The following is a 40,658-nucleotide window of genomic DNA, read 5'->3' as shown; positions in this document are numbered from 1 at the left end:
AGGAGTATGTCGTGGTTTTTGGGGTGGTAGTTGGGGGGGTGGGGGTTGTTGGGGGGGGTGCGGCGGGGGGGGGGGTGGGGGGGGGGGGGGGGGGGGGGGGGGGGGCCGCCGGTCAGTGCGGCCGGTGCCGGAGCTGCTGCTCGGCCAGCCGGGCCAGCAGCAGCTCGACCCGGACCAGGCCGGTCACCGCCCCGACGTCGTCGACGACGACCGGGTCGAAGCGGCAGGCCTCGGGGCGGGTGACGACCCGCTGGGCGACCTCGGCGACCGGCGCCGACGCCGGGACGCGCAGGCTCACCGGCGCCGGCCGGTGCCCGGGCGGGTCGCCGTCGCGGCGGTGGGGGAGGAGCAGGCCGGTGGGGTGGCCGAAGCGGTCGACCCGCACCGCGTTGCCCCCGCCGGCCGGCGGCCCGTCGCCGGCGACGAGCTCGGCGGTCTCCACCAGGCTGGCGACGTTCTCCACGAGGCGGGAGCGCAGGCCGGTGCGGCGCAGCCGGTCGGCGACCTCGGGGTCGAGTGTCACCCACGGCGGGCCGGGGCGGCCGAGCAGCCAGCCCTGGGCGAGGGGGACACCGAGCCGGACGAAGGCCTCCATCTCGCCCCAGGTCTCCACCCCCTCGGCGAGCAGCCAGGCGTCGATCCGGCCGCCGAACTCGCCGAGCAGCTGGGCGAGGGCGAGCTTGACCTCGTCGGTGTCGGCGCCGGCGACCAGCGCCCGGTCGAGCTTGATCATCTGCGGCCGGACGGCGGTCAGCTGCTGCAGGCCGGAGTAGCCCGACCCCGCGTCGTCGAGGGCCACCAGGGCGCCGCGGTCGCGCAGCCGGTCGCGCAGGTCGAGCAGCGGGCGGACGTCGGCGACGTCCTGGTGCTCGGTGAACTCCAGCACCAGCGGGGCGAGGTCCCCGGCGTCGAGCAGCAGCCCGGCCAGCTCGGGCTCCGGGAGCAGGTGCGGGCTGACGTTGACGGTCAGGAAGCAGTTGGGCGGCAGGTCCGCGCGCAGGTCCAGGCAGCGGTCGACGACCAGGGCCTCGACCCGGGCGCCGATCCCGGCGGCGTCGGCGGCGGCGAACCAGCGGTCGGGGGTGGCGGCGCTGGGGCCGCCGTCGGCGTCGGTGAAGCGGGCGAGGGTCTCGTAGCCGGCGACGACGCCGCGGGCGACGTCGACGATCGGCTGGAAGACCAGCCGGAGCGTCTCGGGCCGCGTGAGGAGGCGGTCGAGCTCCGCGTCCCAGGACGTCGGCCCGCTCGTCTCCGGCGGGGTCACGGTGCGCACGACCGGTACACCGGTCGTGCACGACCGGGTGTTGAGCGACGACGGCCGCTCTCACCCGGACGGGCCGTCCACCGGCGGCAACGGGTAGCGGAGGGCTCCGCGGGCTACCTACCGGGGGTGACCGGACCCGTTCCGCTGACCGACGCGCTGCAGGAGCTCCGCGACGCCGTGGCGCATGCCCCGCTCGGCCTGGCCACGCCCGGCCGCGAGGCCACCGTCCGCACCGCGCGGGCCGTCGTCGACCAGGTCGACGACTACCTGCTGCCCCGGCTGCGCGACCTCGACGCCCCGCTGCTGGCGGTGGTCGGCGGTTCCACCGGCGCGGGCAAGTCCACGCTGGTCAACAGCGTGCTCGGGGCGCGGGTCACCACGCCCGGCGTGCTGCGGCCCACCACCCGGGCGCCGGTGCTGGTGTGCTCGCCGGCCGACCTCGCGGCGTTCTCCGGCGACCGGGTGCTCCCGCACCTGCCGCGCACCACCGGCGCGGGCGACAGCGTCCGCGACGTCGCCGGCGGGCTGCGGCTGGTGCCCAGCGACGCGCTCCCGCCGGGGCTGGCGCTGATCGACGCCCCCGACGTCGACTCCGTGGTGGAGGCCAACCGCGACCTCGCCGGGCAGCTGCTGTCGGCCGCCGACCTGTGGGTCTTCGTGACGACGGCGGCGCGCTACGCCGACGCGGTCCCGTGGGACCTGCTGCGGACGGCGCAGGAGCGGGGCACCGCGCTGGCCGTCGTCCTCGACCGGACCCCGCCCGAGGCGGTGACCGAGGTCGCCGACGACCTGGCCGGGATGCTGCAGCGCGGCGGCCTGGGCGGCGCGCGGCTGTTCGTCGTCGAGGAGCGGCCGCTGGCCGACGGGTTCCTGCCCGAGGACCAGGTCGCCCCGCTGCGCGACTGGCTGCGCGGCCTGGCCGCCGACCAGGAGCAGCGCGCCGCCGTGGTCCGGCAGACGCTGGCCGGTGCGCTGGAGAGCCTCGACGGGCGGGTCGCCGCGGTGGCCGCGGGGGTCGACGAGCAGGCCGCGGCGGCCACCGCCCTGGCCGACGCCGCCGAGGCCGCCTACGACGGCGCGCGCGACGCCGTCGCCGAGGGCGTGGGCAACGGCAGCCTGCTGCGCGGCGAGGTGCTCGCCCGCTGGCAGGACTTCGTCGGCACCGGCGAGTGGATGCGCTCGCTGCAGAACCAGGTGGGCCGGCTGCGGGACCGCCTCGGGGCCGCGCTGAGCGGCCGGCCGACGACGGCCGACTCGCTGTCGGGGGCGCTGGAGTCCGGCGTCGAGACGCTGATGCGGTCCGAGGCCGACCGCGCCGCCGACCGCACGGTGACCGCGTGGCGGTCGCTGCCCGGCGGCGGGCCGCTGGTGGCCGGGCGCGAGGAGGCGCTGGGCGCCGCCTCGCCGGAGTTCGCGCCGGCCGCCGCCGACGAGGTGCGCGACTGGCAGGGCTTCGTGCTCGACCTGGTCCGCGAGGAGGGGGCGAGCCGGCGCTCGCGGGCGCGGCTGCTGTCCTGGGGGGTCAACGGCGCCGGGGCGGTGGTGATGGTCGCGGTGTTCGCCTCGACGGCGGGGCTGACCGGCGCGGAGCTCGCGGTCGCCGGCGGCACCACCGCGGTGGGGCAGCGGGTGCTCGAGGCGGTCTTCGGCGACGCCGCGGTGCGCGAGCTGGCGGCCCGGGCCCGCGCAGACCTCGACGCCCGCGCCGACCGGCTGCTGCGCGTCGAGCAGGAGCGCTTCGACGAGCTGCTGGACGTCGTCGCCGACGCCCCCGACGCGGCCGGGCGGCTGCGGGCCGCCGTCGCCGCGCTGGCCGCGGCCCGGGGCGTGGCCGCGTGAGGGGTCGGGGGACGCCGCTGGCCGACCGGCTGGCCGCGCTGCGCGAGGCGGTGGGGGTGGCCGAGGGGCGGCTGGAGGTGCCCGAGGTGGGCGCCGCGCGGCAGCTGCTGGCCAAGGCCGGCGCCCGCGAGGCGCTGGGCGACGCCACCGTCGTCGCGCTGGCCGGGGCCACCGGCAGCGGCAAGTCCACGCTGTTCAACGCCCTGTCCGGGGCGGAGGTGAGCACGCCGGGGGTGCGGCGGCCCACCACCGGCGTCGCGCACGCGAGCGTCTGGGGCGAGCACGGCGCGGACCGGCTGCTCGACTGGCTGGAGGTGCCCCGCCGGCACCGGGTGGCCGACCCCGACCCCGCCCTCGACGGGCTGGTGCTGCTCGACCTGCCCGACCACGACAGCGTGCGGCTGGAGAACCGGCTGGAGGTCGACCGGCTGGTGCAGCTGGTCGACGTCCTGGTGTGGGTGCTCGACCCGCAGAAGTACGCCGACGACGCGGTGCACACCCGCTACCTCGCACCGCTGGCCGGGCACGCGGGCGTGCTGCTGGTGGTGCTCAACCAGGTGGACCGGCTCGACGAGGCCGCGGCCGTCGCGTGCCTGACCGACCTGCGCCGGCTGCTGGACGAGGAGGGGCTGGCCGGGACGCCGGTGCTGCCCACCGCCGCCCGCACCGGCCCGGGTCTGCCGGAGCTGCGCGCCGAGCTGGCCCGCCGGGTCGGCGCGCGCAAGGCGGCGACCGACCGGCTCACCGCCGACGCCCGCGCCGCGGCCGGCGCGCTGGCCGAGCACTGCGCGCCCGACCTCGGCCGCGACCGCGGACCCGGTCGCGCCGCCCGCGAGGAGCTCACCGCCGCGCTGGCCGACGCCGCCGGGGTGCCCGCCGTCGTCGGCGCGGTCGAGCGCTCGGCCCGCCGCACCGGCACCGCGCACACCGGCTGGCCGCTGCTGCGGTGGACACGCAAGCTGCGCGCCGACCCGCTGGCCAGGCTGAACCTGGGCGACGAGCGGTCGCGCACCTCGCTGCCGCAGGCCGGGTCGGTGCAGCGGGCCGGCATGGACGCCGCGCTGCGCCGGGCCCGCGACGACGCCGGCCGCGGGCTGCCGCCGGCCTGGCGCGACGAGCTGCGCCGCACCACCGAGGACACCGCCGAGCGGCTGCCCGACCGGCTCGACCGCGCCGTCGCCGGCACCGACCTGGGCCCGGACCGCACGCCGCTGTGGCAGCGCGCGGTCGGCGGGCTGCAGTGGCTGCTCGCGCTGGTGGCGCTGGCCGGGGCGCTGTGGCTGATCGGCCTGGTCGGACTGGGCCTGCTGCAGCTCGACGACGTCGTGCCGCTGCCCCGGGTGCAGGGGATCCCGCTGCCCACGGTGCTGCTGGTCCTCGGGCTGCTCGCCGGTTTGCTGCTGGCCCTGGTGTGCCGGCCGCTGGTGGCCGCGGGGGCCCGGCGCCGGGCGCGGACGGCTCGGCGCCGGTTGACCGCACGGGTGGCCGAGGTGGCCGAGGAGGAGGTGCTGGCCCCGGTCGCCGAGGTGCGCGCCGAGCACGACCGCTACTGCGCCGCGCTGGGTCGCGCGCGCTCCTGACGTGCGGCACCGGCGGGCGTGGACACCGGGTGCCGGACCGGACAGGCTGGCCTCTCGGCACCGGCGAGGGGAGCGGTCGATGGTCGCGCGCTACGAGTACAAGGTCGAGGAGATCCGCGAGGGCATGATCGGCGGGAAGATGTCCGGCGGCAAGCTCGAGAAGGTCCTCAACTCGTACGCCCGCGAGGGCTGGCAGCTCCGGGCGATCACGTCCGTCGAGGTGAAGGGCCGCATCGGGCCCGGCGGTGTGGAGGGCGTCCTGGTCACCTTCGAGCGGCCGCTCGTCTGAGCCACCCGGCGGCGGTCGGGGCCTCAGTTCGGGTTCAGGTCCTCGATCCTCCTCAGCAGCCAGAGGCGGACGTCAGCGAGGCGGTCCTCCCGGGAGGCGGCGAGCTGCTGGCGCAGCCGCTCACGGTCCTCGCGGGACGGGTCGTCGGTCACGCTGGGAGTCCGTACCCGCCGGGACGTGCTTCTACCTGCAGACGGGCCTCGGGACCTCGCGTGGCCGGCGGACCGGGGGGTCCGGTGTCCTGGACCGGCCGCGGGACACCTCAACCCGTGGGGGCCGGCTCGATGCGGTGCCGGCGCACCCACAGGAGGACGCCGAGGACGACCATCACCAGCACCGCGACGAGGAACCCGGCATGGATCCGGCCGGGGACGACTGCGCTGGAGACCAGGGCGAAGTCCCACAGCCCGTGGAGCAGAGCCGGTGCGAGCAGCCCGCCCGAGCGCCTGCGGACCAGGTAGAAGAAGTAGCCGGCGACCGCGGTGACGAACACCTGGACGAAGGCCCCCACGCCCTCGCTGACCAGGTTGGTCGCATGGGCCAGGCCGAAGACCAGGGTCGACCACAGTGCGACCCGGCCCTCGCGGAAGCCGTTGGTGCGGAACACCGTGACGCCCAGGCCGCGGAACATGCCCTCCTCGGCGGACCCGACGAGCAGGCAGCTGAGCAACAGCAGGAGGGTGAAGCCGAGCCCACGGTCGGCCAGGCCCCCGTAGTCCACCGCCGCGACGGCGCCGGCCCCCATGAGGACCGGGACGACGACCACCCAGCGCTGCACCGGCCGGGCGTCCACCAGCACGGGCCGCCACCACCGCAGGTGGGCCACGGCGGCGAGGACGAACGCCAGCGAGACGCCGACCGGGACGGTGATGCTGCGCCACACCTCGTCCGGAGTCGTCGGGGAGGCGTAGCCGGCGTCGGTGCCGCGGGTCAGCAGCACCGCCAGACCCTGGAGGAGGACCAGGTAGACGACCACCAGCCCGATCCACCCGGCCACGGACAACCGGCGCGCGCCGGGTGGGTCCTCGACGACCGGGCCGGACACGTCGCTGGTCATGGTCGGCAACGTATGGCCGGTGGCTGCCCGTGGAGGGGGACTGTGTCGTCCGCCGGCCCGGGCGCCGGTCCGCCTCGTGGGCGGCGGTCGCGGAGCGGGTCAGGCCGCCAGCGGCTCCGCCGGCTCCTCGAGGCGGTCCGGAGCGGCGTTCCGGCGGTCCGACAACCGCAGGCCGGCCGCCGCCCCCACCGCCAGCAGGACGACGACGACGCCGTAGACCTCGGCGACCAGCCGCAGCCCCACGGCGCCCGAGGCGACGCCCGCGACGATGGCCGGGATGCTGAAGGCCAGGTAGCCCACGACGAAGACGCTCGACAGCAGCCCCGCGCGGTGGCCGGGCTCGACCCCGGCGGTCACCAGGGCCACCGCGCCGAGGAACGCCGCGCCGAAGCCCACGCCCGACACCGCGGCCGACAGGAGGAACAGCCACAGCGAGCCGGTGACCAGTGAGACCAGCAGGACACCGACCGAGACGGCGAACACCAGACAGCCGCCGCCCATCGACCGGCGCGGCGGCAGGTCGCGGGCGAGCAGGCTGCCGAGGACGCCGGCGCCCTGCATGCACAGGATGAGCAGGCTGCCGACGACGTGGTCGGTGACGCCGAAGACGCCGGCGACCAGCGACGGGCCGAGGGAGAGCACCAGCCCGCCCATCGCCCACAGCGCGACCAGCGCGGGGACGGCGACGGCGAACGCGCGGCGCTGCGGGCGGGGCACCTCGACCCTCGGGCGCAGCGAGGCCAGCGCACCGGGCAGCCGCGGTGAGGACTCCGGCAGCACCAGGACCAGCGCGGCGCCGAGCACGAAGACGACGGTGAGCACGCCGAACACCCACGGCGTCGGGCTGGCGACGGACTCGATCGCCAGACCCGCGCCGACGGCGCCGAGGGACAGGCCCAGCCCAGGGGAGACGCTGTTGAGCAGCGCGCCGATCGGCCGCCGGCCGGGGCGCTGCAGGTCGAGCAGGGTGGCGCCGAGCGACCCGGTCAGCGCGCCGGTGGACAGCCCCTGCAGCACCCGTGCGGCCAGCAGCCAGCCAACGCCGTCGGCGGCGAGGAAGACGGCCATGGCCACCGCCTGCAGCAGCAGCCCGCCGGCGAGCACCGGCCGCCGCCCGACGTGGTCGGACAGGCTCCCGACCACCAGCAGCGCGGCCAGCAGCGCGAAGGCGTAGATGCCGAAGACCAGGGTCAGGACGCCGGCGCCGAAGCCGAACTGCTCCTGGTAGACGCGGTACAGCGGCGTCGGGACCCCGGAGGCGGCCAGCACCAGCACGAGCAGTCCGGCCACCGACCAGAACGCGGCGGGGCGGGAGAGGCGGGGCACGCCGGGGGACAAGCGGGACCGCGAGCTGGTTGTTCCCCGCAACGGCGTGTCGGCGTCAGGTGGGGTAGCGGCGCGGTGTGTAGACCTGCCCCGACGGCGTCACCCGCGTCTGCGAGGAGCCGACGAGCACCAGGCAGCGCATGTCGACGGTCTCCGGGTCGAGCTCGCCGAGCGTCGTCACCCGGACCTCCTCCTCCGGCCCGCCCACGTCGCGGCCGACGACGACCACCGTCTCCGGCTTGCGCACCTCCAGCAGCGCGGTCAGCGCCTCGCCGAGCTGGTGCGGCCGCGCCCGCGAGCGCGGGTTGTACAGCGCGAGGACCAGGTCGGCGGCCGCGGCCGCGCGCAGCCGGTCGAGCACCACGTCGAGCGGCTTGAGCACGTCGGAGAGGCTGATGACGGCGAAGTCGTGGCCCAGCGGGGCGCCGACGCGGGAGGCCACGGCCTGCGCGGCGGTCAGCCCGGGCAGCACCCGGACGCGGACGCCGGCGTGCTCGGGACGGGCGGCCACCTCGAGCACCGCGGCGGCCATGGCGAACACGCCCGGGTCGCCGCTGGAGACCACCGCGACCCGCCGTCCCGACCGGGCCAGCTCCAGGGCGTGCGCGGCCCGTTCGGCCTCCACCCGGTTGTCGCTGGGGTGCCGGGTCTGTCGCGGGTTGGCCGGCACGCGGTCGAGGTAGGGCCCGTAGCCGACCAGGTCGTCGGCGGACGCCACCGCGTCGGCGGCCTCGGGCGTCGTCCAGCCGCGCGCGCCGGGGCCGAGGCCGACGACGACCACCTCACCGGCCCGCGGTCCGGCGTCCTCGGCGTCGGCCGGCGCGGAGGAGGCCGCGGTGAGGGGGCTGGGCAGCAGCGCGAGGGAGAAGTAGGGCACCGTCGCCGGGTCGACGTCGGCGAGGGGCAGCGTGCGCTGCCGGTCGGTGGTGGCCCGCTCGACGTAGAGCGCGCGGTCGAGCACGCCGGCGGCCTCGAACGCCTCCCGCACCTGCGGGAACGTGCGGCCGAGCTTCACCACGACCGCGGAGTCGGTGGTGGCCAGCCACTCGGCGAGCTCGTCGGCGGGCAGCGTGCCGGGCAGCACGGTGAGCACCTCGTCCCGCTCCACCAGCGGCCGGCCGACCACCGCGGCGGCGCCGCTGACGCTGGTCACGCCGGGCACCACCTCGGTCGGGTACCGGTGCGCGAGCCGCTTGTGCATGTGCATGTAGGACCCGTAGAAGAACGGGTCGCCCTCGGCGAGCACGACGACGTCGCGGCCGGCGTCGAGGTGGTCGGCCAGCCGGCCGGCGGCGGCCTCGTAGAACTCGTCGATGGCGCCCTGGTAGCCGCCGGGGTGGTCGGTGCCCTCGGTGGTGACCGGGTAGACCAGCAGCTCCTCGACCTGCCCCTCCCGCAGGTACGGGGCGGCCAGCGCGCGGGCGACCGAACGACCGTGCCGCGCGGCGTGGAACGCGACGACGTCGGCGGCGGCGATCAGCCGGGCGGCCTTGACGGTGACCAGCTCGGGGTCGCCGGGACCCAGCCCGACGCCGTAGAGGCGGCCGGTCATCCCACGTCGCTCGCGATCGCGTTCACGGCCGCGGCGGTGATCGCGCTGCCGCCCCGGCGGCCGCGGACGACGAGGAACTCCAGGTCCGAGGCGGCCAGCGCCTCCTTCGACTCGGCCGCGCCGATGAAGCCGACCGGGATGCCGAGCACGGCGGCCGGGCGCGGGGCGCCGGCGGCGACCATCTCGAGCAGGTGGAACAGCGCGGTGGGGGCGTTGCCGATCGCGACGACGGCGCCGTCGAGGCGCTCGCCCCACAGCTCCAGCGCGGCGGCGGTGCGGGTGGTGCCGAGCTCGGCGGCCAGCGCCGGCACCTGCGGGTCGTCGAGGGTGCAGACGACGTCGTTGTCCTTCGGCAGCCGCCGCCGGGTGATGCCGGAGGCCACCATCCGGGCGTCGCAGAGCACGGGCGCGCCGGCGTCGAGCGCCTCGCGGGCACGCCGGACGACGTCGGGGCTGTAGGCGACGTCGGCCACCAGGTCGACCTGGCCGCAGGCGTGGATCATCCGCACGACGGCGCGGGCGACGTCGTCGGGCAGGCCGGTGAGGTCGGCCTCGGCCCGGATCGTCGCGAACGACTGCCGGTAGATCTCGGCGCCGTCCTTCTCGTACTCGTCCATCGCCCGCGAGGCTACGGCCCGCCGCGGCGTCGTCCCCGCCCGCGTGCCGGGACGCCGGAGGCCGGCCGCGCTCCTCAGGCCGGCGCGGCCACCGCCGGCACGCCGGTCAGCTCGGTGCAGACCTCCCACAGCTCGCGCTCCCGCCGCGGGTCGAACGACGCGGCCGACGGCCGGGTCACCGCGCCGATCTCCACGTACCCCCCGCGCAGGCCGGCGTGCGTGCGGCCCAGGACCAGGTCGGCGAGGGCCCGGGCCGAGCGCCGGGGGGTGGTCACCCCCGGCAGCACCCGCAGCACCGGGAGCAGCCAGGACCAGGCCCACCGCTCCAGCGCGGTGCGCCGCCGGGCCAGCCCGGTGCCCGGCATCAGGCCCGGGTCGTAGACGTTGACCCGCAGCGCCGGGGCGGCCCCGCCGTGGCGGCGGTCCCACTCGTGCGCCTGGTACACGACCGCCAGTTTGCTGGTCGCGTACGCGCGCGACCCGGCCCTGGGATCGCCGTCGGGGCCGTCCGGGCGGGCCAGGTCGCGCGGGTGCTCCCACCGCGGCGGGTCGACCAGGCCCATCGAGCGGTCGCCGTGGTGGGTTCCGCTGCCCAGCAGGACGACGTGCGCTCCGTCGGCCATCGCCGGCCGCAGCGACTCCACCAGCACGTGCGGCGCGAGCACGTTGACGCCGAAGGTGAGCTCGTGGCCGTCGGCGGTGACCTGCCGGCGGTCGGCCGTCTGGACGCCGGCGTTGGACACCAGGGCCATCACCGGGGGCAGGTCGCCGGCGGCGACGGCGTCGCGGACGGTCGTCGCGGCGGCCCGCACCTGGTCCAGGGAGGCGAGGTCGCAGGGGACGGTCACCACGCGGGCGCCGGAGCGGGCCGCGTCCTCCGCCGCCGCCTCGAGGGCGGCGCCGGGACGCCCCACGAGCACGAGGGCGGTGGAGGGCCGGGCGGCCGCGAGCGCGGGGATCAGCGCGCGACCCAGGCCGCGGGTCGGTCCGGTGACGACGATGCAGTCGGTGATGTCAGGAACTGTCATGCTCACCATCGTGGGTGATGTCAGTGACTGACGCAAGTGCCCCGGGCTACGGTCGTCGCGTGGCGCGCTGGCAGGAGGGCACCCGCGGGCGGTTGCAGGAGGCCGCCGTCGGGCTGTTCGCCGCCCAGGGCTACGGCTCGACCACCACCGAGCAGATCGCGGCCGCAGCCGGGGTCACGCAGCGCACGTTCTTCCGGCACTTCCGGGACAAGGAGGAGGTGCTCTTCGCCGAGGACGACGCCCTGCTCGGGGCGCTGCTGCAGGGAGTGCGGTCGCTCCCGGACGACGCCGCGCCGGTCGCCGTCGTGCGCGCCGCCCTCGGCTCGCTGGCCGACCGGCTGCACGACGGGCGGGAGGCCCAGCGGCGGCGCGCGGAGGTGGTCGCCAGCGACCCGGCCCTGGTCGGCCGCGACCTGGCCAAGCAGGCGCGCTGGATCGAGGCGCTGGCCGACGTGCTGGCCGCCCGGGATCTGCCCCCGGGGCGGGCCCGGGCCCTCGCCGGGGCCGGCGCGGCCGCGTTCCGGACCGCCTACCGCGCCTGGCTGACCGGCCCCGCCCGGCCCGGCCTGGCGCGGCGCGTGGAGCGCGCGCTGGACGAGCTCGCCGAGGACCTCGCCGGCCGGTCGCCGGGCGCGCCCGCCGGGTAGCCGCGCCCGCCGGGTAGCCGCGGGCGCACGCGGGTAGCCGGGGGCATGGCCCTTCCCCGTCTGCTCGTCCTCGTCCTGGCCGGCGGTGCCGGTGGCCGCCTGCAGCTGCTCACCCAGCACCGGGCCAAGCCGGCGGTCCCGTTCGCGGGCGTCTACCGGCTCATCGACTTCCCGCTGAGCAACTGCCAGCACTCGCACGTCGCCGACGTGTGGGTGTCGATCCAGCAGCACCCGACCTCGCTCGCCGACCACCTGGCCAACGGCCGGCCGTGGGACCTCGACCGGACGCACGGCGGGCTGATGACCCTGCCGCCGTTCCAGGGGACCGAGCGGGGCGGGTGGAACACCGGCACCGCCAACTCGCTGTGGCGCCAGGCCGAGCTCGTCCGCGGGTTCGGCGCCGACGCGCTGGTCGTGGTCAGTGCCGACGCCGTCTACGAGCTCGACTACCGGGAGGTGGCCGACGCGCACCTGCAGTCGGGCGCGGAGGTGACCATGGTGACCACCGAGGTCGACGCCGACGACGCCGCCCGCTACGGGATCGTCGAGGTCGACGGCGACCGGGTGACCGGCTACGCCTACAAGCCCGACGAGCCGGCCACGACCACCGCCACCAACGAGGTCTTCGTCTTCGACCCGGAGCCGACGCTCGACCGGCTCGAGCAGCTGCGCTCCGAGGTGGGCGAGGAGGGGCTGGAGGACCTCGGCTCCCACCTGCTGCCGGCGCAGACGCGCGACGGCCTCGCGCGGGCCCACCCGCTGAAGGGGTACTGGCGCGACGTCGGCACGGTGGAGTCCTACTGGGAGGCGCACCAGGAGTTCCTGTCGGAGGAGCCGCCGATCGACCTCGACGACCCGGCCTGGCCGATCCACACCCGCGGCGGCCGGCACAGCGCCGCCCGGGTGCTCGACGACGGCCGGATCGAGAACAGCCTGCTCTCCGGCGGCACCCGTGTCTCGGGCGACGTCCGCGGCTCGGTGCTCTCGCCCGGGGTGGTGGTCGAGCCCGGCGCCGCCGTCGTCGACTCGGTGCTGCTGCCCGGCGTGCGGGTGCGCTCGGGTGCCACGGTGACGCGCTCGGTGGTCGACGACGCCGTCGACGTCGGCCGCGGCTGCACAGTGGGCGGCGACGGGGACATCACCCTCGTCGGCCTGCGGGCGCGGCTCGAGGAGGGCACGGAGATCCCCGCCGGCGCCCGCTACCCCGACCCGGAGGAGACCTCGTAGCCCGCCGGCGTCGCGACGACGTCCAGCACGTCCCCGCGCGGCCGGCCGCACCGGCGTCCGCACCCCGCCCAGTGCACGCGCACACCCTCGGGCACCGTGCCGGACGCGACGGCGGCCGCGGCGTCGGCGCGGACGTCGGCCAGCGACCGCGCGCACCCGGGCCGGCCGGCGCAGGCGGTCACCCGCGTCCACGGGCTCCCGGCGTCGAAGACGACGCCGGTGCGGTGCAGGTCGACGGCGGCGTCGCCGACGCGGTCCTCGGGCAGGTCGGGCACGACGACGCTGCGCCACGGCGTCAGCTGGACCTCCGCGGTGAGCGAGGCCAGCAGGTCGGCCTGACCGGCGGACAGCCGGCCCAGCGGGACGACGCCGACGAGCGCCGTCCGCCCGTCCGCCTGCGTCTCGGCGCCCACGGGGCCCACCGGCGGCGCGGCCGGCACGGCGACCGGCGGCACCGGGGACCCGGGGAGGCGCGCCCGCACCCGCGCCGGGCCGTCGTCGAGCTCGGTCAGCCGCCACGCGGTGCCACCTTGGGCGGCGCGCTCGGCGAGGAGGGCGCGGGTGGCGGCGAGCAGCAGGTCCACGGCGGCGTCCGGCGTGGCCCGCAGCCCGCTGTCGGCCCCGTCGAGCAGCAGTGCCACGTCGCCGCCGGGGAGGGCGAGCAGGCCGGCGTCGCCGCCGAGCCCGCTCACGTCGCCGCGGCCGTCGTCGAGGGTGGCCAGGTAGCGGCCCGGCAGCCCGGCCAGGGCCGGGTCGGCGCACAGGCCGGCGTCGAGCGCGGCGACCCACGGGCGGGCGTCGAGCCGCCCCCCGGCGCGGCCGGTGAGCGCGCTGGCCAGCACGTTGCGCACCCGCTCGTGGGTCTCGCTGGGCAGCAGGCCGGCCGCGGCCAGCCGGTCACCGAGCTCGCGGACGGCTCCGGACGCGAGCCCGCGCAGCTGCAGGTTGCCGCGGCTGGTCATCTCCAGGCCGCCGTCGCCGAGGTCGCGCGCCGCGGCGGCGAGCGCCCGCAGCTGGGCGGCGCTCAGCAGCCCGCCCGGCACCCGCACCCGCGCCAGCTCGCCGTCGGCGGCGGGATGCGTCTGCAGCGCACCCGGGCAGGCGTCGGAGCGGGTTCGGACAGTGGTCATGGCGCCCGCGACGGTACGACGCGGGCGCCACGACCCGCCCGGCGTCAGGCGTCCCGGCGGGCGCGGTCGAACGACATCCACACCTCGCGGCGCTCCTTGCGGCTGGTCACCTGCGCCATGGCGGCGACGCGGCGGCGCTGGTCGAAGGAGGCGATGTGCTGGACGACGGCGATCTCGGCCTCGCGCATGGCCCGCTCGGCGGCGAACTCGGCCGGCGTCGACGGGTACTCGTCGGCCGGGACCGGGGGCACCTCGTCGGCGCGCTCCCGCGCGTAGGGGCTGTCGGGCGGCAGGTTGCCGCTCACCCGGCCGTAGGCGCCGAGCACCAGCAGCACCAGGCCGGCGACGACGGAGAAGACGACGTTGCTGATGCCGAACGCGAGGATGTTGAGGTCGGTGTTGAGCACGGCCAGGTTGGCCAGCGCCGACACCAGGAACAGCACACCGATGACGATCATGACGGTCGAGGCGGTGCGCGGGCTGCGCAGGGCGGAGAACACGAGCACGACCGCCGTCACGATCGAGATGGTCGACAGCAGGCCGTTCGACGACAGGCCGAGGACGCGCTCGCCGTCGGTGGAGAAGTAGTCCAGCCCGTTGGCGAACCCGAGCACGCCGAAGACCGCGATCACCCCGGCGACGACGAACGCGCCGATGCGCTGCACGGTGTAGACGCGGTTGCGCTCCGCCGCGGGCGGGGCATCGGGCTGCCGACGGGGAGGGGCCGGCGAGCGGTCGGCCGTCCGGTGGCGGTGCAGCGACAGGGCCATGGTGTGCTCCTCGAGCCGGAGGACTGCTGGCAACGGTTGTTCCCAACTCGATGGCGCACGGATGCACCTCGTTCCGGACTTCCTCGTGCCGTGCGCGCCCGGGCGTGTCGCGGTCCGGGAAGAGCGGCCCGCCCGCCGTCGTTCCGTCGACGTGGACCAGCCCTTCGAGACCGATCTGCACTCCGAGTACCTGCGCGCCGACCTCTTCTTCTCCATGGGGCAGCCGGTCGAGGCCGCGCGCGTCCTGGAGCCGCTGGTGGCGGCCGAGCCGGGCAACGAGGCCGCGCTGGAGCTCCTGGCGCGCAGCTACTTCGGCTCGGCCCAGCTGCAGCGGGCGGAGGACGCGCTGCGCCGGCTGGTCGAGCTGGCGCCCGCCAACGGGTGGGCGCGCCGCGCCCTGGCCCGCACGCTGGAGCGGCAGAGCCGCCGCGACGAGGCCGCACCCCACCACCGCATGGCCGACGCGCTCGGCGCCGAGTAGCCCACCGACCGTTCTTGCGGTTCCGGCACGGACGTTGACCTCGAGTCGGCTCGAGGTCCTAGCGTCCCGGCCGTGAGCATGGAGATGACGGCGTGGTCGGCGCTCTCGCGGGCCACGCAGGCCCGCACCGACCGGCGGGCGATCTCCCGCGCGACCCTGCGGCGGGTGCTGACCCACGCCCGGCCGCACCGCGCCCGCATCGGCGCCTTCGTCGCGGTGGGCGTCGTCGAGGCGGTGCTCGCCGTCGCCACGCCCCTGCTGGCCGGCCGGGTGGTCGACGAGATCGTCGGCGGCGGGAGCACCGGCACCGTCGTCCGCCTCGCCGTCGTCATCGCCGCGGTGGCCCTCGCCGGCACCGCGCTCGGCCTGCTCGGCCGGTGGCTGTCGGCCACGCTCGGCGAGGGGCTCATTGTCGACCTGCGCACCGCCGTGTTCGACCACGTGCAGCGGATGCCGGTGGCCTTCTTCACCGCACGCGCACCGGCGCGCTGGTGTCCCGGCTCGACAACGACGTCCTCGGGGCCCAGCGCGCCTTCAGCGACACCCTGTCCGGGATCGTCACCAACACCGTCACGCTGCTGCTCGCGCTCGCCGCGATGCTCACGCTGTCGTGGCAGGTGACGCTGCTGGCGCTGCTCCTGCTGCCGGTCTTCCTGCTGCCCGCCCGCCGGATCGGCCGCCAGCTGGCCGGCCTGCGCCGGGTGGCCGCGGAGTCCAACGCGGCGATGACCGGGCAGACGACCGAGCGCTTCTCCGCGCCCGGAGCCACGCTGGTCAAGCTCTACGGCCGTCCCGACGCGGAGTCGGCCCGCTTCGCCGCCCGGGCCCAGGCGGTGCGCGACGTCGGGGTGCGGACGGCGATGGTGCAGTGGACGTTCGTCAGCGCGCTCACCCTGGTGTCTGCGCTCGCGCTCGCGCTGGTCTACGGCGTGGGCGGCACCTCCGCGCTGGCCGGGGCGCTCGAACCCGGCGCCGTCGTCGCGCTCGCCCTGCTGCTCACCCGCCTGTACGCGCCGCTGACCGCACTCGCCAGCGCCCGGGTCGACGTCGCCTCGGCCCTGGTCAGCTTCGAGCGGGTCTTCGAGGTGCTCGACCTGGTGCCGCTGGTCCGCGAGCGGCCCGGCGCCCGCGAGGTCCCCGACGGCCCGGTGTCGGTCGAGCTGGACGGCGTCACCTTCGCCTACCCCTCGGCCGACCGGGTCTCGCTGGCCTCGCTGGAGGACGTCGCCCGGCTCGACGGCCGCGGCGGCGTCGACGTCCTGCACGACGTCTCGTTCACCGTTCGGCCCGGGGAGGTGCTGGCCGTCGTCGGGTCGTCGGGTGCGGGCAAGTCCACGATCGCCGCGCTGCTGCCGCGCCTCTACGACGTCGACGCCGGCGCCGTCCGCCTCGGCGGCGTCGACGTGCGCGACCTGACCACCGACTCGATCCGCCGCACCGTCGGGCTGGTCACGCAGGACGGCCACCTGTTCCACGAGTCGCTGCGGGACAACCTGCTGCTCGCCGACCCCGGCGCCACCGACGCGCAGCTGTGGGACGTGCTCACCCGGGCGCGGCTGGCCGACCTGGTGCGCGGGCTGCCCGACGGCCTGGACACCGTCGTCGGCGAGCGCGGCTACCGCTTCTCCGGCGGGGAGCGGCAGCGGCTCACCATCGCCCGCCTGCTGCTCGCCCGCCCGCGGGTGGTGCTGCTCGACGAGGCCACCGCGCACCTCGACGCGACGTCGGAGGCCGCGGTGCAGGAGGCCCTGGACGAGGCGCTCCAGGGCCGGACGGCGATCGTCATCGCGCACCGGCTCTCGACCGTGCGCGCGGCCGACTGCATCCTCGTGCTCGAGGGCGGCCGGGTGGTCGAGCGCGGCCGGCACGAGGAGCTGCTCGCCCTCGGCGGCCGCTACGCCGAGCTGTACCACACCTCGCTCGGGCAGCCGGTCCCCGCCTGAGGCGTCAGCCGGACCACGGCGATCCGCCGCGACACCCGGGCCTGGTAGCCGTCGTAGCCGTCGAACCGCGCCATCAGCGCCGCCCACAGCCGGGCCCGCTCGGGCTCCTCGACCTCGGTGGCCACCACGGGCCACCGCCGGCCGCGCACCTCGACCGCGGCGCGCGGGTCGACCTGCAGGTTCAGCCACCACTGCGGCTCCGCGTCGATCCCGCCGTTGGACGCCGCGACCACGACGTCCTCGCCGTCGCGCACGTGCAGCAGGGGGGTGCAGCGCTCCTGCCCGGACACCCGCCCGCGGCAGGTGAGCAGCACGACGTCGCCGCCGCGGAAGCGGTTGCCGACCCGCCCGCCGGTGCGCCGCAGCAGCGCGGTGTGCCCCGCGGCCACCCGCCGCGTGACGGCCGTGAGGACCCGGTCCCCGCGGGACAGCGCGGCGGTCACCGGGCGGTCCCGAACAGGCGCGCGTCGGCCCGGGCGGCGCGCCGGCCGAGCAGCCGGCCGAGTGCCGACAGGACCGGCTGCCCGCCGAGGATCCGGGCCGCGGCCTCCGGCGGGATCGCCGAGACCACCCAGCCGAGCGCGGCCACGGTGTCGCGGGGGCCGTACTCCCGGGCGAACGCGGCGTCCTGGCGGGCCCAGTCCTCGGGGGTGAGGTGCTGCTGGACGAGCGCCATCCCGTCGCGCTCCTCGTGTGCCAGGTGGGCGCCGAGGGCGTCGCAGGTCCGGACGAGGGTGTCGGCCAGCCGCGCCCGGGTGTCCGCGCCGCCCTGGCCGGCGGCCAGGTCCGCCAGCCCGGCCGCGCAGGAGGCCAGCAGCGGGTCGATGCCGGCGTGCTCGGCCTCGAGCCGGTCGAGGACCACGGCGTCGGCGCCGCGCTCGCGCAGCAGCGGCCACAGGTGGGCGTCCTCGCCGGCGTGGTGCTTGTGCAGGAACCGCGCGAACAGCCCGAAGCGCCGGGCGAGGACCCGCCAGCGGGCCCGGTCGCCCACGTCGACCGTGGGGACGACGGCGGCGAAGGCGTCGAGGTCGCGCCGGAACGCCCGGTGCATGACGTACATCGCGGCCACGTCGACCGGGCCGTCGGGTGCGGCGGCCTGGCCGGGCAGCAGCAGCTGGACGGGGTGGGGAGGGGCGGTGGTCACGGCGACCTCTTTCGGCTGAGTGACGCTCAAACGAATAGAGGAACGGTAGGGTGGAACCGTGTCCGAGGGCAAGAGGGTCTACCGCTCGCAGTTGCGGCAGGAACAGGCCCGGCGCACCCGCGTGCAGGTGCTCGACGCCGCCACCCGCTGCTTCGTCGAGCAGGGCTACGCCGCGACGACGATGCGCGACGTCGCGGCCGCCGCCGGGGTGTCGGTGCCGACGGTGTTCGCGCAGGGCGGCAAGGCGGCGCTGCTGCTCGCCTGCGTGGACCGCGCGCTGGTCGGCTCCGACGAGGACCGCGCGGTGCGGGAACTGGGCCCGTTCGCGCAGCTGCTCGCCGCGCCGGACCGCGCCGGCCGGCTTGCGGCCCTGCGGCAGTTGGTCCTCGAGGCCGCCCCCGGGTCCCGGGCGATGCAGGACGTCTTCGCCGCGGCCGCGGCGGCCGACCCGGACGTGCGGCCCGCCTACGAGGAGTACGAGCGCCGGCGGCGCGCCGACACCGCCGCCCTCCTCGGCGCGTTCGCGCCCGACCTGCGCGAGGACCTCGACCTCGACGCGGCGACCGACGTCGCCTGGGCGGTCCTCTCGCCCTCGACGCAGTCCCGGCTCATGGTGGGGTGCGGCTGGCCGGCCGCGCGTTTCGCCGACTGGGTGGCCGACACCCTCGACCGGCTGCTGCTGCGCTGACGTCGATCCTGCTGGAACGCCCGACGGTCGCCGGCGACCAGCCGAGCGGTGCGCTGCGCGCGGGCGGTCAGGCGCGCTCGCTCACCGGCCGGATCTCGCCGTCGGCCAGTCGGCGCCGGTAGCCGAAGAGCTCCCGCTTCACGACCCCGGCCATGATGTAGAGGCCGACGATGTTCGCCAGCGACATCGCGAAGATCATGCTGTCGGAGAACCCGATCACCGCGTCCAGCGTCGACGCGGCGCCGATGATCACGAAGAGGCAGAAGACGACCTTCCAGGTGCGGTCGACCAGCATCGACTCGCCGAAGAGGTAGGTCGCCGCCTTCAGGCCGTAGTAGCTCCAGGCGAGCATCGTGGAGTAGGCGAACAGGATCACCGCGATGGCCAGCACGAACGGGAACCACGAGGCCACCGTCTCGAAGGCCGCCGACGTCGTCTCGACGCCGGGTGCGCTCGACTCGTCGGCGTAGGTGCCGGTGATGACGATCGCCAGGGCGGTCATCGTGCAGATGACGACGGTGTCGATGAAGGGCTCGAGGACGGCGACGTGGCCCTCGGTGGCGGGCTCCTTGGTCTTGACCGCGGAGTGCGCGATCGCGGCGGACCCCAGGCCGGCCTCGTTGCTGAAGGCCGCGCGACGGAAGCCCTGGATGAGGACCCCGACGAGGCCGCCGTAGCCGGCCTCCGGGCTGAACGCCTGGGTGATGATGTCCCACAGCGCGCCGGGCACCGCGCTGAGGTTGGCGAACAGCACCAGCAGGCAGGCGACCACGTAGAAGACCGCCATGAACGGGACGATCTTGTCGGTGACCCGGGCGATGCTCCGGATGCCGCCGATGATCACCGCGCCGACGAGCAGGGCGAGGACGAGCCCGAAGACCGCGCCGGCCGCGCCACCGCCGAGCGGGCCGTCCTCGCCGCCGGTCACCGACTGGGCCTGGGCGAACGCCTGGTTGGACTGGAACATGTTGCCGCCGCCGACGGCCCCGCCGAGGGTGAAGACGCAGAAGAGGACCGCGAGGACCTTGCCCAGCGTGCCGAGGCGGGGGCTCTTCTCCTTGAGGCCCTTGCTCAGGTAGTACATCGGGCCGCCGGAGACCCGTCCGTCCGGGTACTCGTTCCGGTACTTGACACCGAGCGTGCACTCGACGCCCTTGGTGCACATGCCGACGAGCCCGGCGATGACCATCCAGAAGGTGGCACCGGGGCCACCGAGGGAGATCGCCACGGCCACGCCGGCGATGTTGCCCAGGCCGACGGTGCCGGAGACCGCGGTGGCCAGTGCCTGGAAGTGCGTCACCTCGCCGGCGTCGCGCGGGTCGTTGTAGTCACCACGGACCAGTCGGAGTGCCTGCTTGAAGGCCCAGAACTGGAAGCCCCTGAGGTAGATCGTGAAGAAGATCCCGGCGACGACCAGCCACACCACGATCAGTGGCAGCTCGACCCCGTCACCGAGGAAGTCCAGCGGGACGGCGTAGAAGACGATGCCCGAGATGAAGTCCGAGATCGGGGTGAAGAAGTCGTTGACCCGGTCGTCGAAGCTCGCGGCGAGGACTGCGGAGTCGTCCATCACGGCACCACCAGGACGGGGACGGGGGAGAGCTGGATGAGGTGACTGGGGGTGGAGCCGAAGAGCAGCGTGCGCACCCGGCTCTGACCGACGCGGCCGACGGTGATCCAGGCGGCGTCGTTCTCCCGGGCGATGGCGACCAGCGTCTCCGCGGGGTGGCCGTGCCGGACGATCCCCTCGACGGGCACGTCACCGGCCCCGGACAGCCGTGTGACCACCGGTTGCAGCACCTTCTCCCGCGCCGCCGCGGCCTCGCGCTCCTTGTCGATGTGGCGCCGCTCGTTCTCCTCCGCCGGCGTGAAGGAGTACGGCGACCAGGGGACGACACAGGCGAGCACCAGGCGCAGGGAGTGGCGGCGCGCGGCCTCCAGGGCCGCGTCCGCAGCCCTGTTGCTGGCCTCGCTGCCGTCCAGACCCACGACGATCGATGCGGACACGGGCGTACCCCCGGCCTTGGAGTCGATGTGGGCCGACCGTAGGGGAGGCGGCTGGACCGGGCCATTCCACGAACCCGACCGTCGACCGGTCGTCGCCCGGCCGGGACCGTCGGTGCCGGCGGGCAGGATGCCGTCCGTGTCCGTTCCCGACGATGTCGTCGCGGCCGTCCGCGGCGCCTGGTGCCGCGAGACCTGCGACGACAGCGACCTCGCCGACTGGTCCCCGCAGAACCCGGCCCGCGGCCAGTGCGGCGCCACCGCGCTGGTCCTGCACGACCTGCTCGGCGGGGACCTGCTGCTGGCCGAGGTGCTGCTGCCCGACGGGTCGCGGCAGGGGGTGCACTGGTGGAACCGGCTGCCCGACGGCCGCGAGGTCGACCTCACCCGCGGGCAGTTCGCGCCCACCGAGGTCGTCCAGGAGCCGCGGGTCGTCGTCCGCCCGCCCGGGCTGCCCCGCCGCGACCGCGACCAGTACCTGCGGCTGCGCGCGGCGGTGCTCGGCACGCTCGGCGGCCGCGCGGGGGCTCCCGGGTAGCGTCTGACCGCGTGTTCGTCCTGCTCTCCACGAGCGACACCGACCTGCTCTCCGCCCGCGCCAGCGGCGCCGGCTGGCGCCCGGGCAACCCGGTCCGCCTCGGCCACGACGGCATCGCGGCGCTGACCGAGGGCGCCGCGCTCGTCGTCGTCCGGATCCTCGGGGTGCGGCGGCAGTACGAGGAGATGCTCGCGCCGCTGCTGGCCGGGCCGGCGCCGGTCGTCGTCCTCGGCGGGGAGCAGGTGCCCGACGCCGAGCTGATGGAGCTGTCCACCGTCCCGATGGGCGTGGCCACCGAGGCGCACGGCTACCTCGCGCAGGGCGGTCCGGACAACCTCGTGCAGCTGCACCGCTTCCTCTCCGACACGGTGCTGCTCACCGGTGAGGGCTTCGCCCCGCCGTCGGTGGCGCCGGACTGGGGCGTGCTGGAACGCGCCGCGCGCACCTCCGACGGCCCGCGGGCCGCCGTCCTCTACTACCGGGCCCACCACCTGGCCGGGAACACCGCGTTCGTCGAGGCGCTCTGCACGGCGGTCGAGGACGCCGGCGGGCAGGCGCTGCCGGTGTTCGTCAGCTCGCTGCGCAGCGTCCCCGACGACCTGCTCGAGGTGCTCCGCACCGCCGACGCGCTGGTCGTCACGGTGCTCGCCGCCGGCGGCTCCCGGCCGGCCACCGCGTCGGCCGGCGAGGACGACGGCGCCTGGGACGTCGGCCGGCTCGCCGCGCTCGACGTGCCGGTGGTCCAGGGCCTGTGCCTGACCCGCTCGCGGGCCGACTGGCTGGCCGACGACGACGGCCTCTCGCCGCTGGACGTCGGCAACCAGGTCGCGATCCCCGAGTTCGACGGGCGGCTGGTCAGCGTGCCGTTCTCCTTCAAGGAGACCGACGACGACGGCCTCACGCACTACGTCGCCGACCCCGAGCGCGCGGCCCGCGTGGCGGGGACGGCGGTGGCGCACGCCCGGCTGCGGTCGGTGGCGCCCCGGGACCGCCGGATCGTGGTGATGCTGAGCGCCTACCCGACCAAGCACGCGCGGATCGGCAACGCCGTCGGCCTGGACACCCCGGCGTCGGTGGTGCGGCTGCTGGCCGCCATGCACGGCGCCGGCTACGACATCGGCCCGTTCGACGGGCCCGGCGCGCTGCCCGGCGTGGCCGACCTCGACGGCGACGCACTGGTGCACGCGCTCATCGCCGCCGGCGGGCAGGACGCCGACTGGCTGACCGAGGAGCAGCTGTCGGGCAACCCGGTGCGCATCCCGGCCGCCGAGTACCGGCGCTTCTTCGAGACGCTGCCGGCCGACCTGAGGGACGCGGTGGTGCGGCACTGGGGCGAGCCGCCCGGGTCGCTGTTCGTGGACGACTCCGGACCCGACGGCCCGGCCATCGTCTTCGCCGCGCTGCGGGCCGGCAACGTCGTCGTGATGGTGCAGCCGCCGCGCGGCTTCGGGGAGAACCCGATCGCCATCTACCACGACCCCGACCTGCCGCCCTCGCACCACTACCTGGCCGCCTACTGGTGGCTGCGGTCGGAGTTCGGCGCGCACGCGCTGGTGCACGTCGGCAAGCACGGCAACCTGGAGTGGCTGCCGGGCAAGACGGTGGGGCTGTCGGCCTCGTGCGGGCCCGACGCGGCGATCGGCGACCTGCCGCTGGTCTACCCGTTCCTGGTCAACGACCCGGGCGAGGGCTCGCAGGCCAAGCGCCGGGCGCACGCCACGCTGGTCGACCACATGGTGCCGCCGATGGCCCGCGCGGACACCTACGGCGACATCGCGCGGCTGGAGCAGCTGCTCGACGAGCACGCCAACGTGGCGGCGATGGACCCGGCCAAGCTGCCGGCGGTGCGCGCGCAGATCTGGACGCTGCTGCAGGCGGCGAAGCTCGACCACGACCTCGGGCTGGCCGACCGGCCCGACGACGACCACTTCGACGAGATGATCCTGCACGTCGACGGCTGGCTGTGCGAGATCAAGGACTCCCAGATCCGCGACGGCTTGCACGTGCTCGGCGTCCCGCCGTCGGGTCAGGACCGGGTGGACCTGGTGCTGGCGGTGCTGCGGGCCCGCCAGATCTGGGGCGGGTCGGTGGCGCTCCCGGGGCTGCGCGAGGCGCTGGGCCTGGCCGAGGACGGGTCGGCGGGCCTGAGGGCGACCGACGTCGTCGAGTCGCAGGCGGCCGCGCTGGTCTCCGGCATGGAGGACGCCGGCTGGACGACCGGCGCCGTCGGCCCGGTCGTGCGGGAGGTGCTCGGGCGGGAGGACGACGCCGTCGCCGACGTGCTGCGGTTCGCCGTCGACGAGGTGGTGCCGCGGCTGGAGCGCACCACCGACGAGCTCGACGCCACGCTGCACGCCCTCGACGGCGGATACGTGCCGGCCGGGCCGTCGGGCTCGCCGCTGCGCGGGCTGGTCAACGTGCTGCCGACCGGGCGCAACTTCTACTCCGTCGACCCGCGGGCGATCCCGTCGCGGCTGGCGTGGGAGACCGGGCAGGCGATGGCCGACTCGCTGCTGGAGCGCTACCGGGCCGACACGGGGGAGTGGCCGCGGTCGGTGGGCCTGTCGGTGTGGGGGACCTCGGCGATGCGGACCTCGGGCGACGACGTCGCCGAGGTGCTCGCGCTGCTGGGCGTGCGGCCGGTGTGGGACGACGCCTCGCGGCGGGTGACCTCGCTGGAGCCGGTGCCGCCGGCGGAGCTGGGCCGGCCGCGGATCGACGTCACGGTGCGGATCTCCGGCTTCTTCCGGGACGCCTTCCCGCACGTGGTGACCATGCTCGACGACGCGGTGACCCTGGTGGCCGCGCTCGACGAGCCCGCGTCGGAGAACTTCGTGCGGGCCCACGTCGACGCCGACGTCGCGCAGCACGGGGACCGGCGGCGGGCGACCACCCGGGTGTTCGGGTCCAAGCCCGGCGCCTACGGGGCGGGGCTGCTGTCGCTGATCGACTCGCGGGACTGGCGCGGCGACGCCGACCTCGCCGAGGTGTACGCGGTGTGGGGCGGCTACGCCTACGGCCGCGACCTCGACGGCGTGCAGGCCCGCCCGGACATGGAGGCGGCGTACCGGCGGATCGCGGTGGCGGCGAAGAACGTCGACACCCGCGAGCACGACATCGCCGACTCCGACGACTACTTCCAGTACCACGGCGGGATGGTCGCCACGGTCCGGGCGCTGACCGGCGCGGCGCCACGGGCCTACGTCGGTGACTCGACCCGGCCCGAGCAGGTGCGCACCCGGTCGCTGACCGAGGAGACCTCGCGGGTGTTCCGGGCGCGCGTGGTCAACCCGCGGTGGCTGGCCGCGATGCGCCGGCACGGCTACAAGGGCGCGTTCGAGCTGGCCGCCACCGTCGACTACCTGTTCGGCTACGACGCCACGACGGGCGTGGTGGCCGACTGGATGTACGAGAAGCTCACCGAGACCTACGTGCTCGACCCGGAGAACCGCGAGTTCATGGAGCGGTCGAACCCGTGGGCGCTGCACGGCATCGCCGAGCGGCTGCTCGAGGCGGTCGACCGCGGGATGTGGGCCGAGCCGGACCCGGCGCTGCTGGACGGGCTGCGGCAGGCCTACCTCGACACCGAGGGCGACCTGGAGGGCGGCGAGACCCCGGACCGGTCGGGGGCGACCGCCTAGCACCTCCCGTGCGCTGCGTGACGGCGCGCCGAGGCGGGGCGAGGAGGCGCGTGTGATCCGGCCACGGCGGGTAACAGGGACCGCATGGGCATCCTGAACCGACTCCTGGGCACTGCTGAGACCACGGCTCGCCGCGGGGCGGCCGGAGGCCGAGCCGCCGCCGGCCGCGCCACCACCGGACGGGGGATGGCCGGCCGGGGCACGGCGACCGGCCGTGGCATGGGCCGCACGCGGATGGCGAGCGGCACCCCGACCCGTCGCTACGGGCGTGGCGCACCGACCACCGCGGCCTCCGGCGGGCTGGGCCGCCTGCTCGGCTCGCTGACCCGCCGCCGCTGAGGAAGGGCCCCGCTGCCCCCCGCCGCTCGCTCGCGGCGGGGCCCTGCAGCGGGGCCGTTCCGGCAGCTAGGGCACCGAGGCGGCGGCGACCAGCAGCACGACGGTCGCCGCCGCCTCGCCCATCGCCCCCATCACGTCCCCGGTGACGCCGCCGAGGCGCGCCGTCGCGCGGGCGCGGACGAGCTCGGCCGCGAGCAGCCCCGCCACCGCGGCGCCGGCGAGCGCCGCCGCGGCCGCGGGGCCCGCCGTGGCCCACCCTGCCGCCGCGGCGCCGGCCAGCACGAGGACGACCCACCCGGCCAGCCACGGCGCCGACACCGTCCCGGCCACCGCCCGCCCGAGCGCCGAGCCCTCCGCGACCCGGACGCGCGCGAGCCCGGTCCGGGCCATCGCCAGCCGGGCCACGACCACCGCCGTCCACAGCGCGGTCCAGCCGCCGCCGCCGGCCAGCAGGACCGCTGCTGCGGCCGCCTGCAGCAGCAGCACCAGGACCAGGGTCACGACCCCGAACGGGCCGACGTCGCCGCGGTGCATGACCTGCAGCGCCCGCTCCCGGCCGCGCAGCGGACCGAGGCCGTCGGCGGTGTCGGCCAGCCCGTCGAGGTGCAGCGCCCGCGTGAGCCAGGCCAGCACCGCCAGCGCCAGCACCGCCCCGGCCGCCGGGGACACCAGCCGGGCGCCGAGCACGCCGACACCGGCCGCCACCCCGCCCAGGGCCAGCCCGACCAGCGGCGCCCACGGCAGCACCCCGCGGGTCGACGTCGTCCCGACGGCGGGCACGCGGACCACGGTGAGCAGCGCGACCGACTCCAGTGGGCCGGCCCACCACGCGCGCCGCCCGCCTGCCCCTCGCCCGTTCACCGCAGCCGCTGCGGCAGCCCGGCGACGACGAACCACACCTCGTCGGCGGTGCCGGCCAGCCGCTGGTTGACCTCGCCGAGGGTGTCGCGGAACAGCCGGCCCGCTCGGGACTCGGGCACCACGCCCAGGCCCACCTCGTCGCTGACCGCCACCACGTGCGCCGGCGTCATCGCCCACGCGTTGACCAGGGCGTCGACCCGCCCGGCCAGCCGGTCGAGCGCGCCGGGCGCCTCGGCCCACACCCCGGTCTCGTCCATCAGCGCGGCCACCCACGTGGTCACGCTGTCGACGAGCACCGTGCCGCCGCGCAGCAGGTCGCTGGGCGCGGTGGTCTCCAGCGTCGTCCAGCCGTCCGGCCGCCGGGCGCGGTGGGCCGCGACCCGGCGGGTCCACTCGGCGTCGTCCGGCGCCGGTGCCGAGGTGGCCAGGTAGACGACGTCGGCGCGCCCGGCGACCAGCGACTCGGCGTGCGCCGACTTGCCCGACCGCGAGCCGCCGAGCACCAGCACCCGCGCCATCAGACGGCCGCCGCCGTGAGCTCCAGCCGGGTCACCGTGCCGTTGTGCGGGGTCACCGCCGGCATCGCGGCCGGACCGAGCCCGGCGGCCACCGCCTGCGCCGCCCGGATCGTGTCGCCGTGGGTGACCAGCGCGACCACGTCGGCCGGGGGCCGCGCGGTCAGCTCCGCCAGGAGGCCCGCGACCCGGGCGTGCAGCTCGGCCAGGCTCTCGCCGCCCTCGGCCGACCAGTGCGGATCGGTCCAGTCGACGACGTCCCACAGCTCCCGCGACGGCCGCCCCTCCAGGACGCCGTACCCCTGCTCGCGCAGCGCCGGGGTGGTGGTAAACGGCAGCCCGGTGGCGCGGGCGCAGTGCTCGGCGGTCTGCACCGCGCGGCGCAGGTCGCTCGACAGCATCGCGCCGGGGCGCAGCCGGCCCAGCTCGCGGGCGGCTCCGGCGGCCTGCTCGTGCCCGAGCGCGGTGAGCGGCACGTGCGCGGTCTGGCCCTGCATCAGCCCCGCGGCGTTCCACTCGCTCTGGCCGTGCCGGACGAGGAGGAGGGTGAGCGGGCGGGCCATGGTGGTCGCCGAGCGTAGGACAGGCCACCGCGGCCGCCCGCGCCGGTGCTCGTACCGTCGGGGCGTGACCATCCCCGTCCGTCCCGGTGCCGGCCGCACCGCTCCGCGGGCCGCGGCCCGGCCCGCCGGCCCCGACCCGCTCGCCCCGCTGCTCGACCTGCCCGGCGTCCGCGAGGCCGCCGAGTCCGCGCGTGGCGGCATCGACCGGCTGCTGGCCCACCGGCTCATGCGCAACCGGTCGGCGGAGGTCAGCACCGAGTCGGCGCTGCGGGGCGCCCGCGCGTCGGCCGCGCTCGACGGGGTCGACGTCGCGCTGGCCGACCTGCGCGCGGGCTCGGTCGAGGACCCGGTCGTCCAGGGGTCGCTGCGCGTCTCGGTCGGGCTGGGCGCCATGGTCGACACGTGGTCGAGGGCGCCGGGCCAGGTGCTCGCCCGGCTGCACGTCCTCGCCGCCGCCGACCTCGTCGACCGCAGCGACCTCGGCCGTCCCGCGCCGCACGCCGGCCCGCGCCTGGGCGGGCTGTTCCAGGTCGTCACCGGCACCTCGACCGTGCCGGCGGTGCTGGTCGCCGGGCTGGTGCACGGCGAGCTCGCCGCGCTGGCGCCCTTCGGCACGGCTGATGGCGTGGTCGCCCGCGCGGCCGGCCGGCTCACCGTCATCGGACGGGGCCTGGACCCGAAGGCGGTGTCGGTCCCCGAGGTCGGGTTCCTGGAGCTCGGGGTCGAGGCCTACCGCGAGCGGCTGGCCGGTTACGCCTCCGGCGCCCCCGAGGGCGTGGCCGCCTGGCTGGTGCACTGCTGCCGGGCCACCGAGCTCGGCGCCCGCGAGGGCCTGGCCATCGCCGAGGCCATCCTGCGCGGCTGAGCTCGGCCGGGGTCCGGCGGCTCGGCTCCTCCTGCACCCGGCCGCGGCCCGGGGGACAGTGGCCGCATGCGCTCCCTCGACGTCGACGGGCTCGGCCGCGTCAGCCGCATCGGCCTGGGCACGTGGCAGTTCGGCTCCCGGGAGTGGGGCTACGGCGAGGGCTACGCCTCCGGCGCCGCGCGCGACATCGTGCGCCGCGCCCTCGACCTCGGCGTCACCCTGTTCGACACCGCCGAGGTCTACGGGTTCGGCCGCAGCGAGCGGATCCTCGGCGAGGCCCTGGGCGACCGGCGCAGCGTCGTCGTCGTGGCCTCGAAGCTCCTGCCGGTGGCGCCGTTCCCGCCGGTGGTGCGCCACCGGCTCGAGGGCAGCGCCCGGCGGCTCGGCCTGCGCACCGTGCCGCTCTACCAGGTGCACCAGCCCAACCCGGTCGTGCCCGACACCGTGACCATGCCGGGCCTGCGGGGGCTGCTCGACGAGGGCCGCATCCGCGCCGTCGGCGTCTCCAACTACTCGCTGCGGCGGTGGCGGGCCGCCGACGCGGCGCTCGGCCGGCCGGTGATCAGCAACCAGGTGCACTTCTCGCTCGCCCGGCCCGCCGCGCTCGACGACCTGGTGCCCTTCGCCCAGCGCGAGGGCCGCGTGGTGATCGCCTACAGCCCGCTGGCGCAGGGCCTGCTCGGCGGGCGGTACGACGTCGACCACCGGCCCGGCGGGGTGCGGGCGGCCAACCCGCTGTTCGGCACCGAGAACCTGCGCCGCGCCCGGCCGCTGGTCGAGGCGCTGCGCGAGGTCGCCGGCGCCCACGGGGTGCAGCCCGGGACGGTCGCGCTGGCCTGGCTGGTCTCGCTGCCGCGGGTCGTCGTGATCCCGGGCGCCTCGAGCGTGGCGCAGGTGGAGGCCAACGCGGCGGCCGGCGACCTGGAGCTGCGCGCGGACGAGGTGGCGGCGCTGACCGCGGCGGCGCGGGCGTTCACGCCGGTCTCGGCCGCGCGCAGCCTCGTGGACGGCGTCCGGGAGCGTCTCGGGGTCTGAGCTCAGGCCCCGCGCCGTCGCCGGCGCGCAGCCGGCACGGGTGCCGGCACCGCCACGGCGGACGCGGCCGGGACGACGCGCAGGGCCCGCCGCCGGGCGTACCAGGCGAGCCCCACGACCGCCGCGCCCATCGCCGCCGCGCCCGTGACCACCGGGACCGGCGGTGTGCCGAAGCGGCTGCGCATGGACACCGGCCGGGTGAACTGCAGGACCGGCCAGCCGCGCTCGGCGGCGACCCGGCGCAGTGCCCGGTCGGGGTTGACCGCCGTGGGGTGCCCGACGGCCGACAGCATCGGCAGGTCGGTGACCGAGTCGCTGTAGGCGAAGCAGTCAGCCAGGTCGTAGCCGCTCTCGGCGGCCACCTGCCGCATCGCCTCGGCCTTGTTCTCGCCGTAGGCGTAGAACTCGATCTCCCCGGTGTAGCGGCCCTCGGCCCGCACCATGCGGGTGGCCACGACGCGGTCGGCGCCGAGCATCTCGCCGATCGGTCCCACCATCTCCGCGCCACTGCTGGAGACGATGACGATCTCCCGGCCGGCCGCCCGGTGGGACTCGATCAGGTCGGCGGCCTCGGCGTAGACCAGCGGGTCGACCACCTCGTGCAGCGTCTCGCTGACGATCTCGTGCACGGTGGCGACATCCCAGCCGGTGGCCATCCGGGTGATCTGCGCGCGCAGCCGTTCCATCTGCTGCGCGTCGGCGCCGGCGCGGGAGAAGACCAGCTGCGCGTAGGCGCCCTTGAGCACGGCACGGCGGTTGATCAGGCCGCCGGCGAAGAAGGGCCGGCCGAAGGCCAGGGTGCTGGACTTGGCGATGACCGTCTTGTCCAGGTCGAAGAACGCCGCAGCGCGGGTCACGGTTCACGACTGTAGGGGAGCGGGGGCCGGTGACGACCCGCCTCGCGTCGTCCACACCCCAACGGGTCGTCCACAGGTCACCCGGCCGGGGCCCGCGGGGCTCCGCCGTGCGCTGGGCTCGGCCGCGTGTCCCCGCGTCCCGCCCCGCCGCCCTCCTCCCGGCCGGTCGTCGTCAGCTCCGACGAGGACCTGCTCGACGACCTGCTGCGCGTCCTCGCCGTGGCCGGCACCGAGCCGGAGGTCGCCACCGGCGGTCCCGCGCTGCGGCGCGCCTCCCGGGACGCCGGGCTGGTCCTGCTCGGCGCCGACGCGCTCGGGCTCCCCGCGGTGCGGGCGCTGCCCCGGCGTCCCGGCGTGGTGGTCGTCGCGGCCGGGGTGCCGGCCGCGCCGGTCTGGGCGGCGGCGGTCGAGCTCGGGGCCGAGCGGGTCGTGGTCCTGCCCGACGACGAGGCGTGGCTGGCCGCCCGCGCCGCCGACGCCGTCCGCTCGCCGGTCGAGCGCGGATGGCTGGCCGTGGTCGGCGGCAGCTGCGGCGGGGCCGGCGCCAGCACCCTGGCGACCGCGCTGGCGCTCACCGCCGCGGAGTCCGCCGACGGCGTCCTGCTCGTGGACGCCGACGCCTGCGGTGGTGGGCTGGACCTGCTGCTGGGCGCCGAGGACGCCGACGGCCTGCGCTGGCCCGCGCTCGCCGGGCTCCGCGGGCGGGTCGCCGGCGAGGCGCTGCTGGCCGCGCTGCCCGAGGTCGAGGGCGTCACGGTGCTGGCCGCGGCGCGCGACGATGCCGCACCGGTGCCCGCCGCGGCGCTGACGGCGGTCGTCGAGGCGGCCCGCGGGTGCGGCCGGCCGGTGGTGGTCGACCTGCCGCGGCCGACCGGACCCGCCGACGCGACGGCTGCCGCGGTGCTCGCCGAGGCCGACCTCGCGGCGCTGCTCGTGCCCGCCCGGCTCCGGGCGGTCTCCGCGGCCCGGCTGCTGCTGACCGGTGCGCCGGAGGAGCCGGCGCCGTGGAGTGCGGCCCGGGTGGTGGTCCGCGAGGTCCCCGGTGGCCTGTCCGCGGCCGAGGTGGCCGCGGTGACCGGCCGGCCGGTGCTGGCCGGCCTGGCACACGACCGCGGTGCCCTGGCCCGCGGCGAGCGGGGCGAGCCGCCCTCGGTGACACCGCGCAGTCCCCTGGGATCGGTCGCCCGGCGACTGCTCGGCGAGCTCGTGCGGGCGGAGCGGGCGGCGTGAGCGGGCTGCCGCTGGTCGAGCGGGTGCGCGCCCGACTGGCGCTGGAGCCGGGCCCGCCCAGCCGCGCCACGGTCGCCGCGCTGGTCCGCGACGAGGCCGGGCTGGTGGGCGACGCCGAGGTCCTCGACGCGGTGCGGGACGCCGTGGCCGAGCTGGCCGGGGCCGGACCGCTGGAGCCGCTGCTGCGCGAGCCCGGCGTCACCGACGTCCTGGTCAACGGCCCCGCGGCGGTCTACGTCGACCGGGGCAGCGGGCTCGAGCGCTCCCTGGTCCGCTTCCCCGACGAGGACGCCGTCCGACGGCTGGCGGTGCGGCTGGCAGCCAGCGCCGGACGCCGGCTCGACGACGCCGCGCCCTGGGTGGACGCCGGCCTGCCCGACGGCACCCGCCTGCACGCGGTGCTCCCGCCGGTGTCGGGCGGGGGCACCTGCCTGTCGCTGCGGGTCCTGCGCCGCGCCCGCCTCGGCCTCGACGACCTCGCCGCCCGCGGCACGCTGCCCGGGGAGTCGGCCGGGCTGCTGCGTGCCGTGCTGCGGGCCCGGCTGGCCTTCCTCGTCACCGGCGGTACCGGGTCGGGCAAGACCACCCTGCTCGCGGCCCTCCTCGGCGAGCTGCCGGCGGCGGAGCGGCTGGTGCTGTGCGAGGACGCGCCCGAGCTCGCGCCGGCGCACCCGCACGTCGTCCGGCTGCTCACCCGCCCGGCCAACGTCGAGGGCGCGGGACGGGTGACCCTGCGCGACCTGGTGCGCCAGGCGCTGCGGATGCGGCCCGACCGGCTGGTCGTCGGCGAGGTGCGCGGCGCCGAGGTCGCCGACCTGCTCGCGGCCCTCAACACCGGTCACGACGGCGGCTGCGGCACCCTGCACGCCAACCGGCCCGGCGAGGTGCCCGCGCGACTGGAGGCGCTCGGCGTGGCGGCGGGCCTGGACCGGCGGGCGGTGCACAGCCAGGCGGCGGCCGCGCTGGCCGTGGTCGTCCACCTCCGCCGCACCCCCGAGGGCCGGCGGGTGGAGGAGATCGGGGTGGTGCGTCGCGACGGTGACTGGGTGGTGGTGGAGCCCGGCTGGCGCGCCGACGGCGGCCCGTGCCCGGGCGCCGGGCGGCTGGCCGCACTCCTCGAGGGCGGGAGCGCGGGATGAGCGCGGCGCTGGTCCTGGTCGCGGTCGCGCTGCTGCTGTGGCCCGGCCGGGTGGCGGAGCGCCGGCACCGGCTGCGCCGGCTGGTCGGGCCCGGGCCGGGGCCGGGGGTGCGGGCGCGGGCCGCCGCGGTCCCCGCGTCGGCCTGGCCGGTGCCGGCGGCCGTGCTCGGCGTGCTCGCGGGTGCCGCGGGGGGCACGCCGCTGGTCGCGGTCCTGGCCGGCGCAGCCGCGGCGGTCGCGGCGAGGGGCTTCGTCCGGACGCGGGCCCGCCGGACGCAGGAGGCCCGGGTCGACGCGCTCACCGACGCGCTCGGTGCCGTGGCCGCGGAGGTACGCGCCGGCCGGCCGCTCGCGACGGCCACCACGTCGGCCCTGGCCGGCTGCCCCGACGGCGACCTCGCGCGTGGCCTCGCCGGGGCGCTGCGGGCACCGGCGGCGGCCGGCGCCCCGGCGGTCCCCGGGACCGACCTCGACCGGGCGCTGGCACGGGTGGCCGCGGCCGTGCTGCTCAGCGAGCGCACCGGCTGCTCGCTGGCCGCGGTCGTGGCGGCGGTCGAGGACGACCTGCGCGCCCGCCGGCGGCAACGGCAGGAGCTGCGGTCGGCGACCGCCGGCCCGCGGGCCAGCGCTGCGCTGCTCGCCGGGCTGCCGCTGCTCGCGCTGGCGATGGGCAGCGGCATCGGCGCCGATCCGTGGGCGGTGCTCACCACGACCGCGGCCGGGCAGGTGCTGCTCGTCGCGGGCGTCGCCCTGGAGGGAGCCGGACTGGCCTGGTCGGCGCGGCTGGTCCGCCGGGCGGCGGGGGACGCGACGGCGTGAGCGCGAGCCTGGTCCTGCTGTCCGCGGCGCTGCTGCTGTGGCCGTCGCCGACCGCCCGGCGGGCGGCGCGGGTGCGGGCCGTGGCCGGACGCCCTCCCGCGCACCCGGAGGCGAGGCCGCCGCGCCCGGCGGCGGTGCGCCGCCTGCTGCTGCCCGGGACGGCCGGGGTGGCCGTCGCGCTGCTGGTCGGGGGACCGCCGGGGGCGGCGCTGGGCGTGGTGGCCGGGGTGTTCGCCGACCGGGTGCTGCGGCGGAGCGGGCCGGTCGACACCCCGGGCGCCGGGGGAGGAGCCGAGCTGCCGGTGGCCTGTGACCTGCTCGCCGTCTGCCTCGCGGCCGGGCTGCCGGTCGGCGGCGCGCTGGGCGCGGTGGCGACGGCGCTGCCCGGGCCCACGGGAGGCGCCCTCGCGGCGGTCGCGGGCCGGATGCGGCTGGGCGCCGCCCCCCACGCGGCCTGGGCCGGCGCCCCCGCCGGGCTGGCCGGGCTGGGCCGCGTGCTGGTGCGCGCGGGGGAGTCGGGGGCGGCGGCGGTCCCCGCCCTGCGCGTGCTGGCCGCCGAGGCCCGTCAGACCGCCCGCAGCGACGCCGAGGCCGCGGTGCGGCGGGCCGGCGTGTGGGTGCTCGCGCCGCTGGGCGCCTGCTTCCTGCCGGCCTTCGTCTGCCTCGGCATCGCGCCGATGGTCATCGGCATCGCCGGGCAGGTCTTCGGGTGACCGGGTAATCGGGGGACCCGGTCGGCGGTCGGTCGCGCTCAGCGCCGCCCGGCGGCGAACGACGAGGTGGCGTGCGGGACGAAGGAGGGGGCCAGCGACCAGGAGGCCGGGATCGACCGGGGCGCCGCGCCGCCGGCCGGCGCCAGGTCGAGCACCATGCGGGTGGGCTGGAAGGCCTCCGCGTAGCCGATCCGCGCCTGCGCGCCCCAGTGCCGGGCGGAGGCGACGACCGCGTCGGGCTCGACCATCGCCGACCGCTCCACCTGCGAGGCGTGGGCGGCCAGCGCGGCGAGCTTGCCGGTGAGGTGGGCGGTCACGTCGACGTAGACGGTCGGCGCGAAGCCCAGGGTCGACGGGCTCTGGTAGTGCAGCACCCGCGGCAGGCGGCGGGCCGCACCGAGCGTGGCGGCCGCGACGGCGCGGTGGTCCTGGTGGCTGTCGTCGGGAGCGTGCACGTAGACCAGGTCGGCCGCGGTGGCCTCCAGGACCTGCTCGATCCGGCGGATCGCCGCCGAGTCCGCGACCACCTCGCAGTCGTGCAGGCCGCCCCAGACCAGGTCGGCGCCGAGCACCCGGGCCGCCCGCTCCTGCTCGGTGCGGCGACCGGCGACCTGCGGCCCGTTGCCCGGGCCGTTCTCACCGCCCGTCATGACCAGCACCGTCACCGTGTCACCGGCCGCGACGTGCGCCAGCAGGGCGCCTCCGCAGCCCAGCTCGACGTCGTCGGGGTGTGCCCCGATGGCCAGGACGCTGCGTCCCGTGCTCCGCGTGCCCGCGCCGTCCATCGTCCGCCGTCCTGTCCGTCCGGGGCGGTTCCCCGCCCGACGTCTCTGCATCGGCGGACCCGGCTGCGCCCTCCATCCCGGCCGGCGGTTCCTCCCCCGTCGGGGGGAGATCCGGTCGTGCACGACGGATCGGCCGGCGGCGGAACGGGTCAGCCCGCGACGACCGCCCCCGCGCCGAGGACGGTGAGGGCCAGGGCGGCCGCGGCGGGGAAGTCGTCCGTGACCGCCCAGGCGGAGGGCCGGTCGGGAGCCGACGCGTACTCCCCCTGGCGCACCCGGATGGCCCGGGCGCCGACCGCGACCGCGACCGCGACGTCCTTGCCCGGGCGGTCACCGACGACCAGGACGCGCTCGGCGGGTACGCCGAGCCGGCCGGCCAGCACCCGCAGTCCCTCGGGAGCCGGTTTGCGGGCCGCACGGCCGCCGAGGGCGTCGGTGACCAGCACCTCGGACAGCAGGGACGTCAGGCCCGTCGCGGCGAGCTTGGCCGCCTGGATGACCGGGTTGCCGTCGGTCAGGCATCCCACCGGGACCACCCGCCCGAGCTCGGCCAGCGCCGGGGCGACGCCCGGGTAGGGGGCCAGGGACACGGGCGCGTGTGCGGTGAAGGCGGCCACCAGCGCCGGGACCAGCCCGGGCAGGTCGGCGGCGGGCACCCCCACGGCCAGCAGCGCGCGGTCGATCGTCCCGCCGCGGTCGGACCCCGCCGCCAGCTCCCGGAGCAGGGCGGCGTGCACCCGCGCGCCGTCCAGCCCGGCCGCGGCAGCGGCGGCCCCGACGTCGGCCGCCGCACCGGCCAGGTAGGCCGCCTGCGGGTAGAGCGTGTCGTCGAGGTCGACCACGACAGCCAGCGGCGGCGGCCCGTGCCAGGACGGCGCCGCGGTCACCACGGCAGCCGGCCGTCGGTGAAGTCGGGCTCCTCCAGGGTCAGCAGGGCGTCGGTCGCCTCGTCGGCGAGGAGGGCGGCCACCTGCGCGCCGGTGGTGCCGTCGCCGTAGGGGCAGGGGAGGGCTGCCGCGCGGGCCTGTCCCTCCGCGCCGGTGTGCCGGGCCGCGGCGGCGAGCACGGCGTCGGCGGCCGAGTCGTCGGCCAGCCCGGCCAGCGTCGTCGTCCCGGCCTCCACGCCCTCCCACCGCGGGGTCGAGCCGCGGAGGACGACGACGGGCACGCCCAGGAACGCCGCCTCCTCCTGGATGCCGCCGGAGTCGGTGACCGCCAGCCGCGCCGAGGCCAGGGCGGCCAGCAGCGCGTCGTGGCCGACCGGGCCGGTCCGGGTGATCGCCGGGTGCTCGAGCTCGGCGTCCAGGCCGGCGACCGCCAGCCGGGCCGCGGTCCGCGGGTGCACCGGGAAGGTCACCGGCCCGACGTCGTCGGCCAGCGCGCGGACGACGCCGACCAGCCGCTTCAGCCGCACCGGGTCGTCGACGTTGGTGGGGCGGTGGGCGGTGACCAGGACCCCTTCGCGCTCCGCCACGGGCACCGGCCGCACGTCCCGGGTCACCAGCGTGTCGACCACCGGGTTGCCGACCACGAACACCCGCTCGGCGGGCACCCCCTCGGCGGCCAGGAACGCCGCCGCGCGCCGGGTGGGCGCCAGGTGCAGCGCGGCGACCGCCGCGGCCACCCGCCGGTTGACCTCCTCCACGCTGCGCGGGTTGAGGCTGCGCAGCCCGGCCTCGAGGTGCGCGAAGGGCACACCGGCGCCGCGTGCGGCCAGGGCGTAGGCGGGGACGGTGTTCGTGTCACCGAGGGCGAGCACGACGTCGGGCCGGAACCGGGCCACCGTGCGCGCCGCGTCGGCGTGCAGGGCGCCGTACCGCGCGGCCGGGTCGCCGGCGGGCAGGTCGAACCGGCAGGTCGGCGCCAGCCCGAGGGTCTGCTGCAGGCGCGTGGACAGGTCCGGGTCGGTGTGCTGGCCGGTGTCGACCACGTCGACCCGGTGCCCCGCGGCGGTCAGCGCCCGCACCACGGGCGCGAGCTTGACCACCTCCGGTCGGGTCCCGAACGGCACCAGCACGTGCCGGGCGCGGGTCACGCCCGGACCGCCGCGGCGGTGCACGGGTCGGTCACCGGGGTGCCGTCGTCGGCGGTGTAGGTCTCGGCGAAGTAGCGGCTCATCCGGACGCCGGGGGTGAACCACAGGGGCGGGAGCACGGCACCGGGCTCGCGGATGCCGGTCAGGTGGGCGCTGACCACGTCGGCGCCGGCGGCCAGGGTCAGCGGCAGCCCGCCGGAGAAGCGGGGGTTGACCTCCACCACCGTGGCCCGGCCGTCGTCGGCCACGAAGCCCTGCACGTTCGCCGGGCCGGTGAGCCGCACTGCCTCGAGCGCGGCGGCCACCACCGCGGTCACCTCGGCCGAGTCGAAGGTGGTGCCCTTCACCGAGATGCCCGCGCGGGTGTCGTCGCGCCAGCGCGGCACCACGGTGACCAGCTCTCCGTCGCGGCCGACGAGGGCGTCGGCGGTGAACTCGCGCCCCGACAGCCGGGTCTGGGCGATCAGCGCGGCGTCGGCGCGCATGGCCTCGACGACGTCGGAGCGCACGTCGAGCAGCCGGACCCCGCGGCTGCCGCGCCCGGCGCGGGGCTTGACCACCCAGGGCCCGGGGACGGTGACCAGCCCGGCGGGGGTGTCGGTGGTCGCGGGGTGCGGCACGCCCGCGGCGCGCAGCGCGCGGGCGAAGGCGGCCTTGTCGCAGCAGATCTCGACCGCTGACACGTCGGGCAGCCAGGTCGCCACGCCGGCCGCGGCCAGCCGGTCGGCGCCCGCGGCGAGGGCGGGCAGCTCCTCGGCGACCGTGCCGATGAGCGCGTCGGCGCCGTGCGCGCCGGCCAGCGCCACGAGGGCGTCGACGAAGCGGACGTGGTCGGCGCGGGGGACGACGGCGCCGACGGTGGCCAGCGCCGCTCCCGCGGCGGTCGCGTCGGCGTCCACCCCGACCACGCGGTGGCCCAGCGCCGTCAGCCGGCGGACGACGGCGACGCCGGCCGGGCCGCCGGCGCCGGTGACGATCACCGCGGGCGCGCCGCGCCGCTCGTGCTCGCCGGCGGGTGGGGGGACAGGAGCGGGCGGCCGGGTCGGGAGGGTCGAGGTCACCGGGGCGTCTCCGGGGGGTGCGGGGCGGACGGGCGGGCGAAGCTGCGGGGCGCCGCGGACCCGGCGGGGTGCGCGGAACCGTCCGGCGGCGGCGTGAGGCCACGCGGGGGCGTGGCCGGCGGCACGGGGATCCGGGCCACCACGACCGGGGCGACGTCGTCCGCGGACGGGCCGCCGAGGGCGGACGGGGGTGCCGCGGGCCGGGCCAGCAGCCAGCCGCGGGCCCACAGCCGCAGCGCGGCCACCCGGTGGTCGGTCACCGGCTCCCACTGACGCGCGGCGACCGCGTCGGCGAGGGCGTCGAGGACGAGGGGGTCGGACTCGTAGGTCGCGACGGCCACGAGCGTGGCGGCGTGCGCGCCGAGCCCGTCGGCGGCCAGGGCGTGCACCTGCTCGACCCGCTGGGCGGCCGGCAGGTGGCCGAGCCGGTAGTCGACGCGGGCGGCCTCGCGGCGCGCGGCCAGCCAGGCGGAGAGCCGCCGGGGCAGCACGTGCCGGTGCAGCAGGCCGGTGACGGTCGTCCGCCGGCGGCGGGCCTCGACGTCCTCGGCGTCGGCGGTGCGGTAGCCGAGACCGGGCCGCGCCCAGCTGTCGGGGCGGCGGGCGGTGTGCCGGCCCTCGACGTCCTGCTCGGCCCGCTCGGCGGCGGGCAGGGTGACCCAGACCATCACCAGGAAGCCGCCGAGGGTGGCGACGAGGTTCCACACGGTGCCCACCCAGTCGTGGAACAGGACCAGCGCGCCCTCGCCCCACTGCAGGCCCGCCAGGGCTGACAGCAGCAGCCGGCCGTGGTTGAGCAGCACCACGGCGAGGACGGCGACGACCAGGCCGCCGAGGGCGTGCAGTCCGCGGCTGCGCAGGACCACCGCGGTCAGGGCGACCAGCCCGAGGACCGACAGGACCGACGAGCACGATGCCGTGACCACCGCGTCGATCACCTCGCCGTCGCCGCGGAAGAGCAGGACGTGACCGGGCAGCACGCCCGAGGACCAGGTGGGGTCCAGCCACCCGAGCACCACGGCGACGGCGCGGGCCTCGAGGACTTGCAGTGGCCCCGACAGGGTGGCGAAGCCGGCGACGCAGATCACCGCGGCGAGCGCGAGGTCGAGCAGGACCGGCAGCAGCCGTCCCCGCGTCCCGCGCGAGAGCCGTCGCCGTCCGAGCGCGGGTGCGGTGGTCACCGGTCCTCCGAGGGCAGGGCGAACGACCGCGGGCGCGCCGGCGACGCGGCCACGGCCGGGGCGGAGGGAGCCGCGGCGGGCCGCCGCACCGTCGAGGTGGCGCCGGAGCGCGAGGTCTTCACCCAGCTGTAGGGCCGGCCGAGCATCCCGTCGAGGTAGGCGCGCGAGGTGATCCAGATCGACAGCGCGAAGGCCGGCAGGAAGCCCAGCAGCCGCCAGGCCGAGCGGCGCTCCACGCGGCCGACCAGCAGGCCGACGCACAGCTCGGCCAGCGGGCCGATGAACAGCAGCATCGACAGCGGCAGCAGCCCGACGACCGGGAGGTCGCCCACCCCCGCGGCGCGCAGCACCGTGAGCAGCAGACCCAGCCCGCTGAGCACCGGGACGTGGTAGACGCCGAGGAACAGCGTCGTCTCGACCTTCTCCAGCGGCGACAGGTGCGGCGAGCGCATCAGCGGGCGCCAGTGGTCGCGCAGGCACTTCTGGTGGCCGCGGGCCCACCGGTAGCGCTGCTTCCAGAAGCGCTGGGCGCTGACCACCGCCTCCTCGAAGTCGATGGCCGAGACGTCGTAGCGGACCCGCTGGCCCCGCAGCAGGATGCGCAGGGTCAGGTCGGTGTCCTCGGTGACCGTCTCGGGGTTCCAGCCGCCGAGCGCCCGCAGCGTCGAGGTCCGCACGGCGCAGTTGGCGCCGCCGTAGGCGGGCAGCTCGAACAGCGCCTGCCGGCCGTACTCGTTGACGAGGTAGCCGGAGAGGTAGTCGAGGAAGACGGTGCCGGCCATGGAGGAGTCCTGGCCGTTGCGGATGACGCACCGGCCCATCACCGCGCCGACGACGGGGTCGCGGAAGTGCCGCACCAGCCGCCGCAGCGCCGTCGGCTCCGGCTCGTGGTCGGCGTCGAAGACGAGCACGATCTCGGCGTCGACGAGGGCCAGTGCCTCGTTCAGGGCGCCGGACTTGCCGCCGCCGGCGCCGGGGAGCCGGTGCAGCACGCGCAGCCGCGGCTCCCGGGCGGCCCAGGCGTCGAGCTTCGCGCCGGTCGCGTCGGCCGAGCCGTCGTCGACGACGACGAGCGTGAGCCGGTCGGCCGGGTAGTCCAGGGCCAGCAGTGCCGTCACCATCCCGTCGACGACGAGTTCCTCGTCCTTGCAGCCGACGAGGACGGCGACCGGCGGCGTGTAGGCGTCCAGGCCCACGTCGGCGGCCAGCAGGTCGCGCTCGGCCCACCGAGCCGCGGCCACCGCGAAGGCGAGGTGCCGGCAGAAGTAGACGCCGAAGACGACGTTGAGCGCGCCGGCGAGGACCCCGAGGGTCGGGTCGAGGCCGAACAGTGCGACCGCCGCGGCCAGGGCGAGGACGTAGGCGACGAGGACGAGCGGGCGGCCCTCGGGGCGGTCGGTGCCGTGCGCCACGGATCCTCCTCCCGCGTCGTGCCCGGCGGTGCGGCTGCGCCACCTCATGGCTGGATCGGCAGTCGTGCTGCCGTCCTGAAGTGGAAGCGGACGCGCCGACGGCACCGCGTGTGCCGTCCACAGGCCTCCCGGCCGTCCACAGGTCCGCTCCGGGCCTGGAGCGCGTGCGGCGGGCGCGGCGAGGGTCGGGGCCGCGCCCCGTGCGGGGCCGCCGACCGAGGAGGACCTGCGATGACCGCCATCCCGCCCGAGCCCGCCGCACCTGCCGACGACGCACCGCGCCGCCGCGGCCTGGCCGCGCGGTGGGCCCGCCTGCGCGCCGACGCCGAGGCCGGCATGAGCACCGCCGAGTACGCGGTCGGCACGGTCGCCGCGTGCGCCTTCGCCGCCGTGCTCTACCGGGTGGTCACCGGCGGGTCGGTCGTCACCGCGCTCGGGGACCTCGTCTCGTCCGCGCTGCAGGTGCTGTCCTGACCCGCCGGGC

General features: G+C 77.3%; 41 protein-coding genes and 1 pseudogene. 19 read left to right on the top strand and 23 right to left on the bottom strand.

Annotated elements, in window-relative coordinates; all coding sequences use genetic code 11:
* Positions 1-112: 112 nt before the first annotated feature.
* Complete coding sequence (locus tag ACI78U_RS10215; RefSeq protein ID WP_456875194.1) at positions 113-1,273, bottom strand: EAL domain-containing protein; 1,161 nt, start codon at positions 1,271-1,273, stop codon at positions 113-115.
* 117 nt (positions 1,274-1,390) lie between these two features.
* Between ACI78U_RS10215 and ACI78U_RS10210 the strand changes: the two genes are divergently transcribed.
* From ACI78U_RS10210 to ACI78U_RS10200, 3 genes are all read left to right on the top strand, one after another.
* Positions 1,391-3,103, top strand: coding sequence for an ABC transporter (locus ACI78U_RS10210; RefSeq protein WP_456875193.1), 1,713 nt, complete (start codon positions 1,391-1,393; stop codon positions 3,101-3,103).
* Entirely contained in the window at positions 3,100-4,683 is a 1,584-nt protein-coding gene (locus ACI78U_RS10205; RefSeq protein ID WP_456875192.1) for a YfjP family GTPase, read from the top strand. The genes ACI78U_RS10210 and ACI78U_RS10205 overlap by 4 nt, the downstream gene beginning before the upstream one ends.
* A 79-nt stretch (positions 4,684-4,762) precedes the next feature.
* Positions 4,763-4,972, top strand: a complete 210-nt coding sequence (locus tag ACI78U_RS10200) for a DUF4177 domain-containing protein (protein WP_456875191.1) — start codon at positions 4,763-4,765, stop codon at positions 4,970-4,972.
* A gap of 23 nt (positions 4,973-4,995) precedes the next feature.
* Here the strand turns inward: ACI78U_RS10200 and ACI78U_RS10195 are convergent, their stop codons facing one another.
* From ACI78U_RS10195 to ACI78U_RS10170, 6 genes are all read right to left on the bottom strand, one after another.
* Positions 4,996-5,124: a hypothetical protein gene (locus tag ACI78U_RS10195; protein ID WP_456875190.1), complete on the bottom strand. Its 129-nt coding sequence runs from the start codon at positions 5,122-5,124 to the stop codon at positions 4,996-4,998.
* Positions 5,125-5,234: 110 nt separating this feature from the next.
* The gene (locus tag ACI78U_RS10190; RefSeq protein ID WP_456875189.1) at positions 5,235-6,029 is read right to left on the bottom strand and encodes a CPBP family intramembrane glutamic endopeptidase; all 795 of its coding nucleotides are present in this window, start codon (positions 6,027-6,029) and stop codon (positions 5,235-5,237) included.
* 99 nt (positions 6,030-6,128) lie between these two features.
* A complete protein-coding gene (locus ACI78U_RS10185) occupies positions 6,129-7,355 on the bottom strand; it encodes an MFS transporter (protein ID WP_456875188.1) in 1,227 nt (408 codons plus the stop codon).
* 55 nt (positions 7,356-7,410) lie between these two features.
* Complete coding sequence (locus ACI78U_RS10180; protein ID WP_456875187.1) at positions 7,411-8,907, bottom strand: precorrin-2 C(20)-methyltransferase; 1,497 nt, start codon at positions 8,905-8,907, stop codon at positions 7,411-7,413.
* Positions 8,904-9,524 carry a precorrin-8X methylmutase gene (locus ACI78U_RS10175; RefSeq protein WP_456875186.1) on the bottom strand — a complete coding sequence of 207 codons (621 nt, stop codon included), beginning with the start codon at positions 9,522-9,524 and terminating at the stop codon, positions 8,904-8,906. The genes ACI78U_RS10180 and ACI78U_RS10175 overlap by 4 nt, the downstream gene beginning before the upstream one ends.
* 74 nt (positions 9,525-9,598) lie before the next feature.
* Positions 9,599-10,552, bottom strand: coding sequence for an SDR family NAD(P)-dependent oxidoreductase (locus tag ACI78U_RS10170; RefSeq protein WP_456875185.1), 954 nt, complete (start codon positions 10,550-10,552; stop codon positions 9,599-9,601).
* 59 nt (positions 10,553-10,611) lie between these two features.
* On the opposite strand from ACI78U_RS10170, the gene ACI78U_RS10165 reads away from it, so the two are divergent.
* Both ACI78U_RS10165 and ACI78U_RS10160 read left to right on the top strand, forming a co-directional pair.
* The gene (locus tag ACI78U_RS10165) at positions 10,612-11,199 is read left to right on the top strand and encodes a TetR/AcrR family transcriptional regulator (RefSeq protein ID WP_456875184.1); all 588 of its coding nucleotides are present in this window, start codon (positions 10,612-10,614) and stop codon (positions 11,197-11,199) included.
* Positions 11,200-11,244: 45 nt separating this feature from the next.
* A complete protein-coding gene (locus tag ACI78U_RS10160) occupies positions 11,245-12,426 on the top strand; it encodes a glucose-1-phosphate adenylyltransferase family protein (protein WP_456875183.1) in 1,182 nt (393 codons plus the stop codon).
* Here the strand turns inward: ACI78U_RS10160 and cobG are convergent.
* Both cobG and ACI78U_RS10150 read right to left on the bottom strand, forming a co-directional pair.
* Positions 12,399-13,556 (bottom strand): precorrin-3B synthase, encoded by a 1,158-nt coding sequence (cobG, locus tag ACI78U_RS10155; RefSeq protein WP_456875182.1) that lies wholly within the window; start codon positions 13,554-13,556, stop codon positions 12,399-12,401. The two genes, ACI78U_RS10160 and cobG, sit on opposite strands and share 28 nt — an antisense overlap.
* Positions 13,557-13,600: 44 nt before the next feature.
* Entirely contained in the window at positions 13,601-14,326 is a 726-nt protein-coding gene (locus ACI78U_RS10150) for a DUF4383 domain-containing protein (RefSeq protein WP_456875181.1), read from the bottom strand.
* Between the two features lie 151 nt (positions 14,327-14,477).
* On the opposite strand from ACI78U_RS10150, the gene ACI78U_RS10145 reads away from it, so the two are divergent.
* The 3 genes and pseudogenes from ACI78U_RS10145 to ACI78U_RS10135 all read left to right on the top strand — a co-directional run bounded on the left by ACI78U_RS10145 (position 14,478) and on the right by ACI78U_RS10135 (position 16,750).
* Entirely contained in the window at positions 14,478-14,807 is a 330-nt protein-coding gene (locus ACI78U_RS10145; protein WP_456875180.1) for a tetratricopeptide repeat protein, read from the top strand.
* A 78-nt stretch (positions 14,808-14,885) separates the two neighbouring features.
* Positions 14,886-15,760: pseudogene (locus tag ACI78U_RS10140) on the top strand (ABC transporter transmembrane domain-containing protein); the annotation flags it as partial.
* The gene (locus ACI78U_RS10135; protein ID WP_456875195.1) at positions 15,737-16,750 is read left to right on the top strand and encodes an ABC transporter ATP-binding protein; all 1,014 of its coding nucleotides are present in this window, start codon (positions 15,737-15,739) and stop codon (positions 16,748-16,750) included. The pseudogene ACI78U_RS10140 and the gene ACI78U_RS10135, both read left to right, overlap by 24 nt.
* Here the strand turns inward: ACI78U_RS10135 and ACI78U_RS10130 are convergent.
* Both ACI78U_RS10130 and ACI78U_RS10125 read right to left on the bottom strand, forming a co-directional pair.
* Positions 16,702-17,193: a nitroreductase family deazaflavin-dependent oxidoreductase gene (locus ACI78U_RS10130; protein WP_456875179.1), complete on the bottom strand. Its 492-nt coding sequence runs from the start codon at positions 17,191-17,193 to the stop codon at positions 16,702-16,704. The two genes, ACI78U_RS10135 and ACI78U_RS10130, sit on opposite strands and share 49 nt — an antisense overlap.
* The gene (locus ACI78U_RS10125) at positions 17,190-17,894 is read right to left on the bottom strand and encodes a hemerythrin domain-containing protein (protein ID WP_456875178.1); all 705 of its coding nucleotides are present in this window, start codon (positions 17,892-17,894) and stop codon (positions 17,190-17,192) included. Before ACI78U_RS10125 ends, ACI78U_RS10130 begins: the two co-directional genes overlap by 4 nt.
* A gap of 58 nt (positions 17,895-17,952) precedes the next feature.
* On the opposite strand from ACI78U_RS10125, the gene ACI78U_RS10120 reads away from it, so the two are divergent.
* The gene (locus tag ACI78U_RS10120) at positions 17,953-18,582 is read left to right on the top strand and encodes a TetR/AcrR family transcriptional regulator (RefSeq protein ID WP_456875177.1); all 630 of its coding nucleotides are present in this window, start codon (positions 17,953-17,955) and stop codon (positions 18,580-18,582) included.
* 67 nt (positions 18,583-18,649) lie between these two features.
* Here the strand turns inward: ACI78U_RS10120 and ACI78U_RS10115 are convergent, their stop codons facing one another.
* Both ACI78U_RS10115 and ACI78U_RS10110 read right to left on the bottom strand, forming a co-directional pair.
* Positions 18,650-20,152 carry an alanine/glycine:cation symporter family protein gene (locus ACI78U_RS10115; RefSeq protein ID WP_456875176.1) on the bottom strand — a complete coding sequence of 501 codons (1,503 nt, stop codon included), beginning with the start codon at positions 20,150-20,152 and terminating at the stop codon, positions 18,650-18,652.
* Positions 20,152-20,589: a universal stress protein gene (locus tag ACI78U_RS10110; RefSeq protein ID WP_456875175.1), complete on the bottom strand. Its 438-nt coding sequence runs from the start codon at positions 20,587-20,589 to the stop codon at positions 20,152-20,154. The genes ACI78U_RS10115 and ACI78U_RS10110 overlap by 1 nt, the downstream gene beginning before the upstream one ends.
* Before the next feature lie 136 nt (positions 20,590-20,725).
* On the opposite strand from ACI78U_RS10110, the gene ACI78U_RS10105 reads away from it, so the two are divergent.
* The 3 genes from ACI78U_RS10105 to ACI78U_RS10095 all read left to right on the top strand — a co-directional run bounded on the left by ACI78U_RS10105 (position 20,726) and on the right by ACI78U_RS10095 (position 25,104).
* On the top strand, positions 20,726-21,124 hold the full coding sequence (locus tag ACI78U_RS10105; RefSeq protein WP_456875174.1) for a YunG family protein: 399 nt from the start codon (positions 20,726-20,728) through the stop codon (positions 21,122-21,124).
* A gap of 11 nt (positions 21,125-21,135) precedes the next feature.
* Complete coding sequence (gene cobN, locus ACI78U_RS10100) at positions 21,136-24,765, top strand: cobaltochelatase subunit CobN (protein ID WP_456875173.1); 3,630 nt, start codon at positions 21,136-21,138, stop codon at positions 24,763-24,765.
* Between the two features lie 84 nt (positions 24,766-24,849).
* A complete protein-coding gene (locus ACI78U_RS10095; RefSeq protein WP_456875172.1) occupies positions 24,850-25,104 on the top strand; it encodes a hypothetical protein in 255 nt (84 codons plus the stop codon).
* A 66-nt stretch (positions 25,105-25,170) separates the two neighbouring features.
* Here the strand turns inward: ACI78U_RS10095 and ACI78U_RS10090 are convergent, their stop codons facing one another.
* From ACI78U_RS10090 to ACI78U_RS10080, 3 genes are read right to left on the bottom strand one after another with little or no spacing between them, the layout of a single operon-like run.
* Positions 25,171-25,965 carry an adenosylcobinamide-GDP ribazoletransferase gene (locus ACI78U_RS10090; RefSeq protein ID WP_456875171.1) on the bottom strand — a complete coding sequence of 265 codons (795 nt, stop codon included), beginning with the start codon at positions 25,963-25,965 and terminating at the stop codon, positions 25,171-25,173.
* Positions 25,962-26,483, bottom strand: coding sequence for a bifunctional adenosylcobinamide kinase/adenosylcobinamide-phosphate guanylyltransferase (gene cobU, locus ACI78U_RS10085; protein WP_456875170.1), 522 nt, complete (start codon positions 26,481-26,483; stop codon positions 25,962-25,964). The genes ACI78U_RS10090 and cobU overlap by 4 nt, the downstream gene beginning before the upstream one ends.
* Positions 26,483-27,043, bottom strand: a complete 561-nt coding sequence (locus ACI78U_RS10080) for a histidine phosphatase family protein (protein ID WP_456875169.1) — start codon at positions 27,041-27,043, stop codon at positions 26,483-26,485. Before ACI78U_RS10080 ends, cobU begins: the two co-directional genes overlap by 1 nt.
* 64 nt (positions 27,044-27,107) lie before the next feature.
* Here ACI78U_RS10080 and ACI78U_RS10075 point away from each other — a divergent pair, with 64 nt between their 5' ends.
* Both ACI78U_RS10075 and ACI78U_RS10070 read left to right on the top strand, forming a co-directional pair.
* Positions 27,108-27,908: an oxidoreductase gene (locus ACI78U_RS10075; RefSeq protein ID WP_456875168.1), complete on the top strand. Its 801-nt coding sequence runs from the start codon at positions 27,108-27,110 to the stop codon at positions 27,906-27,908.
* A 66-nt stretch (positions 27,909-27,974) separates the two neighbouring features.
* The gene (locus ACI78U_RS10070) at positions 27,975-28,943 is read left to right on the top strand and encodes an aldo/keto reductase (protein ID WP_456875167.1); all 969 of its coding nucleotides are present in this window, start codon (positions 27,975-27,977) and stop codon (positions 28,941-28,943) included.
* A gap of 2 nt (positions 28,944-28,945) precedes the next feature.
* Here ACI78U_RS10070 and ACI78U_RS10065 read toward each other — a convergent pair whose 3' ends face one another.
* The gene (locus ACI78U_RS10065; RefSeq protein WP_456875166.1) at positions 28,946-29,800 is read right to left on the bottom strand and encodes an HAD family hydrolase; all 855 of its coding nucleotides are present in this window, start codon (positions 29,798-29,800) and stop codon (positions 28,946-28,948) included.
* Between the two features lie 126 nt (positions 29,801-29,926).
* Between ACI78U_RS10065 and ssd the strand changes: the two genes are divergently transcribed.
* The 4 genes from ssd to ACI78U_RS10045 are packed head-to-tail and all read left to right on the top strand — an operon-like array spanning position 29,927 to position 33,700.
* Complete coding sequence (ssd, locus tag ACI78U_RS10060; RefSeq protein ID WP_456875165.1) at positions 29,927-31,030, top strand: septum site-determining protein Ssd; 1,104 nt, start codon at positions 29,927-29,929, stop codon at positions 31,028-31,030.
* A complete protein-coding gene (locus ACI78U_RS10055; protein ID WP_456875164.1) occupies positions 31,027-32,169 on the top strand; it encodes a TadA family conjugal transfer-associated ATPase in 1,143 nt (380 codons plus the stop codon). Before ssd ends, ACI78U_RS10055 begins: the two co-directional genes overlap by 4 nt.
* Positions 32,166-32,987 (top strand): type II secretion system F family protein, encoded by an 822-nt coding sequence (locus ACI78U_RS10050; protein WP_456875163.1) that lies wholly within the window; start codon positions 32,166-32,168, stop codon positions 32,985-32,987. Before ACI78U_RS10055 ends, ACI78U_RS10050 begins: the two co-directional genes overlap by 4 nt.
* Positions 32,984-33,700, top strand: a complete 717-nt coding sequence (locus tag ACI78U_RS10045) for a type II secretion system F family protein (RefSeq protein WP_456875162.1) — start codon at positions 32,984-32,986, stop codon at positions 33,698-33,700. Before ACI78U_RS10050 ends, ACI78U_RS10045 begins: the two co-directional genes overlap by 4 nt.
* A gap of 38 nt (positions 33,701-33,738) precedes the next feature.
* Here the strand turns inward: ACI78U_RS10045 and ACI78U_RS10040 are convergent, their stop codons facing one another.
* The 6 genes from ACI78U_RS10040 to ACI78U_RS10015 all read right to left on the bottom strand — a co-directional run bounded on the left by ACI78U_RS10040 (position 33,739) and on the right by ACI78U_RS10015 (position 40,174).
* Positions 33,739-34,485: a PIG-L deacetylase family protein gene (locus ACI78U_RS10040; protein WP_456875161.1), complete on the bottom strand. Its 747-nt coding sequence runs from the start codon at positions 34,483-34,485 to the stop codon at positions 33,739-33,741.
* Positions 34,486-34,634: 149 nt separating this feature from the next.
* Positions 34,635-35,372: an HAD family hydrolase gene (locus tag ACI78U_RS10035; RefSeq protein WP_456875160.1), complete on the bottom strand. Its 738-nt coding sequence runs from the start codon at positions 35,370-35,372 to the stop codon at positions 34,635-34,637.
* Positions 35,369-36,520 carry a non-hydrolyzing UDP-N-acetylglucosamine 2-epimerase gene (wecB, locus tag ACI78U_RS10030; RefSeq protein WP_456875159.1) on the bottom strand — a complete coding sequence of 384 codons (1,152 nt, stop codon included), beginning with the start codon at positions 36,518-36,520 and terminating at the stop codon, positions 35,369-35,371. Before wecB ends, ACI78U_RS10035 begins: the two co-directional genes overlap by 4 nt.
* Positions 36,517-37,581, bottom strand: a complete 1,065-nt coding sequence (locus ACI78U_RS10025; protein ID WP_456875158.1) for an ATP-grasp domain-containing protein — start codon at positions 37,579-37,581, stop codon at positions 36,517-36,519. Before ACI78U_RS10025 ends, wecB begins: the two co-directional genes overlap by 4 nt.
* Positions 37,578-38,762, bottom strand: coding sequence for a hypothetical protein (locus ACI78U_RS10020; protein ID WP_456875157.1), 1,185 nt, complete (start codon positions 38,760-38,762; stop codon positions 37,578-37,580). The genes ACI78U_RS10025 and ACI78U_RS10020 overlap by 4 nt, the downstream gene beginning before the upstream one ends.
* Entirely contained in the window at positions 38,759-40,174 is a 1,416-nt protein-coding gene (locus tag ACI78U_RS10015) for a glycosyltransferase (protein ID WP_456875156.1), read from the bottom strand. Before ACI78U_RS10015 ends, ACI78U_RS10020 begins: the two co-directional genes overlap by 4 nt.
* 231 nt (positions 40,175-40,405) lie before the next feature.
* On the opposite strand from ACI78U_RS10015, the gene ACI78U_RS10010 reads away from it, so the two are divergent.
* Positions 40,406-40,648 (top strand): DUF4244 domain-containing protein, encoded by a 243-nt coding sequence (locus tag ACI78U_RS10010; RefSeq protein WP_456875155.1) that lies wholly within the window; start codon positions 40,406-40,408, stop codon positions 40,646-40,648.
* Positions 40,649-40,658 lie beyond the last annotated feature (10 nt).

It is taken from the genome of Geodermatophilus sp. SYSU D00710 (assembly GCF_054050195.1).
Note: the sequence above shows the minus strand (reverse complement) of the source record. Positions and strands in the feature narration are given on the sequence as shown.

What these genes read in the sequence shown, in the direction of transcription:
- ACI78U_RS10200 (WP_456875191.1), top strand. Translation starts at nt 4,763, where the DNA reads ATGGTCGCGCGCTACGAGTACAAGGTCGAGGAGATCCGCGAGGGCATG.
- ACI78U_RS10190 (WP_456875189.1), bottom strand. Translation starts at nt 6,029, where the DNA reads ATGACCAGCGACGTGTCCGGCCCGGTCGTCGAGGACCCACCCGGCGCG.
- ACI78U_RS10180 (WP_456875187.1), bottom strand. Translation starts at nt 8,907, where the DNA reads ATGACCGGCCGCCTCTACGGCGTCGGGCTGGGTCCCGGCGACCCCGAG.
- ACI78U_RS10175 (WP_456875186.1), bottom strand. Translation starts at nt 9,524, where the DNA reads ATGGACGAGTACGAGAAGGACGGCGCCGAGATCTACCGGCAGTCGTTC.
- ACI78U_RS10170 (WP_456875185.1), bottom strand. Translation starts at nt 10,552, where the DNA reads ATGACAGTTCCTGACATCACCGACTGCATCGTCGTCACCGGACCGACC.
- ACI78U_RS10160 (WP_456875183.1), top strand. Translation starts at nt 11,245, where the DNA reads ATGGCCCTTCCCCGTCTGCTCGTCCTCGTCCTGGCCGGCGGTGCCGGT.
- cobG (WP_456875182.1), bottom strand. Translation starts at nt 13,556, where the DNA reads ATGACCACTGTCCGAACCCGCTCCGACGCCTGCCCGGGTGCGCTGCAG.
- ACI78U_RS10150 (WP_456875181.1), bottom strand. Translation starts at nt 14,326, where the DNA reads ATGGCCCTGTCGCTGCACCGCCACCGGACGGCCGACCGCTCGCCGGCC.
- ACI78U_RS10115 (WP_456875176.1), bottom strand. Translation starts at nt 20,152, where the DNA reads ATGGACGACTCCGCAGTCCTCGCCGCGAGCTTCGACGACCGGGTCAAC.
- ACI78U_RS10095 (WP_456875172.1), top strand. Translation starts at nt 24,850, where the DNA reads ATGGGCATCCTGAACCGACTCCTGGGCACTGCTGAGACCACGGCTCGC.
- cobU (WP_456875170.1), bottom strand. Translation starts at nt 26,483, where the DNA reads ATGGCGCGGGTGCTGGTGCTCGGCGGCTCGCGGTCGGGCAAGTCGGCG.
- ACI78U_RS10080 (WP_456875169.1), bottom strand. Translation starts at nt 27,043, where the DNA reads ATGGCCCGCCCGCTCACCCTCCTCCTCGTCCGGCACGGCCAGAGCGAG.
- ACI78U_RS10070 (WP_456875167.1), top strand. Translation starts at nt 27,975, where the DNA reads ATGCGCTCCCTCGACGTCGACGGGCTCGGCCGCGTCAGCCGCATCGGC.
- ACI78U_RS10050 (WP_456875163.1), top strand. Translation starts at nt 32,166, where the DNA reads ATGAGCGCGGCGCTGGTCCTGGTCGCGGTCGCGCTGCTGCTGTGGCCC.
- ACI78U_RS10040 (WP_456875161.1), bottom strand. Translation starts at nt 34,485, where the DNA reads ATGGACGGCGCGGGCACGCGGAGCACGGGACGCAGCGTCCTGGCCATC.
- ACI78U_RS10010 (WP_456875155.1), top strand. Translation starts at nt 40,406, where the DNA reads ATGACCGCCATCCCGCCCGAGCCCGCCGCACCTGCCGACGACGCACCG.